Below are 56864 nucleotides of genomic sequence, written 5' to 3'. Positions count from 1 at the left end.
GGCCTGAGACAGGCCGGCGCCGCTGTGTAATCAACCTGCCTTGATGCTCACCAGGCCGTTCAACACCTGATCGAGCCCGCCGAATACCGAAATCCGGTCGATGCGCTCAGCCACCCGCTCCAGGGTTTCCAGCTCTTTGAGGCGCAACGCCGTGGCGCTGCCCTCCATCACCTTGGCGGTGTTGAGCAGTGAACGCGTCGCCTGGGTTTCTTCACGGCGGCGGATCACGTTGGCCTGGGCGGCTTTTTCGGCCTCCACTACCTGCGCCAGCAAGGTCTTCATCTCGCCAGGCAGAATGATGTCACGCACACCCAGGCTGCCCACTTCAAGCCCGCTGCCCTGCAACTGCTTGAGCAGGTGTTCGTTGACGCTGTCGTCGATCAGTTGCTTGTTCTCGAGCAACTCATCCAGGGTACGCGTACCCACGGCTGCGCGCAGGCCAAACTGCAGCTCGCGGTACAGGTGCTCGACGGGCTTACTCATGCGAGCGTGGGCGCCGAGCACATCCAGGTAGCGCCAGTTGGCGACCAGGCTCAGGCGCAGGCTCACCTTGTCACGGGTGAGGATTTCCTGGCCGCTGACTTCCAATGCCTGCAAGCGGGTGTCGACCATCTCGATCTCCACCTGGCTGCCGCACCGCAGGTAGCCATGCTGCCCTGGTTCGAGCAAGCCCACCACCACGCCGTCGATCTTCAGCACACCGACGTGGAACGCCGGCACCAACGCCAACAGGACATGCTCCATGCCGGCAACACCTGGGCGGTTCATGCGTGCCACCAGCTCGTCTGCCAGGCGCAGCCCCTGGTTCAGGCTGATGCGTTGCAGCTCATGGCGGGCCTGGGCTTTCCAGTACTGGCGGCGGCTGTCCGGTGGCAGCACTTCAACCAGTTTGCCGTCTTCCAGGCGCAGGCCGACTTCATCAGCGCCGAGGTCCATGGTCACGAAATGCTCATCCATGCCCTGGGCGTGGAATTCTTCGGCGTTGAGTTCCGATACCGCCCAGCGGGTGTCGACGGTCTCGACCTCGACCTTGGCGCCACACGCCCAGAAACCATACTGGCCGACCGGCAGCAACTCGCTCACCACGCCGTCGATGCGCAGCACACCCACATTGAAGGTCGGCACCTTCACCAGCAGCACGTTGTTCATGCCGGTGATACCGGGCTGCTGCAAGCGAGCCTGCAGCGCGGCGTCGATACGCCGGCCTTGGCGCAGGTCGATACGCTCGACGTGCTGGGCCACTGGCCCTTTCCATTGCAGGCGCTGGCTGCCGGGTGCCAGCAGTGCCTTGAGTTTGCCGTCTTCGAAATACAGGCCGACTTCATGTTCGGCGACATCCAGGCTATCGAAATACTGCTCGACCAGCGCCGGCTCGTACTGGCGCAGGTAGCGCTCGAGCGACGTGTCGTGCAGCGGGGAATTCTGTGGGCAGGCCTGCAGCGTCAGCCGCCCCTGCCAATCGAAACGCTTGTGTTGCCCGGCGCCCAGAATGGCGTGGAACTCGCCATCCTTGAGCAGCAGGCCGTGTTCGCATTTCTTCACCACAAAGCGGTTCAACAGTTTCATCGTGTTCATCCTTTTAAATTGTCCTTGAGTGCTGGTGTGCGCCAGAGCACCGAGCGCCGTAGGCGAAGCCTGGCGGAGTCAGGGCCGTGCAGCATCGCTGCAGCGGGCTCCTTCGTTGCGCCAGGCCCGGCCGGCGGGCCGGGTGAACCAGCGGTGGGCTCAGGTTTTCCTTCGCTGTCACGAGCCGTCCTGGCTCTGTTCGCGTTTACCTGTGCCCCACCAGCGGGGGTATTGCAGGGTGTAGCTACCGTGGAGGGTATTGATCGGTTTGAGGCCAATCTCAGGGTCCGGACGCCCGTTTCAAAGAACGCCCGGTAACGACTGCCCGTTGCGGCGGCGGCATGCACGACACCAACACTTGCGTGGGTTCGTGCACCGGCGGGGTTTTGTTCAACCCCTGACCCGAGGGCCTGCCTGGCGATGCAGTCGAGAGGGATATTGCGAGCGGCGTGCCAGGTTTGCGAAACCCACCAAAATAAATTTATAAATTATTGATTTATATAGATTTATTAATTTTCATGAACGTTTATTGGTGTTTAACACCGATACAGCAACATCAAGATTCATATACCATGAGCTAGCACTTTATCTTTTTGGATAACCTCAAATGCGTAAGCCAACCGTCGCCATCGGTTTTCTCGGCACAACTCTGGATCGCAATGGCAAGGGCGCCGCTCGCTGGAGCCGCTGGCGCCCCAGCGTTGCCCTGTGCCAGCAGCCAGACCAGCCGATCGACCGGCTGGAACTGCTGCACGGCACAAACGTGCGCGACCTGGACCTTGCCGAGCGCATTCGCGACGACATCCAAAAGGTCTCGCCCGGCACCGAGGTGCGGCTGCACGCCCTGCCCCTGCGCAACCCCTGGGACTTCGAGGAGGTCTACGGCGCCCTGCATGACTTCGCCAGCAGCTACAGCTTCGACACCGAGCGCGAGGACTACCTGGTGCACATCACCACCGGCACCCACGTTGCGCAGATCTGCTGGTTTTTGCTTACCGAAGCCCGCTACCTGCCGGCACGCCTGCTGCAAACCGCCCCCGCGCGCCAGCAGGACGCCGATGCCGACCCGCGCGGCAGCGCCACGCTGATCGACCTCGACCTGTCGCGCTACGACCTCATCGCCTCACGTTTTCAGCGCGAGCAGGCCGAGGGCCAGTCACTGCTCAAGGCCGGCATCGCCACGCGCAACGCTGACTTCAACCGCACCATCGAGCAGATCGAACGGGTAGCGCTGCGCTCCAAGGCGCCCATTCTGCTGGTCGGGCCGACGGGCGCCGGCAAGTCGTTCCTGGCTCGCCGCGTGCACGAGCTCAAGCGCGGCCGCCACCAGTTGAGCGGGCGCTTTATCGAGGTGAACTGCGCCACCCTGCGCGGTGACGGCGCCATGTCGGCGCTGTTCGGTCACGCCAAAGGCGCGTTCACCGGCGCGCAGAACGCCCGCGACGGCCTGCTGCGCGCGGCCGACGGCGGCATGTTGTTCCTTGACGAGATTGGCGAGCTGGGCGCCGACGAGCAGGCCATGCTGCTCAAGGCCATCGAAGAAAAACGCTTCTTCCCGCTAGGCGCCGACCGCGAAGTGCAAAGCGACTTCCAACTGATCGCCGGCACCCACCGCGACCTGCGCGCCAAAGTTGCCGACGGCTCGTTCCGCGAAGACCTGTTCGCCCGCATCAACCTGTGGACCTTCGCCCTGCCAGGGCTGGCGGCGCGGCGTGAAGACATCGAGCCGAACCTGGACTTCGAGCTGCAACGCCACGCCCGCGAACAAAACCGCCAGGTGCGTTTCAACCTTGAGGCCAAGCGCCGCTACCTGGCCTTTGCCCTGGCCGCCGAGGCGCGCTGGGCGGGCAACTTCCGCGAGCTGTCGGCGTCGGTTACGCGCATGGCCACGCTGGCCGACAGCGGGCGTATCGACGAGGCACTGGTGGAGGAGGAAATCGGCCGGTTGCGCCATGCCTGGGGGCTTGAGAGCGAACAACTGCAGTTGCCGATAGACCAGCCGCTGGACCTGTTCGACCAGGTTCAGTTGCAGGCGGTGATCGACGTATGCCGCCGTGCGGCAAGCCTGTCGGAGGCTGGGCGAACGTTGTTTGCCGTGTCGCGCCAGGAAAAGGCCAACCCCAACGATGCCGACCGCCTGCGCAAATACCTGGCGCGTTTTGGCCTGGACTGGCAGCAACTTAAGTCGTAGCGCTTGCTGGCAGGCGGGCCTCTTGCTGTATGCTGGCCCGGTCTTCAGGGCGGGGTGCAATTCCCCACCGGCGGTAAATCGAAAGATGAGCCCGCGAGCGCCCCGGCCATGCCGGGGGTCAGCAGATCTGGTGCAACTCCAGAGCCGACGGTCATAGTCCGGATGAAAGAAGGCGTTTGCCAGGGGCAGTTCGTGCGCCCCTGCGCGCGCATTTTGTTCGCCCCGAGACGTTCATCGATCATTCACGAGGAGCGTTTCATGTCCACCACGCACCACAAGCCTTTCCCCAACGTCACTGCCGCAATCGCCGCCTTCCAGGCTGGGCGCCCGGTACTGCTGCTCGACGACAACGACCGCGAAGACGAAGCCGATATCGTTGCTGCGGCCGAGAACCTGTCGTTGCAGACCATGGCCATGATGATCCGCGATTGCAGCGGCATCGTTTGCCTGTGCCTGGACGAAGCCACGGTCGACGCCTTGCAGCTGGCACCGATGGTGCCGAACAACCAGGCCCGCCACGGCACCGGCTTCACGGTGACCATCGAGGCGGCCGAAGGGGTCAGTACCGGGGTTTCGGCGCAGGACCGCATCACGACCATCGAGGCGGCGCTGCGTTCGACGGCGCAGCAGCGGCATATCGTCAGCCCCGGCCATGTATTCCCGCTGCACGCCCGCAATGGTGGCGTGCTGACCCGCCGTGGCCATACCGAAGGCTCGGTGGACCTGGCGCGCCTGGCCGGCCTGCGCCCGGCGGCGGTGCTTTGCGAACTGATGAACCCCGACGGCAGCATGGCGCGTGGCGAGCAGGTGGCGGTGTATGCCCGGCAGTACAACCTGCCGGTGCTGACCATCGAAGAGTTGGCGCGCTATCGCCAGGCGATGCTGGCGCTTGAGGCGGAGCCTGCCTGAGAGTGAACCGGGCTTGACGGTGTAGGAGCGGCCTTGTGCCGCGAAAGGCGGCGAAGCAGCCTCAGGTTCTGTGCCGCGTGCAAGATCGTCGGGGGCGCTTCGCACCCCTTTCGCGGCACAAGGCCGCTCCTACACGCTACAACGACAGGCCAAGCCCTAGCGCAGGCCCAGCGGGCCTTTCAGAAACTCATACAAGCCCGCTGCACTTTTGCGGTAGCCATCGGCTGTCAGGTGCACCTGGTCCGGCCGCGCCAGGCCGTTGGCTTGCCAGCCGGCAATCGAGCATGGCCCGCCCATGAACGCCTGCCAGTCCCAGAACAGCGCTTTGTGCTTCTGCGCAACCTGCTTCTGGATACGCACCACCGACGCCAACGGCTGCGGCTGGCGTGCCGCACAACTGCCGGCCCTGCGGTTCTTGATCGAGTCCGGCGGCCCCACCAGCAATATCGCAGTGCGCGGCAGGTCCTTGCGCAGGCGCGTCAGGGTCGCGTCCAACTGCGTGCGGTACAGCACCAGGTCGAGCTTGTCGTCGAACGCTTCATTGGTGCCGTAGGCCAGAACCACCAGGTCCGGCTTGATCGCCTTCAGGCTGTCCTGCCAACCCGGCTGCCACTTGTCGACCACCTCCAGCCGCGCACCATTGATGCCCAGCGTGGAGTAGGTGACGCCCGCGTTCTTCTGCCCCTGCAAATACCAACCACCCAGCGCCACACCACGGCCACCTTCGACACTCAACTGCATCGGCAGGCCAACATTGGCGAAGGCTGGGCTGAAGCGCCACTGGCCCTTGGTGATCGCCAGCGGCCGGCGCTGGCCACCGTTGACCAGCAGCGCAGCATTGCTGGTGGACTGGTACAGCGCCGACACCTTGTAGCGCTGGCGGTCTTCGTCGCGCGCCTGCAACACCACGCTGGCGCGGTTGGCCTGGGGCAGCGAGAGATACCCGCCCAACGGGAACTGGTTGCTTTGCTGGTTGCGCGCCGACAGCAGCTCCCACTGGCGCTTTTCGCTCTTGATGATCACCCGGTCGTTGCGAATACCCGGCACCGGCGAGGCCGGCACCAGGCCGATACCGCCATCACCGTAGCGCGCCTGCAACAAGCGGCGCAGCTCGCCACTGAACAGGTCGGCAGCGGTGTGCGAGTCGCCCAGTTGCACGATGGCGACCGGCGCGCGATTGGCATTGCGCAGCTTGTTTGCCAGCAACGCCACATTGCCGTCCTGACGGGCGGCCGGGGCTGGCGCCGGGCGTGCTGCGGGCTGGCTGGCCACGCTGTTGGCGCCGGTACTGCAACCGGGTGCGGCGCTGATCAGCAGGGCCAGGCCCAGCAGGTGATGCCATTGGCGCATCTTAATGTCCTGTAACGGTCAGGCCCGGAAAACTGATCAGCGACATAACCTGTTCGGCGATCATCTTCTGGCCTGTAATGGTGAAATGAATGCCGTCGTCGACCCGAACCTTGACCCGCTTGCCCTCCGGCGTCTGCACCGTATACGAGAAGCCTTGGTCGGCATAGCCGAGGATGGGGTTGGCCGAGACGTAGTGTTGGCCATACAGCGCGGTCTGTTGCTGGTACAGCCCGCTCAGATAATCCATTGCCGTAGACAGCCGCGCTTTCTCCATGTTCGGTGGGCCGACCCAGATCACCTGTACGTTGTGCGCCCGGGCCTGATCCAGAATCGAGTCGATGCGCGCGCGGTAGGCCACCTCCCAGTCCGGCGACTTGAAGCGCAGGAACGGCTTGCCCTTGCCCTGGGGCATGTCCCAAGGGTCGTTAGGGCCGAGGAACACCACCATCAGGCGGATGTTGGGCTCATGGTCCAGGGTTTCGGCTACCGTCTTCGGCCAGTTGAAGAACCCCGGGTAGGCAAGGCCGGTGCTCTGCTTGCTGAGGTTGATGGTGCGGATCTGATGGCGCTTGCGCAGGCTGTTGGCCAGGTGCGGCGCGACCCCTTGCATCAGCGAATCGCCGACCAGGAACACATCGTCACCGGCGGCCAGTGCAGCAACCGTACCCGGCTGCAGCGGCACAGGATGCGACGGCTGGGCGGCGACCTGCGGCTGCACGGCTGCCGGCTGTGGCGCCGGAGCAGGAACAGGCGCCGGCACGTGCGCAGGTTGCGCCGCCTGCACCGGCTCGTGCTGCGGCGCAGGCTCGGCATGCACCGGCACAGGCTGGGCCAGCGCGGCCGGGGTTTCCAGGTTGATCGACACCACCGGCTCAGGCTCAGGCAACACCTGTGGCACAGGTGCCGTGGCCAACTGCGGCGCAACTTCGAGGCGCTGCAGGAAGCTGTCGCGGCCTTCTTCCAGCGCCAGGGTCAACTGCGCACCATAGCGCCAGGCGGGCAACTGCCCGAGCAGCGGGATTTCGCAGCCTTGGTGGTATTTCTGCTGGCAGTAGAGCTTGATCGAGTCCTGGTTCAGCCAGAACAGCAGCAAGGTAGTGACCACGATGGCATACAGCGCGCGCAGCGCGCCCAGTTGCACCTGCAACAACTGTTTGCTCTCAGAAGCTTGCATAGATGAACCCCGGCACACCCGATTGCGACGCAAAGATCACCAACGACACCCCCACCCCGAGCGGGATCGGATACACCTGCCACGGCAGCCGCTGGGTGGCAGCGAACCCTGCACGCAGCAGCACCAGCCATTGCGGGTAAGTGGCGACGAACAACACGCAGCCCAGCAGCATCAAACCGGTCGGGCTGTTGAGGCCGGCCAGGCTCAGTTGGGCGATATCACCGAGCATTTCCACGGCACCATCCAGGGTGCTGCTACGGAAGAAGATCCACGCAAAGGCGACATAGTGGAACGTCATCAGCCGCGCCAGCAGGCCAGCGCCGGGCATGCGGGCAAAGCCTGGCACCCACTGGCTGAACAGCTTGGACAGCGCAAGGCCTATGCCATGCAGGCCGCCCCAGATGATGAAGTTCAGGCTGGCGCCATGCCAAAGGCCGGACACCAACATCGCCAGCAGCATGTTCAGGTTGCCGCGCCACACGCCCTGGCGGTTGCCGCCCAGCGGGATATAGACGTAGTCACGGATGAACCGCGACAGGCTGATATGCCAGCGCCCCCAGAATTCCTTGAGGTTGTGCGCGGCATACGGGGCGTTGAAGTTTTCGGGCAGACGAAAGCCCAGCAACAGGGCAATCCCGGTGACCAGGTTGGTGTAGCCACTGAAGTTGAAGTAGATCAGGAAGCTGTAGCCGTAGACGCTCAGCAGCACCTGCTCCGGGGTGTAGCCGCCGGGCGTATCGAATACCGGGTCGACCCATTCGCTGCCCAGCCAGGCACTGAGGAAGAACAGCTTGACCACGGCCAGGGCGATCAAGCCCATGGCCCGCTGCGGCTCCAGCACCTGGCGCAGCCCTTGGGGGCGAATCTGCGGCAGCATGTGCAGCGCCCGATTGACCGGCCCGGCCACCAGGCTTGGGAAGAACGCCAGGTACAGCGCCAGGTCGAACGGCCCGACCGGCGTCAGTTCGCGGCGGCTGATCGACACCAGGTAGCTCACCGAATGGAAGGCATAGAACGACAGGCCAATCGGCACCAGCACTTCCAACAGCGGCAGCGACACCACAAAACCGGCCGATGCCAAGGCGTTTTGCGCCCCTTCGACGAAGAAGGTCTGGTACTTGAACAGGTAGAAGCAGCCCAGCACCAGCGTCAGCATCAACGCGTTGCAGAACCAGCGCCCGGGATAACGCCAGGCCAGCAGCCCGAGCAGGTACACCAGCGCACTGTAGCCAAGCAGGATGTACAGCGATTGCAGGCTGAAACTTGCCACCAGGCCATAGCTGGCAGCCAGCAACAGCAGGTTCTGCAACCGCGTGCTCCAGCACAGGCTCCAGTAGACAAGGAAGAACACCGTGAAGCAGAGGCCGAATTCGATCGAAAGGAAGCTCACAACGTAGTCCGTTACGTGACATCGAGGAGGGGGTAGCCCTGCGGCATGGGGCCGCGGGCTTGGGCGCGCGGATTATGGCAGAGGGCCAGAAGCCCCACAATCGGATCGCACAACGATTTGCAAGCCAGGCATGCGCCTATAAATGCAACAGAATGCTACAAAAGCCCGGCTGATTTGCTCCCCCTGCCCCGCTCTGCTAGTGTCGCGCCGTTCTGAACGCCACCGAGACAGTCGCCATGGCCCGCAAAAAAACCTCCATCGATTTCGAAAAATCCCTCGCTGACCTGCAAGCTCTGGTCGAGCGCCTGGAGAACGGCGAACTGTCGCTGGAAGACTCGCTGGCCGCTTTCGAGCAGGGCATCGCCCTGACCCGTGACTGCCAGGGCGCCCTGGCTCAAGCCGAACAGAAGGTGCAGATTCTGCTGGAGCGCGATGGCGAGCTGGCGGCGCAGCCGTTCGATGCGGAGCCCGAGGCATGATCAGCGCCTACCAGCAAAGCGCCCAGGCGCGGGTGGACGCGGCCCTTGAGCCGTTGTTCAAGGCCCCGTCCAAAGAGCTGGAGCGGCTGTATGCCGCCATGCGCTACAGCGTGATGAACGGCGGCAAGCGGGTGCGCCCGCTGCTGGCCTACGCTGCCTGCCAGGCCCTCGGCGCCCCAGCCGAGCACGCCAATGGCGCGGCCTGCGCCGTAGAGCTGATCCACGCCTATTCGCTGGTACACGACGACCTGCCGGCCATGGACGACGACGACCTGCGTCGCGGCCAGCCGACCACCCACAAGGCGTTTGACGAGGCCTGTGCGATTCTTGCTGGCGACGGGCTGCAGAGCCTGGCGTTCAGCGCCCTGCTCGACCCGCAGCTAAGCCCGCAAGCGGACACCCTGCGCCTGGCCATGGTCCAGGCGCTGGCCAAGGCGGCTGGCCCCGGCGGCATGGTGGGTGGCCAGGCCATCGACCTCGGCTCGGTGGGCGTGAAGCTCGACCAGCAGGCGCTGGAGTACATGCACCGGCACAAGACGGGTGCGCTGATCGAAGCCAGCGTGCGCCTCGGCGCCCTGGCCAGCGGCAATGCCCAGGCGGCGCAGCTCGACGCCCTGCAAACCTACGCGCAAGCCATTGGCCTGGCGTTCCAGGTGCAGGACGACATTCTCGATGTAGAAAGTGACACGGCAACCCTGGGCAAGCGCCAAGGCGCCGATATCGCCCGCGACAAACCGACCTACCCGGCGCTGCTTGGTCTGGATGCCGCCAAGGCCTATGCCCTGGAGCTGCGCGACCAGGCCCTGGCTGCGCTGCAAGGCTTCGGTGAAAACGCCGAACCCCTGCGGGCACTGGCGCGCTATATCGTCGAACGCCGCCACTGACACTTCCTCACGTTCTGTAGCAGCGGCCTTGTAACGCGAAAGGGCTGCAAAGCAGCCCTGGCGAATTATGCTGCGAAGCTAAAAACCTGGGGCCGCTTCGCAGCCCTTTCGCGACACGAGGCCGCTCCTACAGGGGCAGCTTTTCCTCCAATGGGTTAAACTGCCGCGTCTTCAAACCTATAACGACTCGCCTGATGCCCACGACGTTTCAAGAGATCCCCCGCGAACGCCCGGTCACGCCGTTGCTCGACCGCGCCGATACGCCAGCCGGCCTGCGCCGCCTGGCCGAAGCCGACCTTGAGCCGCTGGCCGACGAGCTGCGCCAGGAATTGCTCTACACCGTCGGCCAGACCGGTGGGCACTTTGGTGCCGGCCTTGGCGTCATCGAGCTGACGATCGCCCTGCATTACGTGTTCGACACCCCCGATGACCGGCTGGTGTGGGATGTGGGCCACCAGGCCTACCCGCACAAGATCCTCACCGGGCGCCGCAACCGCATGCTCAGCCTGCGCCAGAAGGACGGCATCGCCGCCTTCCCGCGGCGCAGCGAAAGCGAGTACGACACCTTCGGCGTCGGCCACTCCAGCACCTCGATCAGCGCAGCACTGGGCATGGCCATCGCCGCCCGCCTGCAAAACGAGGCGCGCAAGTCGATTGCCGTGATCGGTGATGGCGCACTGACCGCCGGCATGGCTTTCGAAGCGCTGAACCATGCGCAGGAAGTGAATGCCGACATGCTGGTCATTCTCAACGACAACGACATGTCGATTTCGCGCAACGTCGGCGGGCTGTCCAACTACCTGGCCAAGATTCTCTCCAGCCGCACTTACGCGAGCATGCGCGAAGGCAGCAAAAAAGTGCTGTCGCGCCTGCCAGGCGCCTGGGAAATCGCCCGCCGCACCGAAGAATACGCCAAGGGTATGCTGGTGCCCGGCACCCTGTTCGAAGAGCTGGGCTGGAACTACATCGGCCCGATCGATGGCCACGACCTGCCCACGCTGGTGGCGACCTTGCGCAACATGCGCGACCTCAAGGGCCCGCAGTTCCTGCATGTGGTCACCAAAAAAGGCAAAGGCTTCGCCCCCGCCGAAGTCGACCCGATTGGCTACCATGCCATCACCAAGCTGGAACCGGTCGACCAGCCCGTGGCGCCGAAGCAGCCCAGCGGGCCTAAGTATTCCGCCGTGTTCGGCCAGTGGCTGTGCGACATGGCCGCCGCCGACAACCGCCTGGTGGGCATCACCCCGGCGATGAAAGAAGGCTCGGACCTGGTCGAGTTCAGCGAGCGCTACCCAGAGCGTTACTTCGATGTGGCGATTGCCGAGCAGCACGCCGTCACCTTGGCCGCCGGTATGGCCTGCGAAGGTGCCAAGCCGGTGGTGGCGATCTACTCGACCTTCCTGCAACGTGCCTACGACCAGTTGATCCACGATGTCGCCGTGCAAGACCTCGATGTGCTGTTTGCCATCGACCGTGCAGGCCTGGTCGGCGAAGACGGCCCGACTCACGCGGGCGCCTACGACCTGTCGTACCTGCGCTGCATCCCCGGCATGCTGGTGATGACGCCAAGTGACGAGAACGAACTGCGCAAGATGCTCAGCACCGGCCACCACTACAAAGGCCCGGCGGCAGTCCGTTACCCGCGCGGCACCGGCCCGAATGCACCGATCAGCGGCGACCTCGATCCGCTGGAAATCGGCAAAGGCGTCGTGCGCCGCAAGGGCAGCAAGGTTGCCATGCTGGTGTTCGGCGTGCAGTTGGCTGAAGCCCTGCAAGTTGCTGAAGCCCTTGACGCCACTGTGGTCGACATGCGGTTCGTCAAGCCGCTGGACGAAGCACTGGTACTGGAAATGGCCGCCAGCCATGAACTGCTGGTGACCCTTGAAGAGAACGCCATCATGGGCGGCGCAGGCGCGGCAGTGGGTGAGTGCCTGGCCCGCGAGGCAGTGGTCAAGCCGCTGTTGCACCTGGGGCTGCCAGACCTGTACGTCGAGCACGCCAAGCCTGCGCAAATGCTGGCGGAGTGTGGGCTGGACGTGGCGGGGATTGAAGCCTCGGTCAGGGCGCGGCTGGCAAAGCTCGGCCTGTAAGCCAGTCGCTGTGAGCTGTGTAGGAGCGGCCTTGTGTCGCGAAAGGGCTGCGCAGCAGCCCCGGCGATATCGGCGTGGTGCACAAATCCTGGGGGTGCTACGCACCCCTTTCGCGACACAAGGCCGCTCCTACAGGGGATCGCGGCATGCCGGATGGCGCGGGTCAGCCTAGCTGGCGCGGGATGCGGTAGAGGTACAGCAACACCATGGTCGACAGCGCCAGCAGTATCTGTGGCACCGCCTCCAGCCCCACCAGCACCGACAATGCGGCCACCCAGGCCGGGAAACAGGCAAACAACATGGCCATGCGCCGAACCTGCGCCAGGGTGATCCAGGCGGCAGGCTCATCCGGGCTGCCCAGCGCTTTGTCTGTAGCGATCAACGCCCGCTTGTAGGCACCGAAACGCGGCAAGCTGAGGAACATGGTTGCAGCGCCCGCGATGAACAGCGGCATGGCCAACACGCCCATTTGCACGGCGCCACCAAAGGCCCAGGCCATCACCGGCAACGGCACCAGCCCCACGGCCAGGTACTGCCACCAGGCGAGTGCCAGGCGGCGCTTGACCTGCCCGCGTGTCACGCCTGCTCGCCCTGGTGCTTGTTGCCCATCATATGGCCGAGCTTGTCGGCCTTGGTCGCCAGGTACAGGCGGTTGTGCGGGTTGTGCCCGGTGTGCAGCGGCACACGCTCGGCCACCTTGATGTTCATGTCGGTCAGGGCTTTGACCTTGCGCGGGTTGTTGGTCATCAGACGCAGTGCGCTGACGCCCAGGTGCTCGAGCATCGGCAGGCACATGGCGTAGTCACGCTGATCGGCCGCAAACCCCAGGCGCTCGTTGGCTTCGACGGTATCGGCGCCGCCATCTTGCAGCTCGTAGGCGCGGATCTTGTTCAACAGGCCAATGCCTCGCCCTTCCTGGCGCAGGTACAGCAGCACACCACGGCCTTCGCGGGCGATGGCTTGCAGCGCGGCTTCAAGCTGCGAGCCACAGTCACAGCGCTGGCTGAACAGTGCGTCGCCAGTCAGGCACTCGGAATGCAGGCGCCCCAGCACCGGCTCACCGTCGGCAATCTCACCCAGGCTGAGCACTACGTGCTCGCGGCCAGTGGCTTCGTCGAGAAAGCCATGCATGGTGAAGGTCGCAAAAGGGGTCGGGAGTTTAGAGGCGGCAACAAAGACGACGGGCACGTTGTGCTCCTGGATGTAGGAATTTTCAATCGGCAGATTGTATCAGCAGCCCGCCATAGGTGCGCAGGCTGAATACCGGGGCTTAAGATCGAAAAGTTCGATGCTTATGGAGCACGCCCCTGCTACAGCTCAGAGCGGCTGGCTATTGGCAGTGAATGGGTACGGCTGCTTCCAGCGCTCGAAAATCGGCTTCAACTCGCCGCTGCGCACCAACTGCTGCATGCGCTGATCGAACAGGTCGCTGAGCGCCTTGCCGCGCGCGGTATTGCCGAACGCCAGGTACAACGGCAGCTCAGTCAGGTGGGTGCTGCGAAAAAGCCCGGGGTTGGCCGCGCGGCCAAGCACGTACTGAACCTCGGTGAAGGCATCGACATAGAAGTCGACGCGGTCATGCTCGAGCATCGGCAGAATCCCTTCACGGCGCTGTACCTCGCGAAATTCCTCGACATTGGACAGATAACTGCCGTAATCGTAGCCGCGCACCCAGGCCAGGCGGTATTTGCCGATGGTGTCCACAGTCGGCACCGGCTTGCTGGCCAGGCCCAGCACATAGATATGGTCCATATCGAAATGCCAGCGCGGATAGATATCGCCGCTTTCCTCGCCTTTGTAAGACCCCACCCAGGCATCGGCCTCTTCACGCTTGACCAGGCCCATTGCCCGGCTGTACGGCGCGCTTTGCGCCTGTACCTTGACCCCGGCCGGCTCGAACACCTTGCGCAGCACGTCCCAGGCAAGCCCGGTGCCATCGGCATTGGTGTAGTCGACCCATTCCTCGCTGACCAGGCGCACTTCGGCAGGCGCCTGCCCGGCAACGGCGCAGGGGCCTGCGACGAGCAACAGCAATGCCAGCAACACAGTCCTGAACCCCATCACCACGCTCCGTGCTTCATCTGTGCGGCCACAGCCACAGGTTGATCCACATGCCGCCCTTCCCGCACAAGACAATGGCCCCATGGCCGCAGCCACGCAAGCGCCCGCTCACACGGTCTGCCCGAAGTGCTGATAGCCGCGCTGTTGCGGGGTGATGTCCTGGCCATGCTCATCGCGCAGGCTGACGCCCTGGCCCGGCAAAACCCGGCCAATAACGTGGTACGGCTGCACCAGGGACGCCAGCGCCGCCTGCGGCGCGGTAAACGCCAGCACGTAGTCGTCGCCACCGGTCAGCGCCGCATGCAGCGCCGCATCACGCCCCAGCAGCGCCAGCAGCGCGGCAGACACCGGCACCTGCGCCTGATCAACCTGCAGCGCCACGCCTGAGGCCTTGGCGATATGGCCGCAATCGGCCAGCAGGCCGTCGGAGATATCCAGCGCCGCGCTGGCCAGGCCACGCAACTGCTCGCCAAGGCGCAACTGCGGCAGCGGCGCCCAGTAGTGATCAAGCAAGGGTTGCGCAACGTCGGCCGGCGCCGAGCGCTGGCCCAACACCAGCGGCAAAGCCCCGGCAGCGTTACCCAGGTCGCCGCCCACACACAGCAGGTCACCTGGCTGCGCGCCACTGCGACGCAACGCCTGGCCTGTTGGCACACGGCCAAACACCGTGACAGTGATACTGAGTGGGCCGCGGGTGGTGTCGCCACCGATCAGGCTGATGGCGCAGCGCCCGGCCATGCGGCCTAGGCCTTCGGCAAAGCCTGCAAGCCAGTTGCGGCCGACGTCAGGCAGGGTCAGGGCAAGGGTGAAAGCGATTGCCGTGGCGCCCATGGCCGCCAGGTCGCTGACCGCCACGGCCAACGCACGCTGGCCGAGCAGCAGGGGGTCACAGGCATCTGGAAAGTGCACACCGGCCACGAGCGTGTCGGTGGAGATTGCCAGCTGTTCGCCGGCAGGCAGGTCCAGCAGGGCGCAGTCGTCGCCGATACCAAGCGCCACGCCTTCGCCACCCTGCGCACAAGGCGCGGCGGCGAAGTAATGGCTGATCAGCTCGAACTCACCCATGGCGTGTCAGCGCTGCAATCAGCGCTTGTTCGCCTTGACTTCAGCTTCACGCAGGCGCGGGGCCAGCTTGTCCAGCACACCGTTGACGAACTTGTGACCGTCGGTGGCGCCGAACACTTTGGCAAGCTCGACACCTTCGTTAATGACCACGCGGAACGGCACGTCGACGCGCATCATGAACTCCCAGGTGGACAGGCGCAGCACTGACAGTTCGACCGGGTCGAGCTCTTCGAGCGGGGTGTCCAGACAAGGCTTGAGTGCCTCGTCGATTTCGTCCTTCTTCGCAGGCACCCCGTGCAGGATTTCGCGGAAGTAGGCACCGTCGACGTCGGTGAAATCGTTATCGACGCGGAACTGCGCCTCGACTTCGTTCAACGAATGCTTGGCAACGTGCCACTGGTAGAGCGCCTGGGTAGCGAGCTTGCGCGCTTCGCGGCGTTTGGCGCTTTTCGATGGCTTGCCAGCATCCGCAGGTTTTGGATCGCGCGGGTTGAAACGATCGCTTTCGTCGCTAATCACTTGGCCTCCAACTGCGCCAGCAGGCTGACCATTTCCAGAGCGGACAGGGCAGCTTCGGCACCTTTGTTACCGGCTTTGGTGCCGGAACGTTCGATGGCTTGTTCGATGGAATCGACGGTCAGAACGCCGAAGGCGACCGGAACGCCGAATTCCATGGACACCTGGGCCAGGCCCTTGGTGCACTCGCCCGCTACGTATTCGAAGTGCGGGGTACCGCCACGGATCACTGCGCCCAGGGCGATGATCGCGTCATAGGCACCCTGTTGGGCGACTTTCTGCGCGACCAACGGGATTTCGAAGGCACCCGGGGCACGGATGATGGTGATGTCGCTTTCGCTGACGCCGTGGCGAACCAGGGCATCGACGGCGCCGCTTACCAGGCTTTCAACAACGAAGCTGTTGAAGCGGCCAACCACCAAAGCATAGCGACCTTTGGGGGCGATGAAGGTACCTTCGATGGTCTTCAGGGTCATGTGCGATGTTCTCATCTTCAAGAGCGAGGCCGCGCTGTGGCGGCCTCGACAGGGTTTGGACTCGAGCTTGAGGGCGACAAAGACGCTTCAAGTCACTCGGAGGGCACGTATTCTACAACTTCCAGATCGAATCCGGATATCGCGTTGAACTTCATCGGCGAACTCATCAGGCGCATCTTGCGCACGCCAAGGTCGCGCAGGATCTGCGAACCGGCACCGACGGTGCTGTAAGTGGTCGGGGTCTTGGTCGGGGCATCGCCTGCGCTTTCGCGAATGTGCGCCAGCAGCACGTCGCCATCGAGCGGGTGGCCCAGCAGCAGCACCACGCCGCTGCCGGCCTCGGCCACGGCAGCCATGGCCGCGCGCAGGCTCCAGCGGCCCGGTTGCTTGACCAGCAGCAGGTCGCGCAGCGGGTCCATGTTGTGTACGCGCACCAGGGTTGGTTCTTCAGCGCAGATGTTGCCCAGGGTCAGGGCCATGTGCACGTCGCCTTCGACCGCGTCGCGGTAGGTGACCAGGTTGAACTCGCCCAGCTCGCTTTCTACCGGCTGCTCGGAGACGCGCTGGACGGTGCGCTCGTGGATCATGCGGTAGTGGATCAGGTCGGCGATGGTGCCGATCTTGAGGTTGTGCTGGGCGGCGAACACTTCGAGCTCGGCGCGACGCGACATGGTGCCGTCGTCGTTCATCACTTCGCAGATCACCCCGCTTGGCTCGAAACCGGCCATGCGCGCCAGGTCGCACGCCGCCTCGGTGTGGCCGGCGCGGGCCAGGGTACCGCCAGGCTGGGCCATCAGCGGGAAAATGTGGCCGGGGCTGACGATGTCTTCGGCCTTGGCGTCCTTGGCCGCCGCTGCCTGCACGGTGCGGGCGCGGTCAGCGGCGGAGATGCCGGTGGTAACGCCTTCGGCAGCTTCGATCGACACGGTGAACTTGGTGCCGAAGCCCGAGCCGTTGCGTGGTGCCATCAGCGGCAGCTTGAGCGTTTCGCAGCGCTCGCGGGTCATCGGCATGCAGATCAGGCCACGGGCGTGCTTGGCCATGAAGTTGATGTGTTCAGGCAGGCAGCATTCGGCTGCCATGATGATGTCGCCTTCGTTTTCGCGGTCTTCGTCATCCATCAGGATGACCATTTTGCCCTGGCGGATGTCTTCGACCAGTTCTTCGATGCTGTTGAGCGCCACGCGGCACCCCCTTCTCAATCAGGATTTCAAGAAGCCGTTGGCGGCCAGGAAGCTTTCGGTAATGCCACTGCCCTTGCTCGGTTCGGCAGCCTTGTCGCCCAGTAGCAGACGCTCCAGGTAACGGGCCAGCAGGTCGACCTCAAGGTTGACCCGACGCCCTGCGCGGTAGTCGGCCATGATGGTTTCGGACAGGGTGTGCGGGACGATGGTCAGCTCGAACTCGGCGCCATCGACCTCATTGACCGTCAGGCTGGTGCCGTCGACGGTGATCGAGCCCTTGTGGGCGATGTACTTGGCCAGCTCTTTGGGCGCGCGCACGCGGAACTGGATGGCGCGGGCGTTATCGGCACGCGAGACGATCTCGCCGACACCGTCGACGTGGCCGCTGACCAGATGGCCACCCAGGCGAGTGGTCGGGGTCAGGGCCTTTTCGAGGTTGACCCGGCTGCCGCTCTTGAGGTCGACCATGGCGGTGCGCTTGAGGGTCTCGACGCTGACGTCGGCCCAGAAGCCGTCGCCAGGCAGCTCGACGGCGGTCAGGCACACACCGTTGACGGCAATGCTGTCGCCGAGCTTGACGTCGCCCAGGTCGAGCTTGCCGGTTTCGACGTAAACACGCACGTCACCACCCTTGGGGGTCATGCTGCGGATGGTGCCGATGGATTCGATGATGCCGGTGAACATGCTGCTCTCCTGATAAAACGGGCTGCGCGGAGCCAGCCCGGCATTCTATACGTCGGCGGCCGGCAGCGGGATGGCCGTCACCCGCCAGTCATCGCCGACTGCGCGCATTTCGGTAATTTTCAACCGCGGTGCCGCGCTCATCTGCGTCAACGGCCAGTCCAGCAACGGGCGGGCCTGTGAGCCGAGGAAGGTGCCGGCAACAAACAACTGGAATTCGTCGATCAGCCCCAGCCGGGCGAAAGCGCCCGCCAGGCCAGCACCGGCCTCCAGCAGGATTTCATTGACCCCGCGCTCAGCCAGCACACCTAACAGCGCCGGCAGGTCGACCTGGCCATCGCTGCCGGGCAACACCAGCAGTTCGTGGCCTGCGGCTACGTAGCGTGGGTCGGGCGCTGCGGCGGTGACCACCAGCGCGGGGCCGGCGGCGAAGAACGGCGCGTCCAGCGGCAGGCGCAGGCGCCCGTCGATCAGCACCCGCAGCGGCGGGCGCGACAGCGCCAGGGCGGTGGTTTCGGCATCCAGGCCCAGCTCGCTGGCGCGCACTGTCATGCGGGCGTGGTCTTGCAGCACACTGGCGGCACTGGTCAGCACCACGCTTGAACGGGCGCGCAGGCGCTGCACCGCGGAGCGAGCCGCAGGGCCGGTAATCCACTGGCTCTCGCCGCTGGCCATGGCGGTGCGACCGTCCAGGCTCATGGCAAGCTTTGCCCGCACGAGCGGCAGGCCGTGTTCCATGCGTTTGAGAAACCCTGGGTTGAGCGCCCGCGCTTGGGCTTCGAGCACGCCACTGACCACTTCGATGCCGGCCTGCTGCAAGCGCCGCAGGCCGTTGCCGGCCACTTGCGGGTTTGGGTCCTGCATGGCTGCTACCACCCGCGCCACCCCTGCCTGCACCAGCGCTTCGGCGCACGGCGGGGTGCGGCCGTGGTGGCTGCAGGGTTCGAGGGTGACATAAGCGCAGGCGCCACGGGCGCGCTCACCGGCCTGGCGCAGGGCATGCACCTCGGCGTGCGGCTCGCCGGCACGTACATGCCAGCCTTCGCCGACTACCTCGCCATCGCGCACGATGACGCAGCCTACGCGCGGGTTGGGGTGGGTGGTGTACAAGCCCTTGCGGGCCAGTTCCACGGCCCGGGCCATGTAGTGGGCATCGAGAATGGCGGCTTGGCTGGGCATGGCTACTCTTTGGCTGGCTCGCGGGCCAGGCGGTCGATTTCTTCGCGGAACTCGTCGAGGTCCTGGAAGCGTCGGTACACCGAGGCAAAACGAATGTAGGCGACTTCGTCGAGCTTGCGCAGCTCGCCCATCACCAGTTCACCCACCACCAGCGACTTCACTTCGCGCTCACCGGTGGCCCGCAGCCGGCTTCTGATGTGCGCAAGGGCGGCTTCCAGGCGCTCGACGCTGACTGGGCGCTTTTCCAGCGCGCGCTGCATGCCGGCACGCAGTTTGTCTTCGTCGAAGGGCTGGCGCGTGCCGTCCTGCTTGATCAGCCGGGGCAGGACCAGCTCGGCGGTTTCGAAGGTGGTGAAGCGCTCGCCGCAGGCGAGGCATTCGCGACGGCGACGCACCTGCTCGCCCTCGGCGACCAGACGCGAGTCGATGACCTTGGTGTCGTTGGCACCGCAAAAGGGACAGTGCATGGTGGCAGGCAACAAAAAAAGGGAGGGCCATGGTAGCGCATTGCACTGGCAAGACAAGCCAAAGGGGTTAACATCCAAGGGAAATCTGCCCGCCAAGGACTCACATTCATGCATCATCGAGCGCTCGTCGTGCTGTGCTGCGCCGCCCTGCTTGCCGCCTGCGGCAGCGACCGGCCCAAGACCGAGCCGGCTGCACCACCGGCGCCAGCTAAAACTGCCACCAGCAAAACCGTGCCACTGGGCCCGCTGCCGGCATATCAGCGCGAGCTCAGCGGCACGCTGCTGGAAATCCCTGCCGGCGCTACCGTGGAACTTGCGCTGCTGGTCATTGATGAACGTGGCCGCCCGCAGCAACTGCTCGCCAGCAGCACCTTGACCGGCACCGGCCAGGCCCTGCCCTATCAACTGCGCTTCAACCCCGAAGCTTTCCCGGCCGGGGCCAGGGTCGAACTGCGCGGCCGCGCCAGCCAATCCGGCCAGTTGATCATGCACCTGCCGCCGCAACCGATCGCCCAGGCACAAACCCAGGCCACTGGCCCGCTGCGCTTCGAACAGGCGCCGTAAATGGCACCGCTCGCCTTGCAACAGGCCCTGAGCGGCCTGATTGGTGAAGCGCGCCTGGTTATCAGTGCGCTGCCTGACTGCGCACTCAAGCTGTGGCTGCTCGACGAGCACAACATGGACCGGGCATTCAGCAGCGAAGAAACCCGGCGCATTCTTGAAGAGCCACCGTACTGGAGCTTTTGCTGGGCCAGCGGCCTGGCCATGGCCCGGTACCTGGCTCGCCACCCCGAGTGGGTGCGTGGCAAGCGGGTGCTGGATTTCGGCGCAGGTTCCGGCATTGCCGGCATTGCTGCTGCCCGTGCCGGCGCCCTTGAGGTCGTGGCCTGTGACCTTGACCCACTGGCGCTTGCAGCCTGCCGGGCCAATGCTGCGCTCAATAGTGTGAAACTGAGCTACAGCAGCGACTTTTTTGCCGAGGCCGACCGCTACGACCTGGTGCTGGTGGCCGACGTTCTGTACGACCGCGCCAACCTGCCGTTGCTCGACCATTTTCTAAGCCGCGCCCGACAGGCGCTGGTGGCGGACTCGCGGGTGCGCGACTTCAGCCACCCGCTCTACCGCTCGCTCGGCACACTGGATGCGCTGACCCTGCCGGACCTTGCCGAACCGCACGAATTCCGCCGGGTCAGCCTGTACCACGCCAGCCGCGAGCCTTTATAGTGATGCCATTCACCGTTTTGCGAGAGTCACGATGAACCAAGCACCTGTTACCAACGATGTGCCGTATATCTTCGATGCCACCGATGCCAGCTTCCAGCAACTGGTCATCGAGAACTCGTTCCACAAGCCGGTGCTGGTCGATTTCTGGGCTGAGTGGTGCGCCCCGTGCAAGGCTCTGATGCCGCTGCTGGCGAAAATCACCGAGGGTTACCAGGGCGAATTGCTGCTGGCCAAGATCAACTGCGATGTCGAGCAGCAGGTGGTAGCGCAGTTCGGTATTCGCAGCCTGCCGACCGTGGTGCTGTTCAAGGATGGCCAGCCGGTCGACGGGTTTGCCGGCGCCCAGCCTGAATCGGGCATCCGCGCCATGCTCGAACCGCACGTGCAAATGCCGGCACCGCCCACCGCCACGCCGCTGGAACAAGCCAAGGCGCTGTTTGCCGAAAGCCGCTTCAGCGAAGCCGAAGCGCTGCTGCAGGCACTGCTGGGTGAAGACAACAGCAACGCCGAAGCACTGATCCTGTATGCCCGCTGCCTGGCAGAACGCGGCGAGTTGGGCGAGGCGCAAGTGGTGCTGGACGCAGTCAAGAGCGACGAGCACAAGGCCGCCCTGGCCGGCGCTAAGGCGCAACTGACCTTCCTGCGCCAGGCCGCCAGCCTGCCAGAGGCTGCCGAGCTGAAAAGCCGCCTGGCGCAAAACCCGCAGGATGACGAGGCGGCGTACCAGCTGTGCATCCAGCAACTGGCGCGCCAGCAGTATGAAGCCGCGCTGGACGGTCTGCTCAAGCTGTTCCAGCGCAATCGCGGTTACGAGAACGGCCTGCCACACAAGGCATTGTTGCAGGTGTTCGAACTACTCGGCGGTGATAATCCGCTGGTCGGCAGCTATCGCCGCAAGCTGTTCGCTGCAATGTATTGAAGGTGCGCGGTGGGCTCGAACGCTGTCCGGCGAGCCCACTGTCACACGCGCTCAACTCACCTTGTTGCTCATGGTAACGAACTCCCGAACGCTTTTCAGCGGCAGCGGCAAGATGATCACGGCCCAGTACAGCCGAATATCATCCTTCTCGATCGCCAGCACCACGGAGAACGGTTGGTCACTTCCGGGGGTGAACGCCCCGGAAGCATCCATCACACCGCCGCCGTCCAGCACACGCCACTCGATGTCTGCGGGCGCAACGACAACCTCTTCACCGCGCCGGTTCAGGTAGCAGAGTGTCAGCCCAACCTGGTACCCCCGCTCATCGACCCGCAGATAATGCGTCGGACTGGCATTGAGCACTACATAGGTGGACATCACCGGGTTGCCGGGGGTGCCAGACACGACTTTGTCGATCACTACCGGAGAAAATCCAGAAGTCTTGCGCATGCAAGCTCGCAAGGTCTTGCCTGATGTGTCGTGCGGCTCCCCAGGATCATCCGGCGGGCAATACCAGCAGGCATCGCCATGCGGATCAAGGGCGCCGTGGGCCTTACCCTGGAATGTCCAGCTCAGCGTGCCCCCGGTATGCGGCATTACAGACATGAGGGTGCGTTGACGCACGCCGCTCACCATCTTCACCAAGGGTGAAGTATGCTGTCGTGCGGCAACCGGGACATACTTGAGCGTCGATCCGGCGCCCCAAGGGTAGTCGTAGAGAACTTCCATGGCGTGGTCTACGATTTGATCGGGCACGACAACGGACTTGAAGAGCAGGGTATCGACTGGGTACAGCACCTGCATAAACTCATCCATGGCGCTTGCTAAGGGGTCCTTGAACGAGAGCTCATTGTTCAGGCCCCCATTCCTGGCACCCGCCGAATGGTAATGGTAGACCGAGGGCAGGTTGTTGATCGGCGAGGCCGGGAGGCCCGAAGACCTCTGGGTGGGCAGTAGCCCGTCCTCTCCGTCATCGCGAGCCAGATACAACCAATACCAGTCGGTTTTGTCCGACGCCTTGCGCACGTAGAAGTGAGCAGGAACCACGTAGTAAGCGTTGTTGAATGGCGTCAGCTCAACATGGCGCAGCCTCACCAACCGCTGTGAGTCTGGCAGTGCCTCGAATCGCTGACGGTAGCCCAGTGCAGCAGCCTCGTCCGGCTCGAAGGCTGCTGCCCCCAGGTAAGCCATATAAAACCGCGAACCTTTGGAAACCTTGATATTGACGCGGCCATCCTCGCCAAAGACCCCAACGAAAGCGTCGAGGTGAAACTCCTGGAACAGATAACGGTTGGCTGTGCGGTCGACAACCTGAATTTCCCTGACACTTCTGATGTGGTCTCCCAGGTCCATGGCCAACTGAGTGATGGTATCGCTGAGGACCTGCCTGCGCACTTCCACTTTCCCCGGGCTGCAGTATGGCGAATTGAACAACATCAGGGGCCGGGACAGCACGGTATCAGCGACCTCCCAATGCAGGCCCGCCTCTATGACCCGATCGAAATGGACGCGATCGAGGTCATCGCTGCCCGTATGGTCACCCACCCACTGCGAGGCACAGTACTCATCGACATGACGGCCATTGAACCGCGCATTGATGTACCACCAGATGATGGATCTTGGCACCACGGGGTCAGGTATTTGCGAGTCTTCTGTGTCCATGAACGTATGCCTCCGAGTTGGTAGGCATACTGATAGCACCGCCGAACTCGGCCGGACAACTGACAAAAATGACAGGTCTGAGGCGGCTTGCGGTCAGCCAAGCCAGCAATAAACAGGGGCATCGGTACCGCTTTGCACGCGCACCTGCGCGCAATGTCGCAGCCTGACCAGCAACCGCTTGCCACTTGCCGTGCTGCCGGTCAGCGTTTCCAACCGCTCCAGCAGCTCGGGGCCGTTGATACGCCCGGCCTGGCGCAGCAGCTCACAAGCGGCCGCCCAGTGGCCATCGTCCACGCGGGCAGCAGGTTGCGCCGCAGCTGGGGCCGGGGTCTGCGCTGCCGCAGGCGCATGCGCCTGCAGCCCACGCGCCAGCTGCGCCCATTGCGCGGGGTCCAGCTCGATGGTCAGGTCCACCGGCCAGTCACCAATCTGTCCACGAATTCTCATGAAGTGTTCCTTTGCATACGGGTCAAAGTTGGCATGCTACAGCAACATGAAACCTGTGCACGGCGGGGTGGCGATACGCCAAAAAGTTGTTATAACATTACTAAAACTGTCCAAGCCGCTTCTGGAGCTGTTCATGCGTCGTCTGCTGCTCGCCCTGCCCTTTGCCCTGCTGCCCCTGGCCGTGGCCCATGCCCACGACGAACACGATCATGACCACGGCACCCTTGCCGCCCACGAGCATGGCGTAGCCAAACTCAACGTGGTGCTCGACGGCAATACCCTGGAACTGGAACTGGACAGCCCGGCGATGAACATCGTCGGCTTCGAGCATGCCGCTACCAGCGATGCCGACAAAGCCAAGGTCGCCGCCGCGCGCAAACAACTGGAGCAACCGCTGGCCTTGTTCAACCTGGCCCAGGCGGCCGGCTGCAAGGAAGATCAGCAAGCGCTTGAAAGCCCGCTGTTCGGTGATGCTGCCGAGGGCGACAAACATGAACACGGCCATCAGCACGCCGACATCAATGCTCATTACCAACTGGCCTGCAGCAACCCGGGCAAGCTCACCCAGGTTGACCTCGCCCCCCTGTTCAAAGCCTTCGCGCAGACGCAGAAAATCAATGTGCAGTTGATCGGCCCGAACGGCCAGAAAGGCCTGGAAGCCACCGCCGCCAAGGCCGTGGTCGCGTTCTGAATGGGCCAGGCGCTGATCGAGCTTGAGGATGTGACGTTCGCCTGGCCGGGCCAGGCGCCGCTGCTGGACATTGCCCAGTTTCGCCTTGAGGCCGGCGAGGCGCTGTTCCTCAAAGGCCCAAGCGGCAGCGGCAAGACCACCCTGCTTGGCCTGCTGGGCGGGGTAAACCGCCCAGGCCAGGGCCGCATCCGCCTGCTCGGCCAGGACCTGGCCAGCTTGAGCCAGGGCGCCCGCGACCGTTTTCGGGTCGACCACACCGGTTATATCTTCCAGCAGTTCAACCTGCTGCCGTTTCTGTCGGTGCGCGAAAACGTCGAGCTGCCCTGCCGCTTCTCGAAAAGCCGCGCCGCACGCGCCAGCCAGCGCCACGGCAGCATCGACCAGGCCGCTGCGCACCTTCTTGAGCACCTTGGCCTTAACCAGCCTGGCCTGCTGGCGCGCCGCGCCGGCAGCCTGTCGATCGGCCAGCAGCAACGGGTGGCCGCCGCCCGCGCGCTGATCGGCCAACCGGAGCTTGTGATCGCCGACGAGCCCACTTCGGCGCTGGATGCCGACACCCGCGAGGCGTTCATTGGCCTGCTGTTCAATGAGTGCCGCGCGGCCGGCTCCAGCCTGCTGTTCGTCAGCCATGACCAAAGCCTGGCGCCGCTGTTCGACCGCCACCTGTCCCTGGCCGAACTCAATCGCGCCGCCAAGCCCCGGGAGGCCTGATGTACCTGCTCCGCCTAGCCTTGGCCAGCCTCGCCAACCGCCGCTTCACCGCGTTACTCACAGCCTTTGCCATCGCCCTTTCGGTGTGCCTGTTGCTGGCTGTCGAACGGGTGCGCACCGAAGCCCGCGCCAGCTTTGCCAGCACCATCAGCGGCACCGACCTGATCGTCGGCGCACGCTCGGGCTCGGTGAACCTGCTGCTGTATTCGGTATTTCGCATCGGCAACGCCACTAACAATATCCGCTGGGACAGCTACCAGCACATCGCCAAGGACCCACGGGTAAAGTGGGCCATCCCTATCTCGCTGGGCGATTCGCACCGCGGCTACCGCGTGCTGGGCACCACCGGCGAGTACTTCGAGCACTATCAGTACGGGCGCCGCCAGCACCTGCAACTGAGCCAGGGCCGGCCCTTTGCCGACAACCCGTTCGACGTGGTGCTGGGCGCAGAAGTGGCCGAGGCGCTGCACTACAAGCTCGGCGACAAACTGGTGCTGGCCCACGGCGTAGCGGCCATCAGCCTGGTCAAGCACGACGATAAACCCTTCACCGTGGTCGGCGTGCTGCAACGCACCGGCACCCCGGTGGACCGCACCCTGCATATCAGCCTCGCAGGCATGGAAGCGATCCATATCGACTGGCACAACGGCGTGCCGGCGCGCGGCGCAGGGCGCATCAGTGCCGAGCAGGCGCGGGCCATGGACCTGCAACCAGCGGCCATCACCGCGTTCATGCTGGGCCTGAACAACAAGATCGCCACCTTCAGCGTGCAGCGTGAAATCAACGAATACGGCAACGAGCCGTTGCTGGCGATTCTGCCGGGGGTGGCCTTGCAGGAGCTGTGGAGCCTGATGGGCACTGCCGAGCAGGCGCTGTTCGTGGTGTCGCTGTTTGTGGTGCTGACCGGGCTGATCGGCATGCTCACCGCCATCCTCACCAGCCTCAACGAGCGCCGCCGGGAAATGGCCATCTTGCGCTCGGTGGGCGCACGCCCCTGGCACATCGCAGGCTTGCTGGTGCTTGAAGCGCTGGCCCTGGCGCTGGCGGGTATCGGCGCTGGGCTGGGTTTGCTGTATGCCGGTATCGCCCTGGCCCAAGGGTATGTGCAAGCCAACTACGGGCTGTATCTGCCGCTGGCTTGGCCCAGCGCCCATGAGTGGACACTGCTGGCGATCATTCTTGGCGCCGCGCTGCTGATGGGCAGCGTGCCGGCCTGGCGCGCCTATCGGCAGTCGCTGGCCGATGGCCTGTCGATTCACCTTTGAGGATGGGCCATGGCTAAGCGAGAGCAGTTATTGGGGGAGCGGGCTTGCCCCGCGCTGGGGCCAGTCTTGATGGCACCGGCCTTGCCTGTGTACGCGGGGCAAGCCCGCTCCTATGTCGGGTGGTTGCTGGCCGTGCTGTTGCTGCCAGCCTTGTGCTGGGCCGGCGAGCCCCGCGAGCTGGACTGGCCGGCGCTGATCCCCGAGGGCGCGCCAGTGATTGCCCCGCAACTGGCGCCGCTGCACGACCTGTCGCAGATCGGCAACGCGCTGGCTGCCGAGTCCGCGCCGGCTGCGCACCAGCAGGCGCCGGCCGCCCCGGTGGTCAAGGCGCTGGATGGCCAGGTGGTCAAGCTGCCCGGCTACATCGTGCCGCTTGAGGTGAGCGAAGAAGGCCGTACCACCGAGTTTCTGCTGGTGCCGTACTACGGCGCCTGCATCCACGTGCCGCCGCCGCCGTCCAACCAGATTGTGCACATCGTCAGCGAGATGGGCGTGCGCGTTGAAGACCTCTACCAGCCGTACTGGATCGAAGGCACCCTGCGCGTCAAAGCCTCCAGCAGCGAGCTGGCCGAGGCCGGTTATCAAATGGAAGCCGAAAAAATCTACGCCTATGAGCTGAAATGAGAAAGGTTCCCCGGCTGTGATGCTGCTTCGTTGAGCTGGGTCAAACATTCTGTTTAGGCGGCTCCGTACCATTGGACTACTTGATTACTTACGTCCTTTGGGAGCTTCCATGAACAAGTCCTTGCTCGGCGCCTCGCTCGTTGCCCTGGCGCTCGCAGCGCCCGTTGCCCACGCCCACCAGGCGGGAGATTTCATCCTCCGCGCCGGCGCCATCACCACCGCGCCGAACGAAAACAGCAGCGATATCAAGCTCGATGGCGCCAAAGTGCCGGGCACCAAGGCAACCCTGGACAGCGACACCCAACTGGGCCTGGCCTTCGCCTATATGCTCACCGACCACATCGGCCTTGAGCTGCTGGCTGCTACCCCGTTCCAGCACACTGTAGGCGTCAAAGGCCTCGGCGCAGGCCTGGACGGCAAGCTGGCAGACATCAAGCAACTGCCGCCAACCCTGTCGCTGCAGTACTACCCGATGGCACCGACCTCCAAGTTCCAGCCATACGCTGGCGTTGGTCTGAACTACACCCTGTTCTTCGATGAAGACCTGAGCAGCAAGCGCAAGAGCGAAGGCTTCAGCAACCTGAAGCTGAAAAACTCGGTGGGCCTGGCCGGCCAACTGGGCATGGACTACATGCTGACCGAAAACCTGCTGTTCAACGCCGCCGTCTGGTACGTCGACATCGACACCCAGGCCACCATGAATGGCCCGAGCGCTCTGGGCGTAGGCCGCACCAAGGTCGACGTCGACGTCGATCCATGGGTGTACATGGTCGGTCTCGGCTACAAGTTCTGATAGGCAGCGACTTTCTGGCCGTAAGGTAAGAACGCTCCTACAAAGCCCGCAGCATTGCTGCGGGCTTTTTGTTTTGCAGGACCGCGCAGATGCACGCCAACGCGCTGATAGCCGCGCCCAGCCCACACACCGCAGGCCACCCCGCCGCTTCATACATCCAGCTTGCAGCCATCGCCCCCAGGCCGCTGCCCACCGAATAACAGCACATGTAAGCGCCAATCAGCCGGCTGGCCATCGCCGCACGCCCGCCCAGCAACAGGCTCTGGTTGGTGACGTGCACTGCCTGCACCGCAAGGTCCAGCATCAGTACGCCGAGAATGAACGCCAGCAGCGAGTGGTCAAGCATCGCGCTGGGCAGCCAGGAAAGCGTCAGCAACGCCAAGGCCAGAACGGTTGTGCGCGGGCCGTGCCCTTGGTCTGCCAGCCGTCCGGCGCGGGACGCCGCCAGGGCGCCGGCCACACCGGCCAGTCCGAACAAGCCAACCTGGGTGGGGCTCAACGCATGCGCAGGCGCCGTCAGCGGCAGCACCATGGCCGACCACAACACGCTGAACGCGGCGAATATCAGCAACGCCAACAAGCCACGTTGGCGCAGCAGGCGGTCGTCACGGTAAAGCCTCAGGGTCGACAGCAGCAGGTCACGATAACGTTGGCCGGCGCTGGCGGCGGGCGTTGCCGGCAAACGCCATGCAAGCAGCATCGCCATCAGCAGCGCCAACCCCGCTGCGCCAACATACACCCCGCGCCAGCCCAGCAGGTCAGCGAACACGCCGGACACCAGCCGCGCCAGCAAAATGCCCAATACGATCCCGCTGGTCACTGTGCCGACCGCTTGGCCCTGCTGCGCCGGGCTCGCCAAAGTAGCGGCATGCGCCACCATCACCTGCACCACCACTGCCATCAGCCCGACCATGGCCATCGCCGCCAGCAGCATCGCCCAGCCTTGGGCCAGCGCCACGGCCAGCAGCGCACCACTGGCGACCAGCAGTTGCGTGAGGATCAGGCGTTTGCGCCCGAGCAAGTCGCCCAGCGGCACGATCAGCAGCAACCCGACGGCGTACCCCGCCTGGGTTGCGCCCACCACCAGCCCGACACGCGCCAGCGGTACACCCAGGCTCAGCGCCATGGCCGCGAGCAGGGGCTGGGCGAAGTACACAGTGGCGACCGCCAGGGCGCAGGCAGCAGCCAGTAACAGGGTCAAGCCGCGGCTTAGCGGAACATCGGTCATGAAGGCACTCCTGACAATCTGGTTGCTAATTGAAACCACAGACTGGCTTTCTAGCAAATGTGGTTTTAATCTGCAACCAAAGTCACCCGCGGATATTCAGATGCTCGACGACAATAACCAGCAATGCCCCGTGGCCCGTGCCTTGGACGTGATCGGCGATCGTTGGTCGCTGATGATCCTGCGCGATGCCTTCGATGGGCTGCGCCGCTTCAGCGAATGGCAGAAGAACCTGGGGCTGGCGAAGAACATTCTGGCGGACCGGCTCAAGTCGCTGGTCGAGGCTGGGTTGCTGGATCAGCAACCGGCCTCCGATGGCAGCGCGTACAAGGAATACGTGCTGACCGACAAGGGGCGTGCCTTGTTTACGGTAATCGTCGGCCTGCGCCAGTGGGGGGAGCAGTACCTGTTCAGCAGCGGGGAGCCGCGCTCAGAACTGGTCGATGGGCGCGGGCAGCCGCTTGAGAGGCTGCAGGTTCGTGCGCAGGATGGCGCGGCGGTTGAAGCCCAAGGCTGCCGGCGCCGGGTTGTTCGCCACGCAGCGGGCTCTGTGGGGGCCCCCTCGCCAGCCAGTCCTTTGTAGGAGCTGGCGACAGCCTGCGATTAGGCCGTCAGCCTTTGCCGAGCAACCGCGCCAAACCATCAACGAACGGGGTTGGTTCAGGCAACTCGAAGCGCGCCAGCAAGCGGCTGTTATCAGCACGCGAATGGCGGATATCACCCGAGCGCGCCGGGCTGTAGCTGACCGCAGGCAGACTGCCGACCACGGTTTCCAGCGCAGCCAGCAGTTGCTTCAGCGAGGTCGCCTGGTTCAGGCCGATGTTCACCGCGCCCTCTTCAACCTGTGGCATTGCCAAGGCCTGCACCATCACCTTGACCAGGTCGCCCACATACAGGAAATCACGGGTTTGCTCGCCATCGCCGAAAACGGTAATGGGCTGGCCGTTGACGGCGCGTTCGGCAAAGATGCTGATCACCCCGGAATACGGCGAGGAAGGGTCCTGGCGCGGGCCGAAAATATTGAAGAAGCGGAACACCACCGGCTCAAGGCCATGCTGGCGGCGATAAAAGTCCAGGTACTGCTCGCTGGCCAGCTTGTCTACCGCATAGGGCGTCAGCGGCGCTTTGAGCGTGTCTTCGGCAATCGACTGGCCCTCGCCGTTGTTGCCGTACACCGCGGCACTGGAGGCGAACAGCACGCGCCGTACGCCATTCAGGCGCATGGCTTCGCAGACGTTGAGGGTGCTGATGAAGTTGCTCTGGTGGGTTTTCACCGGGTCATCGACCGAGGCCTGCACCGAGGCCACCGCCGCCAAGTGCACCACGGCCTGGCAACCTTCAGCGGCACGTGCCACCAAGGCGGCATCGGCGGCATCGCCCTGGATCAGTGTCAGACGTGGATGATCAAGTTGCAGGTTCTCGCGCTTGCCGCTGGACAGGTCATCGAGGATGCGCACCGTGTGGCCAATTTCCAGCAGTGCATCACTCAGATGCGAGCCGATGAAGCCGGCACCGCCGGTAATCAGGATGGGGGCATCAGCCATGTCGGTAGAAACGGTCCAGTAGGGGCGGCAAGCCAGCGCGCCAGGCGCGGGGCTTGATGCCGAAAGTATGAAGGATCTTCTTGCAGGCCAGCACCGCATGCTGCGGTTCTTCGCTGGCATCCGGGCGGGCGGCATGGGCCTGGGCGGTCGGGGCCTGCACCGCCAGCTGGCGCCAATGGGCAGCCTCGGTCAGGATCGCCTGGCCCAACGCCAGCGGTGTGGTCGCCTCATTGCCGGCGTAGTGGTAGGTGCCCCACAGCGGCGCCTTGCAATCGAGCTGTTTGAGCACCGAGAGGATCACCCGTGCGGCATCATCGACCGGCGTCGGGTTGCCGCGCCGGTCATCGGCCAGCAGCAGTTCCTGAGGCTGTTCGGCGCGGGTGAGGAAGCGCCCGAGCGAGCCATCGCGGCTTTCGTCGAGCAGCCAGCCAAAGCGCACCAGCACATGCTGCGGGCAGGTCGCGCGCACGCTTTGCTCGATACGCCACAACGCCTGGCCGCGCAGGCCGAGCGGGACCGGTTCGTCCTTCTCGCTGTAGGCCGTGGCCCGCGAGCCATCGAAAACGCGGTAGCTGGACGGTTGCACCAGCACGATTTCGTGGTGCTGGCACAACTCGGCGAGGCGCTCCACAGCGCGCTCCTGTTGCGCAAGGCGCGGCTCGCTGACCGACTCGGCCTGGAACCAGTCGAAGTAGTAGGCCAGATTGACCACGGCGGCCGGGCGCTGCTCGTCGAGCAGCAGCGTCAGGCTGGCCGCATCCCAGCCGCCCTCAGGCGGACGCGGCGCCAGGAAGGCGATGTCTTCCTCGGCCCCAAGGCGAATAAGCGCTTGCCCGAGGGCATTGCCACCACCCAACAGCATCAGGCGCATACGCATAGAGTCAGAAGGTCCGGTCAGATCGATGGAGGAAAGAGCCATTTTGCGGTGTGTGCGGGGGGAAGTGCAACCCGGCCCCGTGGGTGGGGTATGCGTGGTGTTTTAAACCTAGGTAGATCTTTCCTTATATGAGGAAACAGCTCATAGCCGTGCAGGAAGGCTCTGACTATTCAACACAGCAAGATCAAGCGCCAATAGTCGTCATGCCTCGCTGCCAATAATTCGCAGCGCCCCCGCCTGGACTAAAGGTATGCAGCACTGTTTGTACCCCCATCGAGCACCTTATCCACCGACTGGTTTATCAGGCTCAGGCACTGCCCGGGGCCGCGTGTCGATGCTACAGTTCGACGCCTTTCGCGCCCTGTTGGTGCGCCTGTTCGGCTACTGCCTTTGCCCTCGATCATCGACGAACACCCCACTGCCGCTACGCGGTTGAACAGGAGCGCCTTAATGTTGGACCCTTCGCTGGCCCCCGGGCTTGAAGTACTGCTGATACTGACGGCAGTAGCCTTGCTAGCCGGATTTCTCGACGCCATTGCCGGCGGCGGCGGCCTGTTGACCTTGCCTGTGCTGTTCCTGGCCGGCATCGACCCACTGGCGGCCATCGCCACCAACAAGTTCCAGGCCGCCTCGGCCACTGTGTCCGCCACCACCGCCTTTGCCCGCAGAGGCATGATCGAATGGCGCAGCGGCCTGCCCATGGCGCTCATGGCGTTCATCGGCGGCGCGGCGGGTGCGCTGTCGATCAGCCTGGTGCCCTACGCCCTGCTGCAGGCTTGTGTTCCGGTTTTGTTGATCCTGGTGGCGGCCTGGTTTGCCTTTACCCCAAAACTGCAGGACCAGCCCCGCAAAGCGCGCATCACCGTCAGCCTGTTCTGCCTGGCGGTGGCGCCTGTGATCGGCTTTTATGATGGGGTGTTCGGCCCCGGCGTCGGCTCGTTTTTCATGCTGGCTTGCGTGCTGCTGCTGGGCCAGCAGTTGATGCAAGCGGTGTGCACAAGCAAGCTGCTTAACGCCGCCTGCAATTTGGGCGCGCTGTCGGTATTTGCGTTGGGTGGCGCGATCATCTGGCCACTGGCACTGGCTATGGCGGCAGCTGCGGTGGTCGGTGCGCAACTGGGCGCGCGCTGCGCAGTACGCTTCGGCCCCGGGCTGATCAGGCCGCTGCTGGTGGGGGTGTGCTGCGTTATGGCGGTGAAGCTGCTGAGCAGTGCCGGCAACCCGCTGGGGGAGTGGTTGAAGAGCTTGTTTACCTGATATAGCCCCTGCGCGGTGCCTCAAATATGGCGTGTTTTTATCTGGAGCAGGCGATGGACGATACCTCGGGCAGCACACAGCGCCCACTCTGGCAATTCGATGAGCCTGCTCCAGGTAAAGAGCACTTCATCGATGAACATTTCGACAGCTACCGCCAGCAGGCCCGTTTGCTGGTCGCAAACGATGAGCGTGTGGCGCCGGTGTTTGTGGTGGGCGGTGCACGCTCGGACTTCACCCGGCTCAACCCGCTGCTGTATCGCCTGCAGCAACAGGGCATCGGCTCGCTGACCGGCAACCTTTCCGGCCACAGCCGCGCCAGCGAACCGGGCGCGGTAGACGCCTCGCTCAATACCAACCTCGCCGAAGCCCTGCGCTTTCACCAGCACCTGGGCAGCCGCAGCGATACGGTCATCGGCCACAGCCTGGGCGGCGCCATCGCGCTGAAGCTTGCCGCACAGCGCCCGAACGTGCGCAAGCTGGTGCTGATCTGCCCGGCGGTGTACCCGGATGCTGCGCACAGCGCACCGTTCGGCCCGGCATTCACTGCGGCGATCCGCCAGCCGTTCGCCTTTCTGGACTGCGACAGCTACGCCTTCTTGCGCCAGTTTCAGGGCCGCGTGCTGCTGGTGATAGGCGAGTACGATGGGCTCAATTCCCGGGTGCACGGGCAAGGGCCGGGGACCTCGGCCGGGGTGCGGCGCATGGCTGGGGTCGAGCGCTACAGCCCGATACCGGAAGAGGTTACCCACGCTTTGCTGCGCTCGGTGCCCGCGCCCCATGTGGAATGCCTGATGTTGACTGATTGCGATCATGGGATTGCCGCGCACCTGCGGGACAGGCCCGAGGTGGCGGACCAGGTGGCTGAGGCGGTGGCGGCGTTCATTTTGCAGTGAGGTGCAGCGCGCGGCGGCGACAGGGAGCAGCTAGTGAAGCCTGTGCCGGCCCTATCGCAGGCTGTCGCCAGCTCCCACAGAGCTCGCCCATCCCCATATCGATGCCGTCTACGCGGTCAGTGTAGGAGCGGCCTTGTGCCGCTCCTACAGAATCAAAAGCGACTTGCCCTAAACCATAGAATCTCCCACAGAGGCCGTGCTCAAGCGCACCATTGCTGGTTGTACCCAATCCTCTGGGAAACGGTAGATAGTTGTGGCGAGCGGGCTTGTACAAAACCATGGAATCTCGAGCAGAGGCGCTACAGGGCGCTCGAAACAATCACTGCTACTCGATCTCGAACAAGCCGTTGCTGATCATCCCGGCACTCAGGCGTTCGCGGATGTCGTCGTCGATGCGCACATCGTCCGGGCGGTACAGGCGCACCTGGCGGTAGGCATTGATGCGGTTGATTTCCTCACCGAGGTATTCCCAGACCACGCGGGTGCAGGCCGGGTTACGCCGGTCGCCGCTGGACACCCCCGTCTTGAGGCCATTCAGGCGGCTGATACGGCTCTTGAAGCTTGGAATGAGAATGGTCTGGCTCATCTCGTTGAGCGTCAGCGACTCGTAATCGATGAGGAACATGCGGTCCTGCAACTGAAACGCCGCACCCAGGTAGCGGCAGCGCACTTCGGCGTGCAAGTCGTTGGCGCTGCTGCGCTCCTGACGCTCCTGGCGCTCGAACAGAAAACTGCCGCGCTCCTCGCGCAGGTGCACCAGCGACACCAGGATCGAGCCGGGCACCGACATGCAGTTGGAATACTCGAAGTAATACCCGCAGTAACGCGACAGGTTGCCGGCCTCTTTATGCAGCGGCTTGAACAACTCGCTGATCGGGTCGTCGGCCTGCCCCGGCTGTTCGCTCGGTGTGCGCGCACCGATCAGGCGGGCGAAGTGTTCTGGCGGCAAACCCAGCTCGTAATCCTCCACACCGAAGAAATCGCCGATGCGCTTGAGGTTGTAAGCCGTCGGACGGCTTTGCCCGCTCAGGTACTTGTTGAACTGCGCACGGTTGATTGCCAGTTGACGGCAAACCTCCGAGATAGAGCGGTAGTGGCTACAGGCCAATTTGAGGTTTACAGCGAAGTGATCGGCCATGTTGCCCAGGTCCAGGTGATGCGAATGACGCCATTGTAGCATCAGGTCGCACCAAAACGGAGCAACCCGCGAAATTGTAACTACAGGTGTCATCGCCAAACATGCGCGCTAACGAATAGCGGTGTGCCTGCCATCCGCTGGTCATTCCATACGAAGAATAAGAATCGAGGTCATTTTCAATGCTCGAAGTAATCAACGACTTCCTCTCGGGGAAAGTGCTCATCGTGCTGATCGTCGGACTCGGCAGCTACTTCACCCTCCGCTCGCGGTTTGTGCAGTTCCGCCACTTTGCTCACATGTTCGGCGTCTTCAAGGAATCCCTTCGCGGCCAGGCAGGCCAACTGAGCTCCTTCCAGGCCCTGATGCTGAGCCTCGCCGGCCGCGTCGGCGCCGGTAACATCGCAGGCGTCGGTATCGCCGTAACCCTCGGCGGCCCAGGCGCTGTGTTCTGGATGTGGGTCACCGCACTGGTGGGCATGTCCAGCAGCTTCTTCGAGTGCACCCTGGCCCAGGTCTACAAGCGCGCCGATGGCGATGGCCTGTACCGCGGCGGCCCGGCGTACTACATCCAGCATGGCCTGAAGCGCAAGAGCATGGCGATCGTGTTCTCGATCCTGCTGCTGGTCACCTACGGCTTCGCCTTCATCGGCCTGCAGTCGTACACCGTGACCCACTCGCTGCAAAACGCCTTTGACTTCGCCCCAAGCCACACCGGCCTGGTACTGGCAGTGCTGCTGGCAATCACCTTCATCGGCGGCATCAAGCGTATCGCTGCAGTGTCGGACCTGCTGGTTCCGGTCAAGACCCTGGCCTACATCGGCGTGACCCTGTACGTGATCGGCACCCAGATCGAACACGTGCCAGCCATGCTGGAAACCATCTTCAAGAGCGCCTTCGGCCTCGACCCTGCGTTCGGCGGCCTGCTCGGCAGCGCCATCGTAATGGGCGTGAAACGTGGCGTGTTCGCCAACGAAGCCGGCCTGGGCAGTGCACCTAACGTAGCGGCCGTGGCTGCGGTGAAACACCCGGGCGCGCAAGGCGTGGTCCAGGCGTTCAGCGTGTTCCTCGATACCTTCGTGATCTGCACCTGCACCGCACTGCTGATCCTGCTGTCGGGCTTCTACACCCCAGGCTTCGAAGGTGACGGCATTACCCTGACCCAGAACTCGCTGGCCGCCGTGGTCGGTGACTGGGGCCGTCTGTTCGTCAGCGTTGCACTGTCGCTGTTCGTGTTCACCTGCATCCTCTACAACTACTACCTGGGCGAAAACAGCCTGCAGTTCCTGACCCGCAACCGTGCGGTGCTGATGGGCTTCCGCGCCCTGGTACTGGCGCTGGTGGTATGGGGCTCGATGCAAGACCTGTCGACCGTGTTCGCCTTCGCCGATATCACCATGACCTGCCTGGCGTTCGTCAACCTGGTCGCCCTGGCGATGCTGTTCAACGTCGGCCTGCGTGTAATGCGCGACTACGACGAGCAGCGTAAAGCCGGCATCAAGCAACCCGTGTTCGACTCCAGCAAGTTCGCCGACCTGGACCTGGACCGCGCCGCCTGGCCTGTCCCATCGCAGGCTGAAACAGTCGCTGACAATAGCGCTGTGCAAGCGCAAGCCCAGCGCTGATACGCTCCCCTGCCCCAGCCGCCCCGTTCGTGGGCGGCTGACTTTTCTCGTCACCTCGGCTACGGAATGCTTCCATGCGTCCAGTCACGAACCTTCTCGTCCTTTATACCGGTGGCACCATCGGCATGCTGGAGACTCCGCAAGGCCTGGCGCCGGCGGGTGGCTTCGATGCGCGCATGCGTGAACACCTGGCCCAGCTCAGCGACGCGCCGCAACTGCGCTGGTCGCTGCTCGAACTCAACCCGCTGATCGACAGCGCCAACATGCAGCAGGCCAACTGGCTGGCAATGCGTGATGCCATCGTCGAGGCGGTCGAGCACGGTGGCCACGACGGCGTGCTGGTGCTGCACGGCACCGATACCCTGGCCTACAGCGCAGCGGCCTTGTCGTTCCTGCTGCTGGGCCTGCCGGTACCGGTACTGTTGACCGGTTCCATGCTGCCTGCCGGTACCCCCGACAGCGACGCCTGGGACAACCTGGTCGGCGCCCTGCGCCAATTCGAGCAGGGCCTTGCCAACGGCGTGCAACTGTACTTCCACGGCCAGTTGCTGCATGGCTGTCGCGCGGCCAAGCTGCGCAGCGAAGCGTTCGACGCCTTCACCGCGCCGGCCCGTCATCGCCACGGCGAGCATGCCGCCGAGCTGCCCGCGGCCCTTGGCTATCGCCAGCCGCGCACGCCGGTAAAACTGGCGGTAATGCCGGTGTTCCCAGGCCTTGCCGCCGAGCACCTGCATGGCCTGTTCGCCAGCGGCATTCAAGGTTTGGTGCTGGAATGCTACGGCAGCGGTACCGGCCCGTCCGATGACCAGGCACTGCTCGATGCGCTGCATACGGCGCGGCAACGGGGTGTGGTGATCGTCGCAATCAGCCAGTGCGCAGAAGGCTCGGTGGTGTTCGACACCTACGCCGCCGGCAGCCGCCTGCGTGATACCGGGCTGGTCAGTGGCGGTGGCATGACCCGTGAGGCCGCGCTGGGCAAGTTGTTCGCACTGCTCGGTGCCGGGCTCGATGCCGATGCCACCGAACACTGGCTGGCGCTGGACCTGTGCGGGGAACGCGCTTAAGCGCAAGCCGAACCACGGCGTTTTTTTGTGCAGCCGGAAAGTGGCGGAAGGCAGCGGGAGTCGAACCTGCCCGGGAACGGATGCCGTCCCCAACCGGGTTTGAAGCCCGGCCGCGCCACCGGGCGCGATTGCCTTCCTTGGTCTGTCAGTGCCTGGCCTGCTGCTGGGCCAGGGCACTATCGATACGGATTTGACGCTGATCGCCGACCCGTCGGGTCAGGCCGAGGCGGTCGAAATATTCGAGAATCTGCACACTGCGTTTGCGACCGATGCCCAACATATCGCGAAACGCGGCCACCTGCACTATCGGCGATGCCTGAGCCTGCTGCAACAGCCGCTCTGCCATGCACGTGAGGGTTGCCTCGGGGTAGAACAGGTCACGCACCACCTGGTGCACCAACCCCAGGCGCGCCAGCTTGCGCAACAACATACGTACATCGCCCTCGCCCACCCCTTGCTCAGCGGCCAGGGTGCGCACCCACGGCGGGTCGAACTCGCCAGCCAGCAAACGCGGTTCAAGGCGCGCCCACAGCGCAGTATCGGCGTCGCTCAACTGCACCTTGTGCTGCGGCAAATGCAGCCACGGGCCGCTACTGCTGATCGCGCCTTCGCCAAGCAGCTCATCCAGCAGGCTGACAAAGGCTGGCCGCTCCAGGGCCATGGCGCAGAAGCGCCTTAGCCGGTCGCGGTCAGGGCCCAACTGGTCGGGTTCTTGCTCATGGAACTGCCCCAGGCGCGCCAGCAGTTGCTCGCGCAGCGCCAGCCAATGGGCGCGGGCAAACAGCAATTGGCACTGGCGCGTGGCCACCACCTGCACGTCGCCCGGCAACTGCCAGCTCTCGCGCAGCCGGTTGAACTGGCGCTCCAGGCGCTGCGGGTCGAGGCCGCCCGGGGCGCTGTCGAGCAACGCTGGCAGGGCCTGTTCGAGGGTTTCGGCATCGCGCAGCACCTGCAACTGACGCAGCCGCGCCGGCGAACGCCGGTGCCGGCTGGGGGCGAACGGGTCCAGCACTCGGCCACCGCCCAGGGTGTGCTGGGCGCGTTGGTCACGTAGCACAAGGCGGTCGCCGTGCACGGCCTGCAGCGGCGCGTTGAGCAGCAACTGGGCAAACATGCGTTGCCCACCGCGCAGTTGCTCGCCTTCGAGCAGCGCCACGCGGGCAGTCACATCCTGGGTGCCGAGGTGCACGTGCACCGCGCTGAAATGTTCGAAGGCACGGGCTTCATCGGCCTGCAGCGTCAGCTCGATATCCACCCGCTGGCTTGGCGCGTGCAACCATGCCGGCAGCAGCCAGTCGCCACGATGCACCTGCTCCACGGCCAGGCGCTCGCCGCTGATGTTCAGTGCTACCCGCTGCCCGGCGTGGGCGACCAGCGCCGGCTGGTTTTGCGCGTGCAGGCCGCGCACCCGCACAGGTTTGCCGGCTTTGCCGAGCAATAGCGTATCGCCGGCACTGACCTGCCCGGCAAGCGCGGTACCGGTGACCACCACGCCTGCGCCAGACACCGCAAAAGCTCGGTCCACCGCCAGCCGAAAACCACCTTCGCTACTGCGCCGCCGAACCTTGCCAGCAGCAGCCTGCAAGGCATGGCGCAATGCATCGACGCCCTGGCCGGTGATGCTCGACAAGGCAAACTGCTGTGCCCCGGCGTAGGGCCCCGCCGCCAGCAACGCAGTGACCTGCGCCTGCACCTCGGCCAGCCGTTGCGCCTCGACACGGTCGCACTTGCTGATCGCCACCAGCGCCTGCGGGATGCCCAGCAGCTCGATGATTGCCAGGTGTTCACGGGTCTGCGGCATCACCCCGTCGTCAGCGGCCACCACCAGCAGCACCAGGTCGATGCCATGGGCACCGGCCAGCATATTGTGGATAAACCGCTCATGGCCGGGCACGTCGATGAAGCCGGTCAGCGGCGCACCCTCGGCCAGCGCTGCGTAGCGGTAGCCGAGGTCGATGGTCATGCCACGGGCGCGTTCTTCCTGGCGGGTATCGCCGGCCTGGCCGGTCAGGGCTTGCAGCAGCGCGGTCTTGCCGTGGTCGATATGCCCGGCGGTGCCGACGATCACTGCACCGGCCCCAGGCGCAACGCCGGCAATTGCGCCAGCCACTGCGCCTCGTCATCGAGCTGGCGCAAATCGAGCCACAGGGCATCGTCGTCGATACGCCCGAGCACCGGCACCGGCAAGTCGCGCAGCGCCCGTTCAAGCACATGCAGGCTGCGCCCGCGCAGCTTCTTCGACACCAGTGGGCGCAGGCACAACGCGGCACTGGGTAAACGCGCCACCGGCTGGCTGCCACTGCCAATCATGCCCAATGCAGGCGCTACGCTGAGCGACCATTGCTCACCCAAATGCGCCCGCAGTTCAGGGGCCAGGCGTTCGGCCTGAGCCTGGATCTCGGCTTGGCTGCGGGTCAGCAGGCGCAGGCTGGGCAGGCGCTCGGCGAGGCGGTCAGGGTTGCGGTACAGCGCCAGCACCGCTTCGAGCGCGGCGAGGGTGATCTTGTCGACGCGCAAGGCACGTTTGAGCGGGTTCTTCTTGATCTTGGCGATCAGCGCCTTGCGCCCGACGATAATCCCGGCCTGCGGCCCGCCGAGCAGCTTGTCGCCACTGAACGTGACGATGTCGGCGCCGTCGGCGAGGGCCTGGCGTACCGTCGGCTCGGCAGGCAGGCCCCAGCGGGTCAGGTCGAGCAGGCTGCCACTGCCCAAGTCTTCGAGCAGCGGCAGGCCATGCTGGTGGGCGATGTGCGCAAGCTCAGCGGTGGGCACCTGGGTGGTGAAGCCCTGGATGCTGTAGTTGCTGCAATGCACGCGCATCAACAGGCCGGTGCGCGGGTTGATGGCGGCTTCGTAATCGCGGGCATGGGTGCGGTTGGTGGTGCCGATCTCGTGCAGCTTCACCCCGGCGCGGGCCATGATGTCGGGGATGCGGAAGGCGCCGCCGATCTCGATCAGCTCGCCGCGGGAAAGAACCCCCTCTCTGCGCGCGCCGAGGCTGTTCAGCGCCAGCAGCACGGCGGCGGCGTTGTTGTTGACCACGGTGACGGCCTCGGCGCCGGTCAGCTCGCGGATCAGGCCTTCGATCAGGTCGTCACGGTCACCGCGCTTGCCGGTGGCCAGGTCGAACTCCAGGTTCAGCGGGTAGCGGGCGGCGGTTTGCATCGCCTCGACCGCCTCCTCGGGCAACAGCGCGCGGCCAAGGTTGGTGTGCAACACCGTGCCGGTGAGGTTGAACACCCGGCGTACCTGGCTGCGCTGCTGGATGGCCAGACGTTCGCCGGCACGGCCCAGCAGAATTTCAGCAGCAAGCTCGGCGGGGCTCAGGCCACCATTGCGGGCGGGCTCGCGCAGGTCGTCGAGCAACTGGCGCAGGGTGGCCAAGGTGGCTTCGCGGCCGTGGCGGTCGAGCAGCGGCTGGCAGGCGGGGTGGCGCAGCAGGGTGTCGATGGAGGGCAGGCGCAGTGTGCTGGCAGGGCTTGAGGGCATTCGGTACTACCTTGACTGATCCGTTGTCGATGCGGCCTTGATCGCGGGACAAGCCCGCTCCTACAGAATTTTGTGTAAACCTGTAGGGGCGGGCTTAACCGGCGAACAAGGCAAACTGGTGTTGCAGTGTAGACCCTACCCCGGCGCCAGCAGCAGGTTCGGCGCCAGGCGCTGAAAGCCCTCCTGGTCCAGGCGAATGTCCAGCGCCAGGCTGGCCAGGTCGTCTGCCAGCGGCTCGGCGTAGGCGTCGTTTTCCAGATAGCTCTGCTTCAGATACCCCTGGCATTGCGGGCAGCACTCCGCACGCAGCGGCGCCTTGCCCGGTGCATGGCGGTCATCCTCAAGGCTGGTGTAGCGCAGCCCTTGGCTCGACTCGCAATACACGCACTTGACCCGCACCACATGCCATTCGCAGGCACACAGCGAGCAGGCCAGGTAGCGCAGGCCGTTATGCTTGCCGCGGTTGCGCACCACCCCCGCCATCGCCGGTGAACCGCAGGCCGGGCATTGCGCCAGGCTGTCGGCGGGCTTGAGTTCAGGCTGCGGCAGCGCCAGCAACCAGCTGGCCCAGGCGGCCTGCAACGCTGCGCCAATGAAAGGCACCAGCGCCGCGGGTACAGCGTCGTACTGGCCACTGAGCAAGGCGATGCCCCAGCCTTTGCGCTGAGTGTCATCACTACCGCGCAAACTCGCCAGCGCGTCGCCCAGCGGGCCTTCGGGTTCAGCCTCTAGCCGCTCCAGCAGCGCCTGCAACCACACCAGCCACGGCCCTTCGCGGACCAGGCTGTCAGCGGCCAGCGGCGGCAGCCCATGACTTATACACAGGCGCTGGCGCTCATCGGCCACAGGCAGCGCGCCCGGGGGGTTATCCACAAGCTGCTGCTGAATGCGGCACAGCCGCGCCATCAGCAACAGGTAGTCGCCGAGGGCATTGCCTGCGGCCAGGTGCTCAAGGCGCGTGGCACGCAAGGTAAACAGGTTGGCAGGCGGCAGATGCAGAAACGGCGGCATGACTGCCGACGCTTCGATCTGCCCGGGTTCGAGAATGGTGCTCAAACGGTCATCCTTCTTTTCGTCCGGGGTTGGGTGGCGTCTTGTCACCCGTCACGTCCCGGTACCAGAGTTCATGGTGCTTGCGCGCCCAGGCGCGGCTGACCCAGCCATGCAGCATGGCGCCGATGGAGCCCTTGATCCAGATCCCGGCATAAATGTGCACGATGATGCTCAGCACCAGCACGAACGCCGCCAGGGCGTGCAGCAAGGTGGCCAGGCGAATTGCGCCGATACCGAAGAAATGGCTGAAGTAGGCCCGCCAGATCACCACGCCACTGATCAACAGCACCAGCATGCAGGCCAGCAAGGTCCAGAACAGCAACTTCTGGCCGGCGTTGTATTTGCCAATCGGCGGCACGCCTTCTTCCTTGTTCAGCATCACCCGGTCAATGCGCCGCAGCCACAAGCGGTCATTGGCGGTAATGAAGTTGGCGCGCCAGAAGCGCAGCACCAGCCCGAGGAAAAACACGAACATCGCCACGCCGATGAACGGGTGCAGGATGCGCGTCCACGGGCCGCCGCCGAACAGGTGGCTGAGCCAGAACAGCGCCGGGTGGAACAGCGCCAGCCCGGAAAACGCCGCCAGCACGAACAGGATAGCCACCAGCCAGTGGTTGCTGCGCTCGTTGGCGTTGTAACGCAGGATAGGTTTGTCGTCGTTCATGGCCGCTGCTCCCCCTGCCCGTCCGGGCGGTTCGGGTCATAGACATGCACAGCCGGGTCGACCTGCTGGACGCTGGCATCAGGCGCCGGGGCATGCTCGTCCTCCTCGACCCGCTGCGGCCCCACACGCACATAGTGGAAGAACCCGGCCAGCACCGCCGCGCCCATGGCCAACAGCGCCAGCGGCTTGCTGACCCCCTTCCACAGGCCAACCAGCGGGCTGATCACCGGCGCCTCCGGTAGCCCGGCATACAGCTTGGGCGTGTCGGCGTGGTGCAGCACGTACATCACATGAGTGCCGCCGACGCCGTCGGGGTCGTACAGCCCGGCGTTGTCGAAACCACGGGATTTCAGGTCGACGATGCGCTCATCGGCATGCACCTTCATCTCCTGCTTGGTGCCGAAGACGATGGCGCCGGTTGGGCAGGTTTTCACACAGGCAGGCTCCAGGCCCACGCTGACGCGGTCGGAACACAGGGTGCACTTGTACGCCTTGTGGTCCTTCTGCGAAATGCGCGGGATGTTGAACGGGCAGCCCGTGATGCAGTAGCCGCAGCCGATGCAGTGGTCCTGGTTGAAGTCGACGATGCCGTTGGCGTGCTTGATGATCGCCCCAGGGCTTGGGCAGGCCTTGAGGCAACCGGGGTCGGCACAGTGCATGCAGCCGTCCTTGCGGATCAGCCACTCCAGGTTGCCGTCGTCACGCTCATGCTCGGTGAAGCGCATCAGGGTCCAGGTTTCGGCGCTGAGGTCCTGGGGGTTGTCGTAGGTGCCATGGTTGTGGCCTACCTCGTCACGCAGTTCGTTCCACTCCGAGCACGCCACCTGGCAGGCCTTGCAGCCGATGCACTTGGTGGTGTCGATCAGCTTGGCGACCTCGTCCACCTGGCGCACCGAGGGCGGCACCGTGGTGGTGGCCGAGCGGGCAATGATGTCTTGGCTGGCCATCAGAGTTTCTCCACGTTGACGAGGAACGACTTGGACTCCGGCGTCTGGGTGTTGCCATCACCGAGGAACGGCACCAAGGTGTTGGTCAGGTAGCCGTGCCGCGTGGTCCCAGTGAAGCCCCAGTGCAGCGGGATGCCGATCTGATGCACGGTCTGGTTGTTGACCTGCAGCGGGCGAATCCGCTTGGTCACCACCGCAACCGCCTCGATATGCCCGCGCTTGCTCGACACCCGCACTCGATCACCGGCCTTGATGCCCTTCTCGTTGGCCAGCACTTCGCCGATCTCGACGAACTGCTCGGGCTGGGCGATGGCGTTCAACCGGCAATGCTTGCTCCAGAAGTGGAAGTGCTCGGTCAGCCGGTAGGTGGTCGCCGCGTAGGGGAACTGGTCGTGAGTGCCCAAGGTGCCCCACACCGAATCGAAGATGCGCCCGGCCGGGTTGCTGGTGGCCTTTTTGTTATGCGGGTGCAGAGGGTTGATGCCAATCGGCGTCTCGAACGGCTCGTAGTGCTCGGGGAATGGCCCTTCGGCCATTTTGTCGATGGCAAAGAAACGCGCCACCCCCTCGGGGTTCATGATGAACGGGTTCATCCCTGCCTCGGGCGGCGAGTCGACCTTGAAGTCGGGTACGTCTGTGCCGGTCCAGGTTTTGCCGTTCCACCACACCAGGCGTTTTTTCTCAGGGTCCCAAGGCTTGCCTTGCGGGTCGCTGGAGGCGCGGTTGTAGAGGATGCGGCGGTTGGCCGGCCAGGCCCAGGCCCAGTTCTGCACCTGGTGCATGCCGTAGGGGTCGCTGTTGTCGCGCCGGGCCATCTGGTTGCCCTGCTCGGTCCAACTACCGGCGAAAATCCAGCAACCGGACGCCGTGCTGCCGTCGTCTTTCAATTGGCCGAAGCCCGCCAACTGCTGGCCGGCCTTGAGCACCGCGCCGGTCGGGTCGGTCTGGTCGCTGACCGCCCAACCGTTCATCTCTTTGGCCAGCTCTTCAGGCGAAGGCTCGTCGGCGATCTTGTACGGCCAGCTGATGTTCAGCAACGGGTCGGGGTAGGCGCCGCCTTCGGCCTGGTAGCGGTGGCGCAGGCGCAGGAACAGCTCGCTCATGATCTGCACGTCGGTGCGCGTCTCGCCCGGGCCATCGGCGCCCTTCCAGTGCCACTGCAACCAGCGGCTGCTGTTGACCAGCGAGCCGTCTTCCTCGGCAAAGCAGGTGGTGGGCAGGCGGATCACTTCGGTCTGGATATTGGCCGTGTCGACGTCGTTGTAGGGGCCGGCATTGCGCCAGAACTCGGACGTTTCGGTGGCCAGCGGGTCCATCACCACCAGCCACTTGAGCTTGGCCAGGGCGGCGGTGACGCGGTTCTTGTCCGGCAGCGCAGCAATCGGGTTGAAGCCCTGGCACATGTAGCCGTTGACCTTGCCCTGGCTCATCATCTCGAACATGCGCAGCACGTCGTAGGCCGGTACGTCGAGCTTGGGTAGCCAGTCGTAGCCCCAGTTGTTTTCAGCCGTGGCGTTGGCGCCATACCAGGCCTTCATCAGGCTGACATGGAACTTGCCGTAGTTCTGCCAGTACGACAGTTGGCCTGGGCGCAGCGGCTTGGAGGCACGCTTGTCGATGTAGCTTGCGTAGTCCTGTTCGGCATCGCCGGCCAGGGTCAGGTAACCCGGCAGCGAGTTGGACAGCAGGCCCAGGTCGGTCAGCCCCTGAATGTTGGAGTGCCCGCGCAGGGCGTTGACCCCGCCACCCGGCATGCCGACGTTACCCAGCAGCAACTGGACCATGGCCGCACTGCGGATGATCTGCGCGCCGATGGAGTGCTGCGTCCAGCCCAGCGCATAGAGGATGGTCATGGTCTTGCCCGGCACCGAACAGGTGGCGATCTCTTCCCAGACTTTCATCATCTGTGCCTGGGGCATGCCACAGGTCATGCTGGCCAGCTCAGGCGTGTAGCGGCTGTAATGCTGCTTCATCAACTGGAATACGCAGCGCGGGTGCTGCAGGGTCGGGTCGACCTTGGCAAAGCCGTCCTCGCCCAGCTCATAACCCCAGCCAGACTTGTCGGCATACACGCGCTTGGCTTCGTCGTAGCCGCTGAACAGCCCGTCCTCGAAACCATAGGTTTCTTTGACGATGAACGACACGTCGGTGTAATTGCGCACGTATTCGTGCTGGATCTTGTCGTTGCTCAGCAGGTAGTTGATCAGCCCGCCCATGAAGGCGATATCGGTGCCGGTGCGGATCGGTGCGTAGTAGTCCGCCACCGATGCGGTACGGGTAAACCGCGGGTCAACCACGATCAGCCGCGCCTTGTTGTGCGCTTTGGCTTCGGTCACCCACTTGAAGCCGCACGGGTGCGCTTCAGCAGCGTTGCCGCCCATTACCAGGACCAGGTTTGCGTTGGCGATGTCAGACCAGTGATTGGTCATCGCGCCACGGCCGTACGTCGGGGCAAGACTTGCCACCGTCGGGCCGTGTCAGACACGCGCCTGGTTATCGAACCCCAGCATTCCAGTGGCACGAATGACCTTGTGGGTCAGGTAACCCGCTTCGCTCGAGGCCGCCGAAGCCGCCAAAAAGCCCGTGGTGAGCCAGCGGTTGACCGTCTGGCCTTGGGCGTTCTTCTCGATGAAGTTGGCGTCACGGTCCTTTTTCATCAGGTCCGCCACCCGGTCGAGGGCTTCATCCCAGCTGACCCGGGTCCACTCGTTGCTGCCGGCCTTGCGTACTTGCGGGTACTGCAGGCGATTGGGGCTGTGGATAAAGTCCAGAAGGCCTGCGCCTTTCGGGCACAAGGTGCCGCGGTTGACCGGGTGGTCGGCGTCGCCTTCGATATGGATGATGTTCTGTTTGACGTTCTTGCCCGCATCACCCTGGCTGTACATGATCAGGCCGCAGCCGACCGAACAATAAGGGCAGGTGTTACGGGTTTCCTTGGTGTGCGCCAGCTTGAAGTGGCGCACCTGCTCGGCGAACGCCGGCGCGGGGGCCATACCCAGCGCCGCAAGGCTTGAGCCTCCAAGGCCGACGGCGGCGACCTTGAAGAATTGCCGACGGTTGAGATCCATCGTGCACTCCTGATCAGGTTTGGACGCACGGGACCTTGCCGGCGCCTCTGTGACTTCACGGTTGGCGATACGCAGACCGCCAACCGTTAAGAGTAGCCAAGAATCAGACGAATGCGATGACGTGGGTCAAAACCCAGGTGCGACGGGCTGCTTGCGAACGGCCCGCCTGGTTTGAAGCAGCGAAATCAGTGCGAGCCAGGCGCAGGCGGGGCAACGGGGGTAAGTGAAAAATTGAAGTCATCACCACCCAGATAGTGAATGTTCACACTTTCTGTCACATCTTCACCGTCAAGCCCGACAAACCTGAACAGCGACCGCACAAGTACCTCAGGGGGCAGCGACCTTTTCGCATACAACGCGTTGCCAATCACATAGACGAAGCCACCTACCGTAGCAATCGGGCCTGGGTACATTTGCACGAACTGGGTGAAGGTGGGGCCGGTAAGAATGCTGTAGGTGATCGTCGACGGGCCGAACATGATGGTCAATATGCCCACGACCGTGATCGCAAGCCCTACGAACGAAAGTATGCGGAAGTAGATGGCCCCTTCGATACTGGTCTGCAGGTGCTCGGCATAAAGCGCCGAGAAACCAAGCATTTGGTAATCTTCGGCCATGGACGTCAGTTGGATTTCGTTAGTGCTGATACCTTCAGTGCTGCCTTGCATCGCCCGCTCCTTGAAAAAAACGGATGGTAACTAACTGCGGCGAGAGAAAGCTATGTGATCGAGACACATTCGGAAAAAGTCTGCGATCAAATCGCCAATTGTCCCTCCATTCGAAGAAGTGAATTCATACGGTTCCACGGAACCTGCTCATGCGAGCCAAAACCTCCCTGCGGCGGCGACTCGAGGTGACTGAACTGAGGGAGCTGCCCCCAAGGGAAGCGCCCTGCGGCCTAGCATTGCTCTATCCGTAAACATGCAAAAGTACAGCCCCCATCAACACCATCATTACCCCACACAACTGCGTCAACGAGAGACGCTCATGAAGGAAAAGATAACCAAGTGCTGCTGCCACCGCCCCGGACAGGGTACTGATCACCGTCACCACCGATATGGAACCGCCGAGTACGCCCAACGAAAAAGCGCTCGAGCCTCCAAGGTTGAACAAACTGGCACCACACAAACTGGCAAATGTTTTCAACCTGATTACTGCCCAACTGCGAAGTAGCCTTGATGCTTCGCGCATGAGGAACAACAGCCCGATCGCGTACGCCACGGCTAACATATTTACCGGTCCTATTGTCGGCAGAATATATTTTCCCTGAATCCAGAATGTGACCCCATACAGCAGTGCGGCTAAAAGCGCAAAGCCAACAGACATGCTGTTGTTCATTTTATCTGGGCCGACGCTGCGTCTGTGAGCTCTACTCGCCAGCATCACCCCAACGAAACAGATCAGCAGCCCGGCAACCTGCCAAGTCGAGAGCATGTCTCCGCCCAGCCAAGCCAACACCGTTGTCACAATACTGTACGAACTTACTAGTGGCGCTACTACTGCCGTGGTGCCGATGGCGAACGCTTTCGAAAGCGATAGAGCGCCCCCCAGCATCAAAAGTGCAGACAGGCCTGAGAGTAAATAGGTGTCAAATTCTGCTGCCACCAGCTTGTCAAGCTGCTCATCGGAAAGGCCAATGATCGAAATCATTAGCAGCAGACCTACAATCTGGCCGAACACGACTGCTTGTCGAACTCCCACCGCCTTGGCGTTCATTCCGACCAGAAAATCGGTTGCTCCCCAGCACACAGCAGCGAGCAGTCCCATAAATATGTCCACCGTCCCTCACTCCACTTCCCGTCGGTTTAAGGTTGGTGAGGATAGAGGGCATTGGGCGGACATTGCGGAAGGCAAGTTCATTTCGGATCGGTCCTACGCACCAATAGGAAATAGCCGGTATATGTAGGCAGTTTAATGCTCAGTGCGGTAACTAAACTCTGCAGACTCGCGGCCGTGCAAATATCTTCAATGTGGGAGCAGGCTTGCCCCACGATGGGCATCTGGATATCGGCAGCTACGGCTTAACCCTGGAGGAAGACGGTTGTAGTGAGCGGGCTCGTCCCGCGTTGGGCTGCGCAGCAGCCCAACGCATGGCAAGCTCGCTCGCCACAAGGAGATATGTCTGGCGAGAACAGACTTGTACAAACCATAGATTCTCCCACGCACTAGGCTCTGCCTGAAAAGAGATGTCGCAAACACCGCATAGCGCAGGCCAGCGAGACCATCGCCGCATAACTTTTCGCCAGCTTGTCGAGGCGAGTCACGATCCTTCGGTTCTCCTTCAGCCAGCTGAACATGCGCTCGACCTCATTGCGTTGACGGTACCTGGCGATCGAACAGAGGGGTAGCCCAAGCTTGAATGTGCGCTTCATCGAGCGCAAAGGAATAACTGGCTGCATGCGGTATCGGTCCCAGTAACGCCGCAGCGCATCGGCGTCGTAGCCCTTATCGGCTAACAGGCACCAGCAGCGTTTACGAGGCCGGCCGCGTTGGCTCGTCGGGATGCTCACTTCGTCCAGTAGCGGCTGCGCATAGCTGATGTCACTGGCTTGACCGCCAGAGAGTAGGCAGCGCAACGGCACGCCGTTGGAGTCGCAAAGCATATGGATCTTGGTTGTCAGTCCGCCTCGGCTACGGCCTATCGCATGCTCAACGGGTTCATCAGGCCCCCCTTTTTCCCGGCGCCTGCAGAGGCTCGGGTTGCGCGTACTGCCGTCGAGTCAATCATCCAGGTCTGCAGGTCAATCAGGCCATGCTTGTTCAGTCTGATGTGCAGCCGCTTGAGCATGTGGTCAAAAGTGCCTCGGTTCCGCCAGTCACGAAATCGCTGGTAGACCGTTGACCAAGGACCGAAACGCTCAGGCATGTCACGCGAAGTAGCGCCGGAGCAAAGCACCCACAGCACACCATCCAGCATCAAACGATCATTAAACCGTGGTCGGCCTTTGCGGTGGCCTTCAGTGAACAGGTCCGCGACCATCGTCCAGGCTTCATCCGAGAGTTCATAACGCTTTGCTATCACAGAATTCCTTTCCGTAGATGATTGAGAACTCTACAAAAAATCAGCCTTGGGCCGGTGCTGCTTCGGTTTCTCGGTATCTCGTACAGAACCTAGCAATTGGCTTTTTACATCGTTAAAAATGAAAAAGCCCCGCTAACGCGGGGCTCTTTAAGAGAAATCTTACAATTTCTCTAAGGTGCTCTCTAGAACGGAATATCGTCATCGAAGCTGTCGAAGTCAGCAGCCGGCTGCGGAGCCGGCTGTTGCGGCGCTGGGCGCTGCTGGGCCTGTTGCGGGCGCTGGGCCTGCTGGCGTGGCGGAGCCTGGTTGTACTGCTGCTGTTGCTGCTGGCCACCCTGGTTGTAGTTGTTGCCACCACCCTGGTTGTACTGGTCGCCGCCGCCTTGCTGGCCCTGCGGACGGCCGCCAAGCAGCTGCATGGTGCCGTTGATGTCGACGATGATCTCGGTGGTGTAGCGCTTGATGCCGTCTTTTTCCCACTCGCGGGTCTGCAGCTTGCCTTCGATGTAGCACTGCGAACCTTTACGCAGGTACTCGCCAGCAATTTCGGCAACCTTGCCGAACAGCGAAACACGGTGCCACTCGGTGCGCTCGACCTTCTGGCCAGACTGCTTGTCGGTCCACTGCTCGCTGGTGGCCAGGCTCAGGTTGGTCACGGCGTTACCGTTGGGCAGGTAGCGGACTTCGGGATCCTGACCACAGGTACCGACCAGAATGACTTTGTTAACCCCACGGGCCATAACGTTCTCCTAGGCTTCGCACGCCGCTGAGGCTGGGTTTACCAGACGCTCGAGGGTCGCACGGTCCAAAATTTTCGTATCCAGTTTGATATAGATGGCGGCTTCTTCTGCCACCACCACGGCGTCGGTTACACCCGGCACGGCCATCAGGCGCTCGGTCAGCCCGGCTTCCCGCAGCGCCTCGGGCGTTAGCGGCATGCGCAGGCTGGTGACATAGGGCGGCTCGTTCATGCTCAATGCAGTGATCAGCCACAGGGCACACAGGCCCGCGCAACCCAGAAAAACCATGCTCAGGCCACCGTGCTGGAACAACCAGCCACCGATGATTCCTCCCAGCGCGGCGCCGAGGAACTGGCTCGTTGAGTAAACACCCATCGCAGTCCCTTTGCCACCGGCCGGCGACACCTTGCTGACCAGTGAAGGCAAGGATGCCTCCAGCAGATTGAAGGCCGTGAAGAATACCACGGTGCCGATGACCAGTCCGTGCAAGTTGTCAGCCCACTGCCAGAAAAACACCTCCACCAGCAGCAGCACACTGACCGCGCCAAGCAGGACGCGTTTCATCTTGCGCTTTTTTTCGCCATAGATGATGAAGGGGATCATTGCAAAAAATGAAATCAGCAGCGCGGTCAGGTACACCCACCAGTGCTGCTCTTTGGGCAGCCCGCCGCGCTCGACGAACGCCAGGGGCAGTGCAATGAAGCTGGCCATGAGAATGGCGTGAAGCACAAAAATACTCACGTCCAGGCGCAGAAGGTCCGGGTGGCGCAGGGTTGGGCCGAGCGCCTGGCGGGCAACGCCCGACTCGCGGTGCTGCAACTGGCTATGGGCGCTGGGCACCACGAAGGCAATCAAGGCGATGCCGACCACGGCAAGCCCTGCCGTTGCGAGGAACAATCCTGACAAGCCAAAGGCACTGGTCAACAGAGGGCCGACGACCATTGCCACTGCGAACGACAGGCCGATGCTCATGCCGATCATGGCCATGGCCTTGGTGCGGTGCTGTTCGCGGGTGAGGTCCGAGAGCAGTGCCATGACCGCGGCCGAAATCGCCCCGGCGCCTTGCAGGATGCGCCCGGCAATCACGCCCCAGATTGAATCGGCCTGGGCCGCCAGCACGCTGCCCAGGGCGAAGATCACCAGGCCCAGGTAGATTACCGGGCGCCGGCCGATGCGGTCGGAAATCATGCCGAACGGGATTTGCAGCACCGCCTGGGTGAGGCCGTAGGCACCAATGGCCAGGCCGATCAGCGCAGGCGTGGCGCCGGCCAGGTCCATGCCGTAGGTGGCGAGCACCGGCAGCACCATGAACATGCCCAGCATACGAAAGGCAAAGACCAGGGCCAGGCCACCAGCGGCGCGGGTTTCGCTGCTGCTCATGCGATCGTTGTGGGGGTCGTGCATGGATGAACCTCGTGTGAACCGGCGGCGATTCTATCAGTCCGAGCCCATAACGGCATCTGCGCGACGCTTTGCCGCGTACTGGCCACGCGCCGTATACTTCTTCGTTTATGCCCGCCAAGCGAGGCCGCAGTGGACAAGATCCTGATTCGTGGGGCGCGTACCCACAACCTTAAGAACATCGACCTGACCCTGCCCCGGGACAAGCTGATCGTGATCACCGGCCTGTCCGGTTCCGGCAAGTCATCGCTGGCGTTCGACACGCTGTATGCCGAAGGCCAGCGCCGCTACGTCGAGTCGCTGTCGGCCTATGCCCGGCAGTTCCTGTCGATGATGGAAAAACCCGACGTCGACACCATCGAAGGCCTGTCGCCGGCGATTTCCATCGAACAGAAATCGACCTCGCACAACCCGCGTTCGACCGTAGGCACCATCACCGAGATCTACGACTACCTGCGCCTGCTCTATGCACGCGTTGGCACGCCGCGCTGCCCGGACCACGATATTCCGCTGGAAGCGCAGACCGTCAGCCAGATGGTCGACCTGGTGTTGGAAAAACCCGAAGGCAGCAAGCTCATGCTGCTGGCCCCGGTCATCCGTGAGCGCAAGGGTGAGCACCTGGCGGTGTTCGACGAACTGCGTGCCCAGGGCTTCGTGCGCGCACGGGTGAACGGCAAGCTCTACGAACTGGACGAGTTGCCCAAGCTCGACAAGCAGAAGAAGCACAGCATCGATGTGGTGGTGGACCGCTTCAAGGTGCGCGCCGACCTGCAGCAGCGCCTGGCCGAGTCGTTCGAGACCGCCCTGAAGCTGGCCGATGGCATTGCGCTGGTCGCGCCAATGGACGATGAAGACGGCGAAGAGACGATTTTCTCGGCGCGCTTCGCCTGCCCGATCTGCGGCCATGCCATCAGCGAACTCGAGCCCAAGCTGTTCTCCTTCAACAACCCCGCTGGCGCCTGCCCCACCTGCGACGGCCTGGGGGTCAAGCAATTCTTCGACACCAAGCGCCTGGTCAATGGCGAACTGACCTTGGCCGAAGGCGCCATCCGTGGCTGGGACCGGCGCAACGTCTATTATTTCCAGATGCTCGGCTCATTGGCCGCGCACTATGGCTTCAGCCTTGAGGAGCCGTTCGCCGAGCTGTCGGCGGACCACCAGAAGGTGATCCTGCACGGCAGCGGCAAGCACAGTGTCGACTTCAAGTACCTCAACGACCGTGGCGACATCGTCAAGCGCTCGCACCCGTTCGAAGGCATCGTGCCGAACCTTGAGCGTCGTTACCGCGAGACCGAGTCGGCCACCGTGCGTGAAGAGCTGGCCAAGCTGCTCGGCACCCAGCCCTGCCCCGATTGCCGTGGCACCCGCCTGCGCCGTGAGGCGCGCCATGTGTGGGTGGGCGAGAAAACCCTGCCGGCGGTGACCAACCTGCCAATTGGCGATGCCAGCGCGTATTTTGCGACGCTGACCCTGACCGGCCGGCGCGGTGAGATCGCCGTGAAGATTCTCAAGGAGATCTGCGAGCGCCTGCAGTTTCTGGTCAACGTCGGCCTGGACTACCTCACCCTGGATCGCAGCGCCGACACATTGTCTGGCGGCGAGGCGCAGCGTATCCGCCTTGCCAGCCAGATCGGTGCAGGCCTGGTGGGGGTGATGTACATCCTCGATGAGCCGTCCATCGGGCTGCACCAGCGTGACAACGATCGCCTGCTGGGCACCCTCAACCACCTGCGCGACCTGGGCAACACGGTGATCGTGGTGGAACACGACGAAGACGCCATTCGCCTGGCGGACTACGTGGTGGATATCGGCCCCGGCGCGGGTGTGCACGGCGGCCAGATCGTCGCCGAGGGCACCCCGGCCGAGGTCATGGCACACCCTGACTCGCTGACCGGCAAGTATTTGTCCGGACGCAAGAAAATCGCCGTCCCGGCCAAACGCACCCCACGTAACAAAAAGCTGTCGCTCAAGCTCAAGGGCGCGCGCGGCAACAACCTGCAAAACGTCGACCTGGAGCTGCCGATTGGCCTGCTGACCTGCGTGACCGGGGTTTCCGGTTCGGGCAAATCGACGCTGATCAACAACACCCTGTTCCCGCTGGCGGCTACCGCGCTCAACGGCGCGAGCACCTTGGAAGCGGCGCCGCACAGCAGCATCGATGGCATGCAACACCTGGACAAGGTGGTCGACATCGACCAGAGCCCGATCGGCCGCACACCGCGGTCGAACCCGGCCACCTACACCGGTATTTTCACCCCGATTCGCGAGCTGTTTTCCGGCGTGCCGGAGTCGCGTTCCCGTGGCTACGGGCCAGGCCGCTTCTCGTTCAACGTCAAGGGTGGGCGCTGCGAGGCGTGCCAGGGCGATGGCCTGATCAAGGTCGAGATGCACTTCCTGCCGGACATCTACGTGCCGTGCGATGTGTGCAAGAGCAAGCGCTACAACCGCGAAACCCTGGAGATCAAGTACAAGGGCAAGAACATCCACGAGGTGCTGGAAATGACCATCGAGGATGCCCGCGAGTTCTTCGACGCGGTCCCGGCGCTGGCGCGCAAGCTGCAGACGCTGATGGACGTGGGGCTTTCCTACATCAAGCTGGGGCAGTCGGCGACCACGCTGTCTGGCGGCGAGGCGCAGCGGGTGAAGCTGTCACGCGAGCTGTCCAAGCGTGATACCGGCAAAACTCTGTACATCCTCGACGAGCCGACCACAGGCCTGCACTTTGCCGACATCCAGCAACTGCTGGACGTCCTGCATCGTCTGCGCGACCACGGCAACACCGTGGTGGTGATCGAGCACAACCTGGACGTGATCAAGACCGCCGACTGGTTGGTGGACCTTGGGCCGGAGGGTGGCTCCAAAGGTGGGCAGATCATTGCCTGCGGTACGCCTGAGGAACTGGCCGAGAAGAAACAGTCGTATACCGGGCACTACCTCAAACCACTGCTGGAGCGTGACCGGGCCTGATCCGAGCGCCCATGAAAAAGCCCCTGTCACTTACGTGGCAGGGGCTTTTTAGTGGCTGTGGATAACTTACATCTGCGATTGCAGGTAGTTTTCCAGCCCGATGATCTTGATCAGACCTTGCTGCTTCTCCAGCCAGTAGGTGTGGTCTTCTTCGGTGTCGGCCAACTGCGCGCGCAGAATGTCGCGGCTGATGTAATCCTTGTGCAGCTCGCACAGTTCGATGCCCTTGCACAGCGCGGCGCGGACTTTGTACTCAAGCTTCAGATCGGCAGCGATCATCTCAGGGACGGTACTGCCCACTTCGAGGTCGTCGGCGCGCATGTCTGGGGTGCCTTCGAGCATCAGGATACGGCGCATCAGAGCATCGGCGTGCTGCGTCTCTTCTTCCATTTCGTGGTTGATACGCTCGTAGAGCTTGGTCAGGCCCCAGTCTTCGTACATCCGCGAGTGAATGAAATACTGATCGCGTGCTGCCAGTTCGCCCTTCAGCAACGTGACGAGGTAATTGATTACGTCCGGGTGACCTTGCATCGCCCTGATTCTCCCTGTGAATGCTTCAATGCCGCATAGTGTGAACCAGCTTTTGCTCGCGGTCACGGGAAAATGCGCAATTACAGGTAAAAGATCGGCTAAACAGTAGTGATATTCATTGAAAAACCGCCCAAACGAGGGCGGTTCTTGTTATCACTTCGACTTAAGCGAGATTCACGCCCAAGGCCTTGGCAATGCCTTCACCGTAAGCCGGATCTGCCTTGAAGAAGTACTGCAACTGGCGCTGCACCACGTCTTCGCTGACACCGGCCATGGTCCCGGCGATGTTGCTGATCAACAGCGCTTTTTGCTCATCGCTCATCAGGCGGAACAGCGCACCGGCGTGGCTGTAGTAGTCGTTGTCATCGCGGTGGTCGTGGCGATCTGCGGCGCCACTGAGGGCAAGCGCAGGTTCGGCATGGCGCGGGGACTGCTTGGGCGCATCGGCATAGCTATTCGGCTCATAGTTCGGCGCGCTGCCGTAGCTGCCAGTGGCCATGGAGCCATCACGCTGGTAGCTGTGCACCGGGCTGCGCGGGGCGTTCACCGGCAACTGCTGGTGGTTGGTGCCGACGCGGTAGCGGTGGGCATCGGCGTAGGCGAATACCCGGCCCTGCAGCATGCGGTCCGGCGACAGCCCTACACCCGGGACCATGTTGCTCGGCCCGAAGGTGGCCTGCTCGACTTCTGCGAAGTAGTTGAGCGGGTTACGGTTGAGCTCCAGCACGCCCACTTCGATCAGCGGGTAGTCCTTCTGCGACCAGGTCTTGGTCACATCGAACGGGTTTTCCTGACGGTTAGCCGCTTCGGCCTCACTCATCACCTGGATGCACACCGTCCAGCGGGGGTAGTCGCCCCGCTCAATGGCCTCGAACAGGTCGCGCTGGGCATAGTCAGGCTCGCTGCCGGCCAGGCGCGCAGCTTCAGCAGGCGTCAGGTTCTTGATGCCTTGTTGGGTCTTGAAGTGCCACTTGACCCAAGTGCGCTCGCCACGGGCGTTGATCAGGCTATAGGTGTGGCTGCCGAACCCGTGCATGTGGCGGTAGCCGTCCGGAATACCCCGATCGGAGAACAGGATGGTGACCTGGTGCAACGCCTCGGGCGAGTGCGACCAGAAGTCCCACATCATCTGGGCGTTCTTGAGGTTGGTCTGCGGGTGGCGCTTTTGCGTGTGGATAAAGTCAGGGAACTTCAGCGGGTCGCGGATGAAGAACACCGGCGTGTTGTTACCCACGATGTCCCAGTTGCCTTCCTCGGTGTAGAACTTCAAGGCGAAGCCGCGCGGGTCTCGCTCGGTATCGGCCGAACCACGCTCACCCCCTACAGTGGAGAAACGCAGGAAGGTTTCGGTCTGCTTGCCGACG

At 63.6% G+C, this 56864-nt stretch carries 52 protein-coding genes, 1 tRNA gene and 1 riboswitch (1 of these 54 cut by a window edge); of the genes, 19 read left to right on the top strand and 34 right to left on the bottom strand.

What is annotated here, in order from left to right:
* Positions 1-30: 30 nt before the first annotated feature.
* A complete protein-coding gene (locus tag HU719_RS23775) occupies positions 31-1149 on the bottom strand; it encodes a slipin family protein (RefSeq protein ID WP_186534765.1) in 1119 nt (372 codons plus the stop codon).
* A gap of 1024 nt (positions 1150-2173) precedes the next feature.
* Here HU719_RS23775 and rtcR point away from each other — a divergent pair.
* Positions 2174-3757: an RNA repair transcriptional activator RtcR gene (gene rtcR, locus HU719_RS15015; RefSeq protein ID WP_186534726.1), complete on the top strand. Its 1584-nt coding sequence runs from the start codon at positions 2174-2176 to the stop codon at positions 3755-3757.
* 36 nt (positions 3758-3793) lie between these two features.
* Positions 3794-3935, top strand: a riboswitch (FMN riboswitch).
* 80 nt (positions 3936-4015) lie between these two features.
* Positions 4016-4666, top strand: coding sequence for a 3,4-dihydroxy-2-butanone-4-phosphate synthase (gene ribB, locus HU719_RS15010; protein ID WP_186534725.1), 651 nt, complete (start codon positions 4016-4018; stop codon positions 4664-4666).
* 156 nt (positions 4667-4822) lie between these two features.
* Here the strand turns inward: ribB and HU719_RS15005 are convergent, their stop codons facing one another.
* From HU719_RS15005 to HU719_RS14995, 3 genes are read right to left on the bottom strand one after another with little or no spacing between them, the layout of a single operon-like run.
* Positions 4823-6016, bottom strand: coding sequence for an SGNH/GDSL hydrolase family protein (locus HU719_RS15005; protein WP_186534724.1), 1194 nt, complete (start codon positions 6014-6016; stop codon positions 4823-4825).
* Between the two features lies 1 nt (position 6017).
* A complete protein-coding gene (locus HU719_RS15000; protein WP_186534723.1) occupies positions 6018-7190 on the bottom strand; it encodes an SGNH/GDSL hydrolase family protein in 1173 nt (390 codons plus the stop codon).
* On the bottom strand, positions 7177-8580 hold the full coding sequence (locus HU719_RS14995) for an MBOAT family O-acyltransferase (RefSeq protein WP_186534722.1): 1404 nt from the start codon (positions 8578-8580) through the stop codon (positions 7177-7179). Before HU719_RS14995 ends, HU719_RS15000 begins: the two co-directional genes overlap by 14 nt.
* A 236-nt stretch (positions 8581-8816) precedes the next feature.
* Here HU719_RS14995 and HU719_RS14990 point away from each other — a divergent pair, with 236 nt between their 5' ends.
* The 3 genes from HU719_RS14990 (at position 8817) to dxs (ending at position 12033) form a co-directional block, all read left to right on the top strand.
* Positions 8817-9059, top strand: a complete 243-nt coding sequence (locus tag HU719_RS14990; protein WP_186519873.1) for an exodeoxyribonuclease VII small subunit — start codon at positions 8817-8819, stop codon at positions 9057-9059.
* On the top strand, positions 9056-9943 hold the full coding sequence (gene ispA, locus HU719_RS14985; protein WP_186534721.1) for a (2E,6E)-farnesyl diphosphate synthase: 888 nt from the start codon (positions 9056-9058) through the stop codon (positions 9941-9943). Before HU719_RS14990 ends, ispA begins: the two co-directional genes overlap by 4 nt.
* Before the next feature lie 194 nt (positions 9944-10137).
* The gene (gene dxs / locus HU719_RS14980) at positions 10138-12033 is read left to right on the top strand and encodes a 1-deoxy-D-xylulose-5-phosphate synthase (RefSeq protein ID WP_186534720.1); all 1896 of its coding nucleotides are present in this window, start codon (positions 10138-10140) and stop codon (positions 12031-12033) included.
* 163 nt (positions 12034-12196) lie between these two features.
* Here the strand turns inward: dxs and HU719_RS14975 are convergent, their stop codons facing one another.
* The 10 genes from HU719_RS14975 to nrdR all read right to left on the bottom strand — a co-directional run bounded on the left by HU719_RS14975 (position 12197) and on the right by nrdR (position 19662).
* Positions 12197-12613, bottom strand: coding sequence for an MFS transporter (locus HU719_RS14975; RefSeq protein WP_186534719.1), 417 nt, complete (start codon positions 12611-12613; stop codon positions 12197-12199).
* Positions 12610-13221, bottom strand: a complete 612-nt coding sequence (gene ribA, locus HU719_RS14970; protein WP_186519877.1) for a GTP cyclohydrolase II — start codon at positions 13219-13221, stop codon at positions 12610-12612. Before ribA ends, HU719_RS14975 begins: the two co-directional genes overlap by 4 nt.
* Positions 13222-13350: 129 nt before the next feature.
* Entirely contained in the window at positions 13351-14094 is a 744-nt protein-coding gene (locus HU719_RS14965) for a substrate-binding periplasmic protein (protein ID WP_186519878.1), read from the bottom strand.
* 108 nt (positions 14095-14202) lie between these two features.
* Positions 14203-15159, bottom strand: coding sequence for a thiamine-phosphate kinase (thiL, locus tag HU719_RS14960; protein ID WP_186519879.1), 957 nt, complete (start codon positions 15157-15159; stop codon positions 14203-14205).
* A gap of 18 nt (positions 15160-15177) precedes the next feature.
* Positions 15178-15678: a transcription antitermination factor NusB gene (gene nusB / locus HU719_RS14955; RefSeq protein WP_186519880.1), complete on the bottom strand. Its 501-nt coding sequence runs from the start codon at positions 15676-15678 to the stop codon at positions 15178-15180.
* Entirely contained in the window at positions 15675-16151 is a 477-nt protein-coding gene (gene ribH, locus HU719_RS14950) for a 6,7-dimethyl-8-ribityllumazine synthase (RefSeq protein ID WP_003255395.1), read from the bottom strand. The genes nusB and ribH overlap by 4 nt, the downstream gene beginning before the upstream one ends.
* 92 nt (positions 16152-16243) lie before the next feature.
* Positions 16244-17335, bottom strand: a complete 1092-nt coding sequence (gene ribBA / locus HU719_RS14945) for a bifunctional 3,4-dihydroxy-2-butanone-4-phosphate synthase/GTP cyclohydrolase II (RefSeq protein ID WP_186519881.1) — start codon at positions 17333-17335, stop codon at positions 16244-16246.
* A gap of 18 nt (positions 17336-17353) precedes the next feature.
* Complete coding sequence (locus HU719_RS14940; RefSeq protein ID WP_011531966.1) at positions 17354-18019, bottom strand: riboflavin synthase; 666 nt, start codon at positions 18017-18019, stop codon at positions 17354-17356.
* Positions 18020-18064: 45 nt separating this feature from the next.
* Positions 18065-19195, bottom strand: a complete 1131-nt coding sequence (gene ribD / locus HU719_RS14935; RefSeq protein WP_186534718.1) for a bifunctional diaminohydroxyphosphoribosylaminopyrimidine deaminase/5-amino-6-(5-phosphoribosylamino)uracil reductase RibD — start codon at positions 19193-19195, stop codon at positions 18065-18067.
* Positions 19196-19197: 2 nt separating this feature from the next.
* The gene (gene nrdR / locus HU719_RS14930) at positions 19198-19662 is read right to left on the bottom strand and encodes a transcriptional regulator NrdR (protein WP_186534717.1); all 465 of its coding nucleotides are present in this window, start codon (positions 19660-19662) and stop codon (positions 19198-19200) included.
* Positions 19663-19770: 108 nt separating this feature from the next.
* On the opposite strand from nrdR, the gene HU719_RS14925 reads away from it, so the two are divergent.
* The 3 genes from HU719_RS14925 to trxA are packed head-to-tail and all read left to right on the top strand — an operon-like array spanning position 19771 to position 21805.
* Positions 19771-20226, top strand: a complete 456-nt coding sequence (locus tag HU719_RS14925; protein ID WP_186519884.1) for a YbaY family lipoprotein — start codon at positions 19771-19773, stop codon at positions 20224-20226.
* Positions 20227-20886 (top strand): class I SAM-dependent methyltransferase, encoded by a 660-nt coding sequence (locus HU719_RS14920; protein ID WP_186534716.1) that lies wholly within the window; start codon positions 20227-20229, stop codon positions 20884-20886. It begins immediately after the preceding gene.
* A gap of 31 nt (positions 20887-20917) precedes the next feature.
* Positions 20918-21805: a thioredoxin gene (gene trxA / locus HU719_RS14915; protein WP_186534715.1), complete on the top strand. Its 888-nt coding sequence runs from the start codon at positions 20918-20920 to the stop codon at positions 21803-21805.
* 51 nt (positions 21806-21856) lie between these two features.
* Here trxA and HU719_RS14910 read toward each other — a convergent pair whose 3' ends face one another.
* Positions 21857-23467 carry a hypothetical protein gene (locus tag HU719_RS14910; protein ID WP_186534714.1) on the bottom strand — a complete coding sequence of 537 codons (1611 nt, stop codon included), beginning with the start codon at positions 23465-23467 and terminating at the stop codon, positions 21857-21859.
* A gap of 93 nt (positions 23468-23560) precedes the next feature.
* On the bottom strand, positions 23561-23914 hold the full coding sequence (locus tag HU719_RS14905) for a hypothetical protein (RefSeq protein ID WP_186534713.1): 354 nt from the start codon (positions 23912-23914) through the stop codon (positions 23561-23563).
* Between the two features lie 133 nt (positions 23915-24047).
* Here HU719_RS14905 and HU719_RS14900 point away from each other — a divergent pair, with 133 nt between their 5' ends.
* From HU719_RS14900 to HU719_RS14880, 5 genes are all read left to right on the top strand, one after another.
* Positions 24048-24605 carry a DUF2796 domain-containing protein gene (locus HU719_RS14900; RefSeq protein WP_186534712.1) on the top strand — a complete coding sequence of 186 codons (558 nt, stop codon included), beginning with the start codon at positions 24048-24050 and terminating at the stop codon, positions 24603-24605.
* On the top strand, positions 24606-25316 hold the full coding sequence (locus tag HU719_RS14895; RefSeq protein ID WP_186534711.1) for an ABC transporter ATP-binding protein: 711 nt from the start codon (positions 24606-24608) through the stop codon (positions 25314-25316).
* Positions 25316-26581, top strand: a complete 1266-nt coding sequence (locus HU719_RS14890; RefSeq protein ID WP_186534710.1) for an ABC transporter permease — start codon at positions 25316-25318, stop codon at positions 26579-26581. The genes HU719_RS14895 and HU719_RS14890 overlap by 1 nt, the downstream gene beginning before the upstream one ends.
* 69 nt (positions 26582-26650) lie before the next feature.
* Positions 26651-27205 carry a DUF3299 domain-containing protein gene (locus tag HU719_RS14885; RefSeq protein WP_186534764.1) on the top strand — a complete coding sequence of 185 codons (555 nt, stop codon included), beginning with the start codon at positions 26651-26653 and terminating at the stop codon, positions 27203-27205.
* A gap of 109 nt (positions 27206-27314) precedes the next feature.
* Positions 27315-27998 carry an OmpW/AlkL family protein gene (locus HU719_RS14880; protein ID WP_186519892.1) on the top strand — a complete coding sequence of 228 codons (684 nt, stop codon included), beginning with the start codon at positions 27315-27317 and terminating at the stop codon, positions 27996-27998.
* Positions 27999-28035: 37 nt separating this feature from the next.
* Here the strand turns inward: HU719_RS14880 and HU719_RS14875 are convergent, their stop codons facing one another.
* The gene (locus tag HU719_RS14875; protein ID WP_186534709.1) at positions 28036-29226 is read right to left on the bottom strand and encodes an MFS transporter; all 1191 of its coding nucleotides are present in this window, start codon (positions 29224-29226) and stop codon (positions 28036-28038) included.
* 100 nt (positions 29227-29326) lie between these two features.
* Between HU719_RS14875 and HU719_RS14870 the strand changes: the two genes are divergently transcribed.
* Positions 29327-29806 carry a winged helix-turn-helix transcriptional regulator gene (locus HU719_RS14870; protein WP_186534763.1) on the top strand — a complete coding sequence of 160 codons (480 nt, stop codon included), beginning with the start codon at positions 29327-29329 and terminating at the stop codon, positions 29804-29806.
* 28 nt (positions 29807-29834) lie between these two features.
* Here the strand turns inward: HU719_RS14870 and HU719_RS14865 are convergent, their stop codons facing one another.
* Complete coding sequence (locus tag HU719_RS14865; protein WP_186534708.1) at positions 29835-30767, bottom strand: NAD-dependent epimerase/dehydratase family protein; 933 nt, start codon at positions 30765-30767, stop codon at positions 29835-29837.
* Complete coding sequence (locus HU719_RS14860; protein ID WP_186519896.1) at positions 30760-31644, bottom strand: sugar nucleotide-binding protein; 885 nt, start codon at positions 31642-31644, stop codon at positions 30760-30762. The genes HU719_RS14865 and HU719_RS14860 overlap by 8 nt, the downstream gene beginning before the upstream one ends.
* A 450-nt stretch (positions 31645-32094) precedes the next feature.
* Here HU719_RS14860 and HU719_RS14855 point away from each other — a divergent pair, with 450 nt between their 5' ends.
* Both HU719_RS14855 and HU719_RS14850 read left to right on the top strand, forming a co-directional pair.
* The gene (locus tag HU719_RS14855) at positions 32095-32901 is read left to right on the top strand and encodes a TSUP family transporter (RefSeq protein WP_186534707.1); all 807 of its coding nucleotides are present in this window, start codon (positions 32095-32097) and stop codon (positions 32899-32901) included.
* Positions 32902-32954: 53 nt separating this feature from the next.
* Positions 32955-33794 carry an alpha/beta hydrolase gene (locus HU719_RS14850; protein ID WP_186534706.1) on the top strand — a complete coding sequence of 280 codons (840 nt, stop codon included), beginning with the start codon at positions 32955-32957 and terminating at the stop codon, positions 33792-33794.
* A 325-nt stretch (positions 33795-34119) separates the two neighbouring features.
* Here the strand turns inward: HU719_RS14850 and HU719_RS14845 are convergent, their stop codons facing one another.
* Complete coding sequence (locus tag HU719_RS14845) at positions 34120-34932, bottom strand: helix-turn-helix domain-containing protein (RefSeq protein WP_186519416.1); 813 nt, start codon at positions 34930-34932, stop codon at positions 34120-34122.
* A gap of 179 nt (positions 34933-35111) precedes the next feature.
* On the opposite strand from HU719_RS14845, the gene HU719_RS14840 reads away from it, so the two are divergent.
* Complete coding sequence (locus HU719_RS14840; protein WP_186519412.1) at positions 35112-36554, top strand: alanine/glycine:cation symporter family protein; 1443 nt, start codon at positions 35112-35114, stop codon at positions 36552-36554.
* A 74-nt stretch (positions 36555-36628) separates the two neighbouring features.
* On the top strand, positions 36629-37618 hold the full coding sequence (locus HU719_RS14835) for an asparaginase (protein WP_186534705.1): 990 nt from the start codon (positions 36629-36631) through the stop codon (positions 37616-37618).
* A gap of 41 nt (positions 37619-37659) precedes the next feature.
* Here the strand turns inward: HU719_RS14835 and HU719_RS14830 are convergent.
* The 12 genes from HU719_RS14830 to HU719_RS14775 form a co-directional block, all read right to left on the bottom strand.
* Positions 37660-37755, bottom strand: a tRNA-Sec gene (locus HU719_RS14830).
* A gap of 8 nt (positions 37756-37763) precedes the next feature.
* The gene (gene selB / locus HU719_RS14825) at positions 37764-39686 is read right to left on the bottom strand and encodes a selenocysteine-specific translation elongation factor (protein ID WP_186534762.1); all 1923 of its coding nucleotides are present in this window, start codon (positions 39684-39686) and stop codon (positions 37764-37766) included.
* On the bottom strand, positions 39683-41107 hold the full coding sequence (selA, locus tag HU719_RS14820) for an L-seryl-tRNA(Sec) selenium transferase (RefSeq protein ID WP_186534704.1): 1425 nt from the start codon (positions 41105-41107) through the stop codon (positions 39683-39685). Before selA ends, selB begins: the two co-directional genes overlap by 4 nt.
* A gap of 135 nt (positions 41108-41242) precedes the next feature.
* Positions 41243-42163, bottom strand: a complete 921-nt coding sequence (fdhE, locus tag HU719_RS14815) for a formate dehydrogenase accessory protein FdhE (RefSeq protein ID WP_186534761.1) — start codon at positions 42161-42163, stop codon at positions 41243-41245.
* Positions 42164-42167: 4 nt separating this feature from the next.
* Entirely contained in the window at positions 42168-42824 is a 657-nt protein-coding gene (locus HU719_RS14810) for a formate dehydrogenase subunit gamma (RefSeq protein ID WP_186534703.1), read from the bottom strand.
* Positions 42821-43771: a formate dehydrogenase subunit beta gene (gene fdxH, locus HU719_RS14805; protein WP_186519401.1), complete on the bottom strand. Its 951-nt coding sequence runs from the start codon at positions 43769-43771 to the stop codon at positions 42821-42823. The genes HU719_RS14810 and fdxH overlap by 4 nt, the downstream gene beginning before the upstream one ends.
* Entirely contained in the window at positions 43771-46839 is a 3069-nt protein-coding gene (gene fdnG / locus HU719_RS14800) for a formate dehydrogenase-N subunit alpha (RefSeq protein WP_186534702.1), read from the bottom strand. The genes fdxH and fdnG overlap by 1 nt, the downstream gene beginning before the upstream one ends.
* Positions 46840-47024: 185 nt before the next feature.
* Complete coding sequence (locus HU719_RS14795; protein WP_186519397.1) at positions 47025-47507, bottom strand: hypothetical protein; 483 nt, start codon at positions 47505-47507, stop codon at positions 47025-47027.
* 241 nt (positions 47508-47748) lie between these two features.
* Positions 47749-48606, bottom strand: a complete 858-nt coding sequence (locus HU719_RS14790; RefSeq protein ID WP_186534701.1) for a DMT family transporter — start codon at positions 48604-48606, stop codon at positions 47749-47751.
* Positions 48607-49004: 398 nt separating this feature from the next.
* Positions 49005-49858, bottom strand: a protein-coding gene (locus HU719_RS14785) for an IS5 family transposase (protein WP_437179679.1) whose coding sequence is annotated in 2 segments (ribosomal slippage) — positions 49005-49516 and positions 49516-49858 — 855 coding nt in all. Because the reading frame shifts where the segments join, the coding sequence is not laid out codon by codon here.
* 185 nt (positions 49859-50043) lie between these two features.
* Complete coding sequence (locus HU719_RS14780; RefSeq protein ID WP_186519395.1) at positions 50044-50601, bottom strand: single-stranded DNA-binding protein; 558 nt, start codon at positions 50599-50601, stop codon at positions 50044-50046.
* 9 nt (positions 50602-50610) lie between these two features.
* Positions 50611-52005: an MFS transporter gene (locus tag HU719_RS14775; protein WP_186519393.1), complete on the bottom strand. Its 1395-nt coding sequence runs from the start codon at positions 52003-52005 to the stop codon at positions 50611-50613.
* A 129-nt stretch (positions 52006-52134) separates the two neighbouring features.
* Here HU719_RS14775 and uvrA point away from each other — a divergent pair, with 129 nt between their 5' ends.
* Complete coding sequence (gene uvrA / locus HU719_RS14770) at positions 52135-54969, top strand: excinuclease ABC subunit UvrA (RefSeq protein WP_186534700.1); 2835 nt, start codon at positions 52135-52137, stop codon at positions 54967-54969.
* Positions 54970-55035: 66 nt separating this feature from the next.
* Here the strand turns inward: uvrA and bfr are convergent, their stop codons facing one another.
* On the bottom strand, positions 55036-55500 hold the full coding sequence (bfr, locus tag HU719_RS14765; RefSeq protein ID WP_186519389.1) for a bacterioferritin: 465 nt from the start codon (positions 55498-55500) through the stop codon (positions 55036-55038).
* Between the two features lie 163 nt (positions 55501-55663).
* A protein-coding gene (locus tag HU719_RS14760) for a catalase (protein ID WP_186534699.1) crosses the window boundary here: on the bottom strand, positions 55664-56864 show its 3' portion. 239 nt of this gene lie beyond the right edge of the window; only the last 1201 of its 1440 coding nucleotides appear in the window; its start codon lies off the right edge, out of view; it ends in the stop codon at positions 55664-55666.

Origin of the sequence: Pseudomonas farsensis (genome assembly GCF_014268805.2) — a bacterium.
In the GTDB taxonomy this organism is placed as follows: Bacteria; Pseudomonadota; Gammaproteobacteria; order Pseudomonadales; family Pseudomonadaceae; genus Aquipseudomonas; species Aquipseudomonas farsensis.
Note: the sequence above shows the minus strand (reverse complement) of the source record. Positions and strands in the feature narration are given on the sequence as shown.

What these genes read in the sequence shown, in the direction of transcription:
- HU719_RS23775 (WP_186534765.1), bottom strand. Translation starts at nt 1,149, where the DNA reads ATGAACAACGTGCTGCTGGTGAAGGTGCCGACCTTCAATGTGGGTGTG.
- rtcR (WP_186534726.1), top strand. Translation starts at nt 2,174, where the DNA reads ATGCGTAAGCCAACCGTCGCCATCGGTTTTCTCGGCACAACTCTGGAT.
- ribB (WP_186534725.1), top strand. Translation starts at nt 4,016, where the DNA reads ATGTCCACCACGCACCACAAGCCTTTCCCCAACGTCACTGCCGCAATC.
- HU719_RS15005 (WP_186534724.1), bottom strand. Translation starts at nt 6,016, where the DNA reads ATGCGCCAATGGCATCACCTGCTGGGCCTGGCCCTGCTGATCAGCGCC.
- HU719_RS15000 (WP_186534723.1), bottom strand. Translation starts at nt 7,190, where the DNA reads ATGCAAGCTTCTGAGAGCAAACAGTTGTTGCAGGTGCAACTGGGCGCG.
- HU719_RS14990 (WP_186519873.1), top strand. Translation starts at nt 8,817, where the DNA reads ATGGCCCGCAAAAAAACCTCCATCGATTTCGAAAAATCCCTCGCTGAC.
- ispA (WP_186534721.1), top strand. Translation starts at nt 9,056, where the DNA reads ATGATCAGCGCCTACCAGCAAAGCGCCCAGGCGCGGGTGGACGCGGCC.
- dxs (WP_186534720.1), top strand. Translation starts at nt 10,138, where the DNA reads ATGCCCACGACGTTTCAAGAGATCCCCCGCGAACGCCCGGTCACGCCG.
- HU719_RS14965 (WP_186519878.1), bottom strand. Translation starts at nt 14,094, where the DNA reads ATGGGGTTCAGGACTGTGTTGCTGGCATTGCTGTTGCTCGTCGCAGGC.
- thiL (WP_186519879.1), bottom strand. Translation starts at nt 15,159, where the DNA reads ATGGGTGAGTTCGAGCTGATCAGCCATTACTTCGCCGCCGCGCCTTGT.
- ribH (WP_003255395.1), bottom strand. Translation starts at nt 16,151, where the DNA reads ATGACCCTGAAGACCATCGAAGGTACCTTCATCGCCCCCAAAGGTCGC.
- HU719_RS14940 (WP_011531966.1), bottom strand. Translation starts at nt 18,019, where the DNA reads ATGTTCACCGGCATCATCGAATCCATCGGCACCATCCGCAGCATGACC.
- ribD (WP_186534718.1), bottom strand. Translation starts at nt 19,195, where the DNA reads ATGCCCAGCCAAGCCGCCATTCTCGATGCCCACTACATGGCCCGGGCC.
- nrdR (WP_186534717.1), bottom strand. Translation starts at nt 19,662, where the DNA reads ATGCACTGTCCCTTTTGCGGTGCCAACGACACCAAGGTCATCGACTCG.
- HU719_RS14925 (WP_186519884.1), top strand. Translation starts at nt 19,771, where the DNA reads ATGCATCATCGAGCGCTCGTCGTGCTGTGCTGCGCCGCCCTGCTTGCC.
- HU719_RS14920 (WP_186534716.1), top strand. Translation starts at nt 20,227, where the DNA reads ATGGCACCGCTCGCCTTGCAACAGGCCCTGAGCGGCCTGATTGGTGAA.
- trxA (WP_186534715.1), top strand. Translation starts at nt 20,918, where the DNA reads ATGAACCAAGCACCTGTTACCAACGATGTGCCGTATATCTTCGATGCC.
- HU719_RS14910 (WP_186534714.1), bottom strand. Translation starts at nt 23,467, where the DNA reads ATGGACACAGAAGACTCGCAAATACCTGACCCCGTGGTGCCAAGATCC.
- HU719_RS14905 (WP_186534713.1), bottom strand. Translation starts at nt 23,914, where the DNA reads ATGAGAATTCGTGGACAGATTGGTGACTGGCCGGTGGACCTGACCATC.
- HU719_RS14900 (WP_186534712.1), top strand. Translation starts at nt 24,048, where the DNA reads ATGCGTCGTCTGCTGCTCGCCCTGCCCTTTGCCCTGCTGCCCCTGGCC.
- HU719_RS14895 (WP_186534711.1), top strand. Translation starts at nt 24,606, where the DNA reads ATGGGCCAGGCGCTGATCGAGCTTGAGGATGTGACGTTCGCCTGGCCG.
- HU719_RS14890 (WP_186534710.1), top strand. Translation starts at nt 25,316, where the DNA reads ATGTACCTGCTCCGCCTAGCCTTGGCCAGCCTCGCCAACCGCCGCTTC.
- HU719_RS14885 (WP_186534764.1), top strand. Translation starts at nt 26,651, where the DNA reads ATGGCACCGGCCTTGCCTGTGTACGCGGGGCAAGCCCGCTCCTATGTC.
- HU719_RS14880 (WP_186519892.1), top strand. Translation starts at nt 27,315, where the DNA reads ATGAACAAGTCCTTGCTCGGCGCCTCGCTCGTTGCCCTGGCGCTCGCA.
- HU719_RS14875 (WP_186534709.1), bottom strand. Translation starts at nt 29,226, where the DNA reads ATGACCGATGTTCCGCTAAGCCGCGGCTTGACCCTGTTACTGGCTGCT.
- HU719_RS14870 (WP_186534763.1), top strand. Translation starts at nt 29,327, where the DNA reads ATGCTCGACGACAATAACCAGCAATGCCCCGTGGCCCGTGCCTTGGAC.
- HU719_RS14865 (WP_186534708.1), bottom strand. Translation starts at nt 30,767, where the DNA reads ATGGCTGATGCCCCCATCCTGATTACCGGCGGTGCCGGCTTCATCGGC.
- HU719_RS14860 (WP_186519896.1), bottom strand. Translation starts at nt 31,644, where the DNA reads ATGCGTATGCGCCTGATGCTGTTGGGTGGTGGCAATGCCCTCGGGCAA.
- HU719_RS14855 (WP_186534707.1), top strand. Translation starts at nt 32,095, where the DNA reads ATGTTGGACCCTTCGCTGGCCCCCGGGCTTGAAGTACTGCTGATACTG.
- HU719_RS14850 (WP_186534706.1), top strand. Translation starts at nt 32,955, where the DNA reads ATGGACGATACCTCGGGCAGCACACAGCGCCCACTCTGGCAATTCGAT.
- HU719_RS14845 (WP_186519416.1), bottom strand. Translation starts at nt 34,932, where the DNA reads ATGGCCGATCACTTCGCTGTAAACCTCAAATTGGCCTGTAGCCACTAC.
- HU719_RS14840 (WP_186519412.1), top strand. Translation starts at nt 35,112, where the DNA reads ATGCTCGAAGTAATCAACGACTTCCTCTCGGGGAAAGTGCTCATCGTG.
- HU719_RS14835 (WP_186534705.1), top strand. Translation starts at nt 36,629, where the DNA reads ATGCGTCCAGTCACGAACCTTCTCGTCCTTTATACCGGTGGCACCATC.
- selA (WP_186534704.1), bottom strand. Translation starts at nt 41,107, where the DNA reads ATGCCCTCAAGCCCTGCCAGCACACTGCGCCTGCCCTCCATCGACACC.
- HU719_RS14810 (WP_186534703.1), bottom strand. Translation starts at nt 42,824, where the DNA reads ATGAACGACGACAAACCTATCCTGCGTTACAACGCCAACGAGCGCAGC.
- fdxH (WP_186519401.1), bottom strand. Translation starts at nt 43,771, where the DNA reads ATGGCCAGCCAAGACATCATTGCCCGCTCGGCCACCACCACGGTGCCG.
- HU719_RS14795 (WP_186519397.1), bottom strand. Translation starts at nt 47,507, where the DNA reads ATGCAAGGCAGCACTGAAGGTATCAGCACTAACGAAATCCAACTGACG.
- HU719_RS14790 (WP_186534701.1), bottom strand. Translation starts at nt 48,606, where the DNA reads ATGGGACTGCTCGCTGCTGTGTGCTGGGGAGCAACCGATTTTCTGGTC.
- HU719_RS14780 (WP_186519395.1), bottom strand. Translation starts at nt 50,601, where the DNA reads ATGGCCCGTGGGGTTAACAAAGTCATTCTGGTCGGTACCTGTGGTCAG.
- HU719_RS14775 (WP_186519393.1), bottom strand. Translation starts at nt 52,005, where the DNA reads ATGCACGACCCCCACAACGATCGCATGAGCAGCAGCGAAACCCGCGCC.
- bfr (WP_186519389.1), bottom strand. Translation starts at nt 55,500, where the DNA reads ATGCAAGGTCACCCGGACGTAATCAATTACCTCGTCACGTTGCTGAAG.